Raw genomic sequence first — 57,671 nt, forward strand, 5'->3', positions numbered from 1 at the left:
GTGTGCTCTTCCGATCTAGGACGTGTATTGTGGAGAGTGAACCCCCGACCGCCTGTTTTTACCTTCATTCTTTCACCACTTGAGGAAAAGTGGCGGATGCAGGACGTATGTTGTGGAGAGTGAACCTCCGAGCGTCGTCATATTCAACTTTTGTAAAAGATCGCAGGATAAACCTGCTCCTACATGGATATTAGACACAAAAAAACCGACTTTCGTCATATTCAACTTTTGTAAAAAATCGCAGGGTAAACCGGCTCCTACATGGATATTAGACACAAAAAAACCGACTTTCGTCGGCTTGTTTATCTCTTTATTTCACCACTTGAGGAAAAGTGGCGGATGCAGGACGTGTATTGTGGAGAGTGAACCTCCGACCGCCTGTTTTTACCTTCATTCTTTCACCACTTGAGGAAAAGTGGCGGACGCAGGACGTGTGTTGTGGAGAGTGAACCTCCGACCGTCGTCATATTCAACTTTTGTAAAAGATCGCAGGATAAACCTGCTCCTACATGGATATTAGACACAAAAAAACCGACTTTCGTCGGCTTGTTTATCTCTTTATTTCACCACTTGAGGAAAAGTGGCGGACGCAGGAGGATTCGAACCTCCGACCGCCTGGTTCGTAGCCAGGTACTCTATCCAGCTGAGCTATGCGTCCGTTACGAATGTATAGTTTTCCAACTTCTTTATATTTAACCACTTAAAGAAAAGTGGCGGACGCAGGAGGATTCGAACCTCCGACCGCCTGGTTCGTAGCCAGGTACTCTATCCAGCTGAGCTATGCGTCCGTTACTAATGTATAGTTTTCCAACTTCTTTATATTTAATCACCTAAAGAAAAGTGCCGGATGCAGGACGTATTTTTTGAAGGTGAACCTCCGACTTCCTGTTTCCTACCTTTATTATTTAACCACTCAAGGAGAAGTGGCGGACGCAGGAGGATTCGAACCTCCGACCGCCTGGTTCGTAGCCAGGTACTCTATCCAGCTGAGCTATGCGTCCGTTACGAATGTATAGTTTTCCAACTTCTTTAATATTTAACCACTTAAAGAAAAGTGCTGTACTCAGGACATGTTTTTTGAAGGTGAACCTCCAACTGCCTGTTTCCTACCTTTATTATTTAACCACTCAAGGAGAAGTGGCGGACGCAGGAGGATTCGAACCTCCGACCGCCTGGTTCGTAGCCAGGTACTCTATCCAGCTGAGCTATGCGTCCATACAAGACAACCATTAAAAATGGCGGAGAGGGAGGGATTCGAACCCTCGATAGGGCTACAAACCCTATACTCCCTTAGCAGGGGAGCGCCTTCGGCCACTCGGCCACCTCTCCGTCTTGTGGGGCGTATGATATAGGTTAGAAAAAATATGTCAAATACTTTTCTTGTAAAAAAGCACTGAATGGTGATAGATTGTGCAGTCTGCTTAGTTACTCGGCACTAACGCCAATTTTTACTCATTTTGTAGGGGGTTAGGATCGCTATAGGTATTTCTTAATGCACGTTGTTGACGCAAAACTTCGTCCAAAAATGCTTCTTGATAACCAAGCTGCTGAAACTCAGCGATGCAAGCCCGATAATATAAAATTCTCGCTTGCTCGTGCTCATCGACATTTTCAAACTCATTATTGCTCATCTTATTGGATTCCCTATTCGTTATTTTTAACGCAGTATTAGAACTTGAAAAAGACTAGTTAGGAAATTGGGATAATCTAGTTTCAAAAGAGAAACAACTTTTATGATGAATAGGAGTTGGCAATAACTACATAATAAAACTAAGTATTTAGAAATACTGTAAGATTTATCTTACGAAAATAACAGAAAAGCGCCATAAGGCGCTTTTCTAGATGTACTTTCAGATTACGTGAAAATACTTACTGTTCAGCTTGCACTTCAGGACGCATATGCGGGAACAAGATAACGTCTTTAATAGTCGGTGAGTCCGTGAACAACATCACAAGGCGATCGATACCAATCCCCTCACCCGCTGTTGGTGGTAAACCATGCTCTAGCGCACGGATATAATCCGCATCGTAGTGCATTGCTTCATCGTCACCTGCATCTTTTTCTTCCACTTGGCGAGCAAAGCGCGCAGCTTGATCTTCAGCATCATTAAGCTCAGAGAAACCATTTGCAAGCTCACGGCCACCCACGAAGAACTCGAAGCGGTCTGTGATAAATGGATTTTCATCGTTACGACGTGCAAGCGGTGACACTTCCCAAGGATATTCAGTAATGAACGTCGGTTGGATAAGTCTGTGTTCAGCGACTTCTTCGAAGATTTCACACAGGAACTTACCTGGACCCCATACACAGTTTTCAGGGATCTTAACGTGAACTTTCTTAGCGTATGCTTTTAGTGCTTCAAAGTGGTTTTCTGGATCTTTGAAGATTTCAGCTTGTGCTTCAGCATCTGGGCCATATTGTAAAATAGCATCAGCCATAGACAAACGCTGGAACGCACTACCAAAGTCATACTCAATCGTCTCTGTCACTTCGCCTTCAGCATTCTTCACAGTATTAACAACCGTAGTAGTGCCTAACACGTCTTGTGCCACGGTGCGTAACATGTCTTCAGTCAAGTTCATCAAATCATTGTAATCCGCGTATGCTTGATAGAACTCAATCATAGTGAACTCTGGATTATGACGCGTAGATAAACCTTCGTTACGGAAGTTACGGTTGATTTCGAACACACGATCAAAACCACCAACCACTAGACGCTTAAGGTATAACTCAGGCGCGATACGTAGATACATATCGATATCTAGTGCATTGTGATGCGTTACAAATGGGCGTGCAGAGGCACCGCCAGGAATAACCTGTAGCATCGGCGTTTCCACTTCCATAAAGTCACGCTCGGCTAAGAAACGGCGAATACCCTCAATCACTTTTGAACGAATACGGAATGTTTCGCGTGTGTCCATGTTAGTGATCAAATCAACATAACGCTGACGGTATTTTGCTTCTTGGTCAGTCAGGCCGTGGAACTTTTCAGGTAGTGGACGTAGCGACTTAGTCAGTAGTTCATACTCAACCATGTCGACGTATAAGTCACCTTTACCAGATTTATGAAGCGGACCTTTAACACCAACGATATCGCCGATATCTAATTGACCATACTTCTCTTTTAGGTCTTTTTGTACGTCTTTTGAAGCATAAGCCTGAATACGACCTTTCATGTCTTGCAACACTAAGAAAGGACCACGTTTCGCAAGCAAACGACCCGCAACAGAAACATGATGATCAAGTTCTACTAGCTCTTCCTTCGATTTATCACCAAACTTAGCTTGTAGATCTTGTGTGTAGTCTTCGCGGCGGAATGAGTTCGGGTGGCCATTCGCAGGGCAATTTTCCCGGATCGCATCTAGCTTGCCACGACGCTCAGCAATAAGTTTATTTTCGTCTTGATTGTGATCTGTCATTGTTTAGCTCTTAGTTTAGCTTGTGGATTAAAGGCCTGATTTCAGGCTTGCTTCGATAAATTTGTCTAAATCGCCGTCTAGTACGGCTTGGGTATTGCGATTTTCAATACCTGTACGCAAATCTTTAATACGTGAATCATCTAGCACGTATGAACGGATTTGGCTGCCCCAGCCGATGTCAGATTTTGCATCTTCTTGAGCTTGCTTTTCAGCGTTTTGCTTTTGCAGTTCAAGTTCAAACAATTTCGCCTTTAACTGCTTCATCGCTTGATCTTTGTTCTTGTGCTGCGAACGGTCATTCTGACACTGCACTACCGTATTGGTTGGTAAGTGTGTAATACGTACCGCAGATTCTGTACGGTTAACGTGCTGACCACCCGCGCCCGATGCACGATATACATCGATACGAAGATCTGCAGGATTAATATCGATTTCGATATTGTCGTCAATTTCTGGGTAAACGAATACAGAAGCAAACGAAGTATGACGACGGCCGCCTGAATCAAAAGGACTCTTACGTACTAAGCGGTGTACGCCCGTTTCTGTACGAAGCCAACCGTAAGCATATTCGCCCGTGACTTTAACTGTCGCGCCCTTAATACCAGCAACATCGCCATCGGTCGCTTCAACGATTTCGGCTTTAAAACCTTTCGCCTCAGCCCAGCGCAAATACATACGCAGCAACATGTTACACCAGTCTTGAGCTTCAGTACCGCCAGAGCCTGACTGTAAGTCGATGTACGCATCGTTGGCATCTTGCTCGCCTGAGAACATACGACGAAACTCTAGTTTTTCCAGCTGCTCAACAAGGCCGTTGACCTCTTGCTCTGCTTCAGTGAAGGTTTCTTCATCTTCGGCTTCTACGGCGAGCTCAACTAAACCCTCTGCATCATCGGCACCAGACACGAGATTGTCGATGGTTTCAACAATCACTTCTAAATTCGATTTTTCTTTGCCCAGTGCTTGGGCTCTTTCCGGCTCATTCCATACAGCGGGATCTTCTAATTCGGCATTAACTTCTTCTAAACGCTCTTGCTTTAGAGCGTAGTCAAAGATACCCCCTAAGAAGCTCTGTACGTTCGCGAATTTCCTTGATTTGGTTAATCACAGGATTCACTTCAAACATTTACCTTTACTCCAGAACTAAATTTGTCGGTTTGTGAATTCACACAAACAGGTCTGACAACGGGTCAGACCATAGATTTAAGCGACCAATAGTATCAAATAATAACCGCGCTTAGCATCCCTTAAAGTGAGAATTTTGGGAGTTTTTTAACAAACTCAGTACGCACATCTCTATTAATTCGATTGCGCCTGAAGTTCACGCACAATGAGCTGCAAATTATATTTACCACGAAACTCATTAATATCTAATTGATAAGCAAATAAAGCATGGGTTGCCTGGAGATTTGGCCAAGCCCGAACGTCAACGTTAAATGCTATCGCATCAACCAATCGACCCGAACGATGCTTAAGCACAAGTTTTAGATGTTTGTCGCCAACAATACGTTGCTGCACCAACTCAAATACATCCTGAAATACCGGCTCACTAAATTGCTGCCCCCACGGACCTGCCTGCTGTAGTTCAAAAGCAAAATCCATGGTAAAGCAATCGCCCGGCAGTTCACCATCCGTCAACAGAATGCTTTGCTTTGCTTCTTCACTCAGCGTCGCACTGACGTTTTGTTCAAATACCTGTTTAAACCGCGCAAATTCAGACTCTAAAATGGTCAATCCTGCTGCCATCGCATGACCACCAAACTTTACAATTAATTCTGGGTGCTGGGTATTGATTGACTCTAAGAGGTCGCGCATGTGTAGACCTTCAATAGAACGACATGAGCCCTTTATCTCGCCGTTGTCGCCTTGTGCAAAAATAATACATGGGCGGTGATATTTTTCTTTTAAGCGTCCCGCCAGAATACCTATCACACCTTGATGCCAATCATCTTGATACAAACACAAGGCATCTGGTACTTCTTGGCTTTTAAGTACCAAACGCTCCAATACCGCTTGCGCCTCTTGCTGCATACTTTGCTCAATCTCGCGTCGTTCTATATTTAGACTATCGAGCTCGGATGCAATACGGCGAGCTTGGTTAATGTCTTTCGATAACAAGCAAGCAATACCTAAACTCATATCGTCAAGACGCCCCGCGGCATTGAGTCTTGGCGCTAACGCAAAGCCAAAATCACTGGCACTTAATCTAGCATTATTACGGTTAGAAACCTCGATAAGCGCTTGGATACCTGGTCGCGTTTGACCACTGCGGATCCGGGCGAGCCCTTGGTGTACCAAAGTGCGGTTATTCGCGTCCAACGCCACAACGTCAGCCACGGTTCCTAGGGCAACAATATCTAATAATGTCGCCAAATTTGGCATCGCGACATTTTGCTCCACAAAATAGTTTTGCGCCCGTAAGTAATGCCTCAGCGCTATCAGCAGATAAAAGGCAACCCCAACGCCCGCGATAGACTTAGACGGGAAATCGCAGTCAAGACGATTTGGATTAACAATCGCATCGGCAATCGGCAACTCATCACCTTGTAAATGGTGATCGGTAACAATCACCTTAATACCCGCTTGCTTCACGATTTCGACACCGCGAATACAGGAAATACCGTTATCAACGGTGATCACCAAATCAGGTTTTATGGCGACGATTTGCTCGGCCAATGCAGGGCTTAGACCGTACCCCAAGCTAAATCTATCAGGCACGAGGTAATCCACACGCTGAAAACCAAACTGAGGCAACCCCTCCATTAATACGGCGGTGCTCGTTGCGCCATCGGCGTCAAAGTCACCAACAATCAACACTTGTTGTTGCAAAGAAAGTGCTTCAGCCAGAATTTGGCTTGCAAGCTCGATGTCTTTAAATAATTTAAAATCGTGTAAGGTTGCGGCGCTATTATCCAGTTCAACGACCGATTTAACCCCTCTGGCAGCATAAAGCTGCTTGATCACGGGATGCAGTGAAGCCGGTAAATGGCTGTCATCAACCCAGTCTCTTGGTTTAATTTCTGTATGCATACTTTTTCACAAAACAAAAAAGGCCAAAATGGCCTTTTATATTCTTTATCTTGCTATCTTATCGAGTTCTCAACGCGAACTCCATCGCTAAGCGTGAGTCATTATGACTTAGGGCTATTTGCGTCTAGCATTTGTGCAATAGCTGCAGCAGGTTGATAACCTGGGATCATAGAACCATCTTCAAGAATGATCGCTGGCGTTCCTGAAATGCCAAAACTTTGCCCAAGTTGATAGTGCTCAGCTACTGGCGCGTGGCAGTTTTCAACTGGTTTCACTGCACCACCAGCTTTCGCTTCAGTAAGTGCAGCTGCTGCGTCTTTTGCACACCATACGTTTTTCAAATCTTCATAGCCTGAGCCACGCAAGCCACCACGTGGGAAAGCTAGGTATTTCACGGTAATACCTGCCGCTAAATAATCTTCTAATTCACGGTGCAGTTTGCGGCAGTAGCCACAAGTAATGTCTGTGAATACCGTGATTTGATGTTTTTCGTTTTCCGCTTTATAGACGATCATTGAGTCTTCGTATTCAGCGATACCTTTCTGGCGCACATCACTCAACGCGTCTTCGGTAATATTACGACGGTTATCAAGATCAATCATAGTGCCCTGAATCAGATATTTACCATCGGCACTTGAATACAGCACCCCTTTATCTGTGATCACTGTTTTTAAGCCAGCAAGCGGACTATCTTTGATTTGCTTAACCGTTATACCCAATCCGCTAAATTGCGTCGTAATTGGGTCTACTTGTGCTGTTGGTGCGACAGGACCCTCAACTTGCTCAGCGAAAGCGCCAAAGCTCAATGCCAGTGAAGCGGCAACTATTAGTTTTTTCATTATGTTCTCTCTAAACCTGTTATTTGAGGGGATCACACGCCCCTTTGTGTTACTCACTAAGACCGGAGTAACCATAAATAATTCCCAAGCAACAAAAATTAAGCTCTTGGGTGATGCTGCTGGTGCAATGTTTTTAAACGTTCACTGGCAACATGTGTATAAATTTGAGTCGTCGACAAGTCGCTATGGCCAAGCATCATTTGCACAACTCGCAAGTCAGCGCCATGATTCAATAAATGTGTTGCAAAAGCATGACGTAGCGTATGTGGCGATAACGGCGACTTAACGTCTGCCAAAATAGCATAGTGTTTTATGCGATGCCAAAAAGTTTGTCGCGTCATACCTATGCCTCGTTTAGATGGAAAGACAAAATCAGTAGCATGCTTAATCATTAAGCCCCGCCCTTTTTTGAGAAATTGTTCAATCCAATGCAATGCTTCTTCACCCATCGGCACCAAGCGTTCTTTGCCTCCCTTACCACGCACAAGCACAACAGCTTGTCTCATGTTGACTTGCTCCATTCTTAGCCCGACTAACTCCGTCACGCGCAACCCCGTGGCATACAAGAGTTCAAGCATTGCTTTATCTCTCAACCCCATAGGGTCGTCACAATCAGGAGCATTTAACAGGGCCTCAACTTCTTGCTCTGACAAGGTTTTTGGCAACGACAGTGTTGTTTTAGGTTGCGCAATAGTATCCAGTGGAGACTGCGCGATTTGTTTTTCTCGCAACCAATATAAATAAAATCTCTTTAATGCACTGATGGCTCGCGCGTTACTCTTTGCTTTTAAGCCCTTGTCTATTCTGTGTGCCAAATAAGCCTCGACGTCCTGACTTGTGATTGCCAGTAAAGAAGACACCGAGGTTTCTGCTTTTGTGAATAAGAGAAACTTTTCAAGGTCGCTGCGATAGGCTGCAATGGTATTTTCACTGAGCCCTTGCTCCAAAAATAGTGCATCTAAAAAGGCTTCTATATATTGCGGATCGGACAGTGTATGGGAAGTTGCTTGGTGTTCGCTCACAGAGTACCTGTATTAATTATTAACGTCATGATGTAGACTTGCCACCTATAATACCAGTCAAATTGAAAGTGATAAATACAATGCAAATTGGGTTATTTTACGGCTCGACAACATGTTACACAGAAATGGCCGCAGAAAAGATTCAAGAAATCATCGGCAAAGACACAATTACCTTATTTAATATTAAGGACGAGCCGCTAAAACAAGCTGAGCAGTTTGACTTCCTCATTTTTGGTATCTCAACATGGGACTTCGGCGAACTTCAGGAAGACTGGGAGTCTCACTGGGACGATATCGACAGCGTTGATCTGAGCAACAAAGTGATAGCGCTATTCGGTATGGGTGACCAACAAGGTTATGGTGAATGGTTTCAAGATGCACTAGGCATGCTACATGAAAAAATTGCCCCTCAAGGCGTCACCTTTTTAGGTTACTGGCCAAATTCAGATGACTATGAATTTGAAGCGTCAAAAGCACTTACCGAAGATAAAAGTCAGTTTGTTGGCCTGGCACTAGATGAAGACAGTCAATACGATAAAAGCGACGAGCGTATCGCAACTTGGATAGAGCAAATCATGACGGAATACGCCGAATTAGATGTTTAGCGCAGTAAGCGTTAGCACTAATTAATGTAACTCAAGGCCATGTTATTACTTATAAAACTGGCTCAATGCGGCCTCAATTTGAGATAGCTTGTACGGCTTATGGATCACATTATCAAAAACTTCATTTTGAGCTTGAGTTAAGAAAATATCAGCGGTTATCGCCAAAATCGGTAACCTTGAATTTTCTTGTTTGATTAAATGTGCCGCCTCTGTACCACTCATACCCGGAAGATTCACATCCATAAAAATGATGTCAAAGTGTTTTTCTTTTGCCACTTCAAAATAGGCTTCAGCAGATTCGAAAATATCATAACTACAATTCAGTTTGTCGAGTATCGCAGTGATCAGTAGCTGATTAAGCGGATTGTCTTCTATCACACCAATCTGATGATAGAAAATGGCGATATGCTCTGTTTTTGGTGGCGAAGCGACTTTGACTCCACTTTCGCTTTTGCACGGAATAATAAACACCACCTCAGTCCCCTCGCCCTCTTGGCTGGAAACGCTGATCCGCCCCCCCATAATATCAATAAGTGCTTTAGTCACACATAGGCTTAATCCAACCCCTAAGTTTCCTCTACCCTCAAATATGCTAAAGCGGTCAAATAGATTACTTTGCTCAAGCGCCGAAAGGCCTTTACCACTGTCTTTTACAATAAACTGTATTTCATTACCAATGACATATGCTCTGAGCACCACTTCTTGTCCAGCCTCGCTGCTCTGAATTGCAGTGTCGAGTAAAGTCTCTATGACGCGCGACACTTTATCCTTATCGAGCATCAAAGCCTCACCTTTATAGACGCCAGCAATAGAGTGCGTAATCGTAATATCGCGTTGTTTTGCCTCAGTAGCAAAGCGAGCAACTGACTGCTTTAGTAGATCGGATAATGAACAAAGAATGGGTTCAAACTGAACTTTTTCACCTTCAATAAGCTCAAGCTCTAATACGGAATCAATGACAGTAAGCAGCTTACTCCCCCCTGTTTCTATATTTTGTAGGTAGCTTGTCGTAGATTCAGAAAACCCTTCAGCTTCGGCTGAGTTGAGTACCACATCATTAAAGCCAATGATGGCATTAAGATGGGTATGTAATTCATGACTAATATCAGATAAGAAATTGTCTTTTGAATCATTGAGCAGTTTAAGTACGTTTACTTCTCTGCGCAGTTCAAGTTGCCGAACTACCTGACGACCCAAGGTGACGAGTGTTTTCCTTTGCAAATCGGTGAGTTTTTTGGGCTTATCACTGATAGTACAAATAGTGCCTACCTTATAGCCGCCAGAGCTAATCAGCGGCGCCCCGGAATAATGGCGGATTTTCGGGCCACCAGTAACCAGTGGATTGTCAAAAAAGCGCTCGTCTTCTAGGGCATCTTGCACCTCAAATACATCTTCTTGCAAAATAGCATGAGAACAAAAGGAGATATCTCGATGGGTTTCATCCACATCCAACCCTACTTTAGACTTAAACCATTGGCGATTTGTGTCTATCAAGCTAATAAGCGCGATAGGCGTTTCACAGATCTCTGACACCAGCTGCGTAATTTCATCAAGATTTGCTTCTGCAGCAGTATCCAATATCTTATATTCGCGCAGCGCTTTAAGACGATTTTCTTCGTTATTTGGGATCTCGGCTTTTTTCATGAACACCTACACAAGCGAATTCAACCAGCTAAGTACACGTAAATCAGACTGCACTTTTAACACGATGATTCTGACTCTTTATCAGCTAAAGTGTAGAAGATAAATCACGATACGAGCAAAAAATATCCATCACATTTTTAGGTAAAACTCATGACATAAAGAAACAAATTCATTCGTATATTGGTTATCTACATCGTATATCACCAACGATTGCTCATGACTTGGTTGTGCTATGTTTTGTTTACCTATCAATAGCAATCTGCGAGAGTAAGATTTACTTGGGGTAGTTTTAATCGCACAGCTTGAAACAAGAAACCAATTTCGCGCTTTGGCAAGCTGATAAAAGAGCAAACTCTCTTGATAGGGTAAAATTACCGCAAGTTGCCCAGCATCCGTCGTAAACTTTTCGAAGGCATCAAGCAACGTATCAAAACTTAGGCTGTCCGTATGTCTCGCTCTATTCCTCGCTTGATTTTCTCCTTTCAAGCTCGCGTTGAAGTAAGGTGGGTTTGATACCATGAGGTCAAAGCGCTGCTCGCTATCAAACTCTTGTATTGCACAGCGATGCAGCTCAATATCAGGCCACGGGCTATGCTTGATATTAAATTCTGCATCCTTCAACGCATCGTCATCAATCTCAACCGCATGGACTGTGCTCATTGGGCTTCGCTGTTTACACATCAATGCGATAAGCCCTGTTCCCGTTCCAACATCAACAATCCGCTTGGCTTTAGCGAGCGGAACCCACGCGCCAAGCAAAATACCATCGGTCGAAACCTTCATTGCCGCATGATGCTGGGCCACCGAAAACTGTTTAAATGCAAACTGAGACATCCTATACCTTTGAGAAAATGCAATAGCAACGTATAATTCCGCTATTGTCCTTTATTTGTGATGCAATATGCAATTTACTGAATTTGATTTAGACAGCAAGCTGATTAGTGCGATTAAGAAAATGGGTTTCGATACTCCCACCAGCATTCAACAGATGGCTATTCCTGAAGCGCTAATTGGCCGAGATATCCTCGCCAGCGCACCAACCGGTACGGGTAAAACCGCTGCATTCTTGATCCCTGCGATTCAGTATTTGCTTGATTTCCCTCGCAAAGAGCCAGGCTTTGCCCGCGTACTTATCATGACGCCAACGCGTGAACTTGCCTATCAAATACACGAGCAATGTGAACTCCTTGCCGCAGGTGTTAACCTTAAAATAGGCGTGGTAACTGGCGGTATTAATTACGGCAGTCACAAAGAAATCTTCGAAAAGAACAATGATATCCTCATCGCAACCCCAGGTCGTTTGATGGAATATCTTGAAACCGAGAACTTTCACGCAGAAAACGTTGAGCTACTGATCTTAGATGAAGCGGATCGCATGCTAGACATGGGCTTTCGAAAAGAAATGCTACGTATTTGCTCTGAAGCGGTTAACCGTCGTCAGTGCTTTTTGTTCTCCGCGACCCTTGAGGGCGAAAGTGTTGAGAAGTTTGCTGAGCGTATATTACAAGACCCAGCACTACTTGAAGCCACGCCATCACGTAAAGAAAAAGGTAAAATCCATCAGTGGGTTCACCTTGCAGATAACTACGAGCACAAAGTCAATTTGCTCGCACAACTACTAGATGACGAAGAAGTAACCAAAGCGGTTATCTTCGTAAAAACGCGTGAACGCCTAGAGACACTCGTTGGCGAGCTATTTGCCAAAGGCATTAAAACCACTTGGCTGCGTGGTGAAATGCCACAAGACAAACGCATGGCTGCGATGGCAAGTTTTCACAGTGGTAAGACGAATATCTTAGTGGCAACAGATGTTGCAGCCCGTGGTATCGACGTTGCGGATATCAGCCACGTATTTAACTTTGACATGCCGCGCACCGCAGATATTTATGTACACCGCATCGGTCGTACAGGCCGCGCTGGTAAAAAAGGGACCGCGGTTTCTTTGGTTGAAGCCCACGATGTTGAGATTTTAGGTAAGGTTGAGCGTTACACCGACCAAAAACTTAAGCGCCGTGTAATTAAAGGCCTTGAACCTAAACATAAAGAAGCAAAAGCACCGAAGAAGAAAAAAGATCCGGTGAAAATCAAAGCGAAAAAGAAAGCCGCCAAGGTTAAAAAGAAGAAGTAACCCAAAAAACCAGCGTCAGTACGCTGGTTTTTTTATGCTAATTTGAGCAAGTGCTAATATGAGTAAACCTTAGCTTACTTTGTTAGATTTGGCTGATAAAACTTAGTAAATCTAACGGTCGTATATGCGCCAATAGCAGGCTGTGGTAACGCCGCATTTAAGTATTTACTTCACTTCCTCAGCTTTGATGTTAATAGTGATGGGTGTGACTTATTTTTCATGCTTGTTAGCTATACATTTAACCTAATGTAAAGTCTAATTGTACCTTAAGATCTTTTTGAATAACGGCAACGCCATTCTCTACTTTAGGGGCATATTTCCAATTGGAGAGAGCTTTGATTGCAGCTTTATCAAAGACTTGTTCAGGTACAGACTTTAGTACCTGAATGTTAATAGGCTTTCCACTTTCACTGATATCAAAACTCATTTGAACATAGCCTTCGATTCTATTGCGAGCAGCATAAGCTGGATATGTTGGATTTGCTGTTTCTTGTAGGGTAGCATTAGCTCTATCAGGTAATGGTTTTGAAGCACACCCCATTAGTAAAGTAATTGCTAATGACACCAAAATTGAATATTTCATAAAACCCCTTTTGTATAGCGCCCAAAGCAGCGGCGCGCGTTAGCGTGTCCAGCCACGTAGTGGCGATGCTGCCTTTGCTTGTTATGTTTTTTTACCTAATAATTCTGACTGTTTTCGGGTTAATTCATCGAATACTGGCTTTACTGAATCCATTAAACCCTTCGTTGGCCAATTATTCACAGATACATGTTCCGAAAAGTCCTGATTTTCCCATTGAGCTATAACTGCTCGATATGAACTAACATGGGATAGCGCCAGCGTGAATGCTTCAGGAATTTCATCTCCTTCAATGAGATGTATATTTTCGATTATTATTGATTCAACTCTCTCATTAAGAGGGTGGAATACATTTACAATCCATGTCCTCCACTTTAGCAATTCAGCTTCTGAAAGTTGGTCTTCACCTTTTCCAAAATACCCTGGCATTCCATGACTAGGCCAATGTTTTTTAGTAAAAGAAACCCAAGTTTCATGGCTTGCCGTTAATGTTGCCATTAGTGGCCCATATAGATTTTCTAATTGTTCGTTAATTCGAGCGAGTTGCGCTGACCTTTTCTCAAAATGCAGTTTGCTAAAATGTGCTACAAGCCAACCCGTAACGGCGATGAGCGCACCCGCTATAACTTTTTCCATGGTGATTTAGGCTCCTTCTCTGAAAACATAACATTTTAGTATTTATGCGACATGCAGTTTGTGTTGCATAATCGCTTGTTGGACTGAGCAGCTAGGTGTGTCAGAATTGGTGTTGTTTATGCTATGGCTTACTTAGAAAAAATAGGCTTTTTGGAGGCTTTCACTTTCCTAGCTAGTGTAATCAGTTTAGCTAGTGTTATGTAAGCTTTCCCTGCATTGCTCAGCGCTTATTATGTCTTCATTACACCTACATTTGCCTTAAGAAGCAATTATATTTTTTACGCGTACAGAGGCCGCTAGCTTGAGCAATTAAGCAGGTTAATTACTTGATTTTACAAAGCAGCCATAATCAAGCATCCCCTCCTTGGCTAATATCAAAGCGCATTCATGCGCTTCTCGTTCATTCCTTTTAAACGACGAAAAAGAACGAACCAAGAAAACGTCGCCCCAACATCACACTCAATCCTCAAGCCCTAAGCCGATATATAATACCAATTGCACTAAGTCTCCAATCAATTTGAAGGGTGAAATACCATATTAGCGTCGTTAAAAATTTCTCATTTAGAACAACTAAATAGCAAAATTTTTGCCTAGCTACTAAAGCTATTTCTCCGCTTCAAATTGCTCATTTACCTAATACAATTGGTAGCAACCGTCTTGTAAGGCACATCCCTATGCCAGACAAGACTTGGCCGACATCCTGTCGGCACATTGCATATCAGCTTATGTTTTTCGGGTGTGATGGAGGGGGGATTGGTTTTGACTGCGAGCTCTAGTTTTTCTCTCAAAGCAGCAAATTTGCCTGCAAGCACCAAACAAAACTATCAGCACCGTTTTCCTCCCTCATCACACCCGAAAGTGAATTGCCAATGAGTCATTTCAACGCATGGATGCGTGAAAAGCGGTGACAGGGCCAAGGATAGCCCTTACACCGCGGTGACGTTCATATTGGCAATTTACTTGAGGAGTCAGTGTGATGTCGGGAGTGCCCTTTCTTTTGCATACTTGTTCTTTGGCCATCAAAGAAAAGTAAGTCGTAGCCCATGGATGGGCGTCGAAACCAGTCAGGAGGACGGGCTGACTTAACTCATCGTCTCGAGTCTTTTGGAAAAATCACCTTCCATAGTACGTATCAAAGCGCATCCATGCGCTTCTCGTTCATTCTTTTTAAACGACGAAAAAGAACGAGCCAAGAAAACGTCGCCCCAGCATCACACTCAATCCTCAAACCCTAAGCCGATATAGTGCAACCGCCTTGTAAGGCACGTCCCTGTACCAGACAAGACTTGGCCGACATCCTGTCAGCGCATTGCATATCAGCTCATACTTTTCGGGTGTGATGGAGGGGGAATACGTTGCTTGTGAGATCTTCTACAATTTTTATGATTAAGCTGCTTGCAAGCATTGCAAAGACTATCAGCGCAGCCTCCTACCCCACAGTCTAAATAGTTTTGTGGGAGGCGGTTCACCCGCCGAGAAGTTATGCTCTTCTGGTGTGGTTAAGGGGATTAGTTTTGACTGCGAGTTCTAGTTTTTCTCTCAAAGCAGCAAATTTGCCTGCAAGCACCAAACAAAACTATCAGCACAGTATATCTCCCTCATCACACCACTACAACGAATCAAATACCGGCTCTATCGCAACTAGACTGAAGTTATCCAAATCCAAGCGATGCTGTATTCCTAACGGCAAAATCCACTGCGGATCGGTATGGCCAAAGTCAAGCCGAGTTATTACGGGTAAACTGTCACAGCCAAACTCATCACGTACAACCGATAAAATCACCTCATCAAGCGCAGCCATCTCGCGCTCGCTGTAATCCCGCGCACGGCCAATCATTAAGCCGGATAGTTTTTCAAACACCCCCATCACCCCATAGTTACGTAACCAAAAGCGAATATAGTCTTGACTGGGTTTGTCCTCAGAGGTTTCTAAAAATAGCAATTTGTCTTGCCAAAATGACGGCGATGGCCAGTATTTTGTGCCTTTTAGCATCTCCATCACTTCAAAACAGCCGCCAAATAACCGCCCTTCCACTTGCCCTGTACCTTGCAGTACTTTTGGACCATTTGTCGCAATTGCGGGATGCAGCTTACCGACGTTTTCTGGTATTGCCCACTCCGGATAGCCATGAGAATAAGCTTTGAATATTGGATAATGGACTTCACCTAGCAGCGCCTGCACTAAATAGGCTTGATATTCAGCACTAGCATTGTGGTACTGGGAGAAACCGGCCATGACTGATGGGCCGTTAAAAGTGACTAATCCCCATTGGTTCAGCAGTGTGGTCAGCGTGGAAAAATCAGAATAGCCCATCATAAACTTAGGGTTATTCAAGATAACGGATTTATCTAAATAAGGTAGGATCCGCGCGGAATCTGAACCACCAATAGAAGAAATTATCCCGGCTATATTCGGATCGGCAAAGGCATCATTAATATCTTTTGCACGTAATTGCGGCTGTGAAAAGAGTACGTCTGCAGCCGTTCGAGCCGACGGCATTTCGACAATATTAAAACCAAGCGAACGCAAGTTTGCCAGCCCTTGATCAAAGATGTGGGGAAATATACCTGGGCCACCCCAGCTAGGTGATACAATCGCAAGGGTATCACCTCGGTTTAGTTTTTTAGGCTTGCGCAATTGCACCGTTTATCCTGCCTTAATGGAATATTCATTAGCGACTAGATATATCCAATTAAGACTACAAAATCAAATACTCACTCAAGCTTTCATCTCGAAACGGAACTAAATAAACAGATGTGGCCTTGCCTTTCATTAGCAAGAGATAAGCATGACAATAATGATTAAAAATAAGTAACCCTGCTACACTTGGATTTGCTATACCAATTGCAGCAGCCTTGTATTTCGTTTCTTAATTTTTTTAGTTAGGATAAGCAACAAGGCTACATGTTAAGCCTTGTTGCAACTTATCACTTAATAAAGCGAGGTAAGATGGAAAAGACTGCATCTATAGAGGAAGTTAGAGCTAAAGTTAGAAGTGGTAAGATATTTTCAGGTGAGTCAAACGTAAACAGAGCTATTTCTAAATGGCATATACTCTCACCACTTTTTATAGCTTTACCATACAGTCAAGATTTTAAACCGGTCATGCTTGTTGATGGCTTTAAGAAAAGCGCATTTAAATTTAACAAGAAAAAATCTCAGTTCATCATCATATACTCAATATTCTCCACATTAGTCTCATTACTTTTATTCACATATACAAAAAATGAAAAACTACTAAACCTTACCTTATCAGGACTAATAGTAACGCTATACTTAACAATTGACTACATCACAATTTCAAATAATCTGCAGAGCCTAACTGATAGAAATGTGTTTATCTCTAACCTATCACACAGGTATAAAAAACATGCTGAAAAATGGTTTTTTATATGCTTAGCCATAGGATTAATTCAAGTATTTGTAAACTACTTAGCAGGTGGGTTTGAAGAAGCAGCGTATCGATATGGTGGGATTTATAAGTTAATTATGGCAGGTGAGTGGTGGCGAATTATCACAGCATCATTCTTTCACTCTGGATTAACCCACTGGTTTAGTAATCTTGCTTTCGCATTGTTATCAGGTCCATTATTTATAGCATTAGTGAGAAGAACAGGGTTATTTGTTTTTATCTCAGGTTGTATCACTGGAGCTATATCTGCATATTTTTTGTATTTTTTTGGTCTCACCTCTGCTGACGCATATGGCGGAATTTCTGCAGGAATATATGCATTACTTGGTTACATCACCATTAACTCATATAAAAACAAAAATATAAAAACTGGAAACCTGCACATATCAATAGTTAACTTTTTATTTATGAGCACCGCTTTAAGCGCACTACTATCACATTCGATTAGCAATACTGCACATATATCAGGATTTATTACTGGGGTTTTACTAGCATTCTTGTGCAAACACCGAGACAAATATAAATAGTGGAATACTTCACTATTTATATTTATCACCTTGTAAAGTTCAGACTAACTTAAAAAACAACTCAGACTGTCAATTAGATATTCTAACGATACATATATATGTTAATTTAACAAGTTCGAGTTAACTTAGGTGACAGTTTGAGCTTAGCACATCATTTCAACAATATTAAAACCAAGCGAACGCAGGTTTGCTAACCCTTCCTCAAAGATGTGAGGAAATGTACCTGGGCCACCCCAGCTAGGTGATACAATCGCAAGGGTATCACCTCGGTTTAGTTTTTTAGGCTTGCGTAATTGCACCGTCTATCTTGCCTTAATGGAATATTCATCAGCAACTAGATATATCCCATTAAGACAACAGAATCAAATACTTATTCGAACCTTTCAACGCGAAACGGAGCTAAATCAACAGAGGTAGGTTTGCCTGTCATGAGTTCAGTAATAAGTGTGCCAGTAATGGCCGACATTAAAATCCCCGTCCTAAAGTGCCCACACGCATTAATGTAACCTTCCACGCCATCAACGGGGCCCAAAATCGGCAGCTCATCCGGTGTACCAGGTCTAAGTCCTGCCCAACAACGTTTAATACTCGACTCTTTTAGCACTGGCAAACACTTCATAGCACCTTGTGACAACTCGGTTATTTTATCTAGACTGTTGGTGGTATCGAAGCCTTTTTCCTCCGTTGAAGAGCCAATTAAAATCTCGCCGTTGTCTTTTTGTGCAATGTAGCAATCACTGGTACTGATACAACCATTTAATACTTTAGGCATGCGCTCAGACAGCACTATTTGACCCTTAACAGGGTAAACTGGCATGTGTTTACCTGTCGCCTGATGGTAAATGTCATCCGCCCAGGCACCAGCGGCATTAATTAGAGTCTCGCAATGCAGGCTTTGATCTTGTGTCTTCACGCCTATCACCTTACTGCCTTCACGCAGTACCTCTAGCACTTCGGTATTCAAAAATAACTCAACACCATTTTGGCGTGCGCCTTCGGTATACGCATCAACTAACCGGTATGGGTTTACCTGATGGTCGCAAATAAAATCTATTGCACCAATTGCATCTGGGGTGATGTAAGGCTCCTCTGCACGTAATTGCTGTTGGTCTAACCACCTGATCTGCGAAGACAAATTAGGGATCCCTGACACTATGCTATCTGCATATATTTCATCATCGCGATTGTACATAATGAATTTAAGACCGGTACGTTCAAACTTAAAGTCGACATCGTGTCTGGCCAGCATTTCTTCATGCAGTGCTGGATATAACTCGTTTGACTTGAGCGCAAGTTCAAAAAAGCATTCCGGTAATTGATGCGGCCGTAATGTTTCCGCAGCTTCGGTATCTCCTTCACTTTGGAGCTTCGACAAGGTTTTGAAGAAGATCACACCACAGCCAAGTCCGACCGACTCACCAATTGCCCATAATCCACCCGCAGATGCACGAGACGCGTTACCCGGCTTTTTTAAATCTACTAACGCGATTTTTAGGTTGGTATCGCGGCTTAAAAAATAGGCACAAGCCGCACCAATTACACCGCCACCTGCGATAATGACATCATACTGCTTCATGGTTTTTCTCCAGTAAAGTAAACGGAATTGGGTCAAGTGGGAATCTTGGCCTTATCACGCCCAGCGTATCTAAGTGCCCTGCCGCATGCAGTCGATCTAACGCATAGCTAGAACACATTTTTCCTTGGCAGTCTCCCATGCCAATACGGGTTCTCATTTTTACGCTAGATAAATCTTTTGCACCTTGTTGCAATGCTAAATCGAGTTGCTGGCGTTTTACTTGTTCGCAGCGACACACCACGGTATCTGCCTGGGTTAACGCAAGCAGCCCCTCTCGGCGCGCCGAGAAGCGGTCAAATCCTGCTCTAAACTTCTGTGCTTGCTTACGCTTAGTTTTGAGCTTGCGCATCCGCGTGTGGAAGGTCGATTCGCTTAAACAGGCTTGTTCATAGGCAAGCATGGTTGCGGCCATTTTCCCTTCAATGATAGCCGCTTCCGCACCTAGCAAACCATTGGTGTCACCACAGACAAAAATTGAATTTAAGCTGCTGCGTAAATTGTCATCTAATAAAGGCACATAACCATTCGTGGTGGTGTACTGATGAGAAACCCCAAGTAGCATGGCAAGCTGGGTACGGGCAACAAAACCATAGCCAACTCCCAAACTATCCACGGCTAAATGCTGTGCTTTTGACAAGTCCGCATGCCAATGCTCATCGTAAGGCGCTACGGTAACGCTAGAGAGTTTTTCTTGGCCTTCTGCTTTCACAATGCCATAACCATACTTGAACGGAATATTATGCTTTTTGAGATACGCCAACATACTCAATCCCGAAAGCGTAAGCTTAGGTTTATTGAGCAGCGCCACGGTCTCTTTCGCCAGTTCACTAAAGCGACTCGCTTCATATACGCCAACCACTTGTGCACCGGATTTATGTAACTGGCAAGCAACCAGTGGCAATAATGGTCCAGTTCCGACTAACGCCACTTTTTTCCCTGGTCGAACTAACCCACTTTTAAGCTGAAGTTGCATCCCACCCATTAACATCACACCAGGTAACTGCCATCCTTCAAATGGCACACTGCGCTCATGACAACCAGTTGCCAGAACCAACTTGGTGTAATCTATTTGTGTTAACTGATTTTGTGTTTGCAACAACAAACCGCTTTCGCCTTCAGGCCCAAGCACTTTGGTTTGTAGTTGTAGTGTTATATCTTGTTTATGATGTTCGTAGCGTACCTTTAGTGCAGCCATCGCACGTTTAAGATTTTCATCTAAATGAGGAAGCTTACTTGCTTGTCGAAGTGGCCCGCGATAGATCACCCCACCAATTTTTGGTGCTTCATCCACTAAGGTGCTAGTAATGCCATATTTAGCCAGCTCAGCTGCACAGCTAACGCCAGCAGGCCCTGCACCAACAATAACGATTTTTTCTTTTTGACAATTAGACATCACACTATACTCCAACCTGCTTGAAACGATTTTGTTTAGTTTCAACCTGCATGTTGGGTTGTACTAAGGTTTGGCAAGCCTTTTGTTTATGTTGCTTGTTTATCGTTACCTGACAACAATGACAAACGCCCATACCACAATAAGCACCAGATACGGCTTCTCGATCGCTTTCCATAATTTGCTTGTAGTTCGCCGCAAGCAAAACAGACAACACGGTTTCACCGTCGCATGCGTTAACCGCAATGTCGTCGATTTGAATTTGGAACTGTAACCCCTCAGGGTCTGTAATATCTTGCGTTCTGGATAATTCAGACATGAAAAAATGCTCCTTCAATAAAGTCGCACAAAGCCTACTATCCAAATATTAAAAATAAACATTTTATTTACTTTATTCACTTTAATTTGATCCAAATTAACTTTTAAGCACTCTCGCGCTAATTCTGTTCAATTCGGTGCAAATGCTGCACTCACCTCACTAAAGCAGTGCAATATGAACGTATTTACAGACCAACATAAACCGCATCCTATTGATATTAAATAGTTTTAATTTCTGGCACAGTTTTTCCTTATTAAACGACACGACGGATGAAAGGAGCGTAATTATGTACACTTTATATCAAACGATGTACTTACTTTGGCATTTGGATGTGAGTATCTGGCCTGTGCACGATACAGCAACAAACCCTGTAGATGGTAAGGAAGAAGCGCAATGACACTTGGCAAACTAGAAACTGCAGTACACGCAGTAATGAACGATATGCTCACCCCATCACAAGCCGCAAAAGCCTATCATGTGCCGCAGCGAGCACTTTACGAAGCACTGCGACGCTCCCAAGAGAAGCAGCAAACTCGATGGCAGAAATTAATGCATGAAAAGGCAAGGCTTGAGCAAAGTCTGGCTCGGATAAATAAGGAACTGCATGAACAATTTGTCTAATACCGCTATGCAGCTTCGCATTATTCAGGCGCCTAGCTTGAAATACAATCGCTTAGATTGTCAGCTTTGGGTAAAACAGCTCAGTGCGCTGACGCAAGCCTGTATTAATCTTGGCGCCTCTATCGGCTTTTTGCCCTCTTCCTCTAGCAGAGCAATACAAAACTACTGGTGGCAGGTATTCGATGCTGTGATCAAGTCGCAAAAGACGCTTATTATCGCAGAACTTAATGGCGTAATGGCAGGTTGTGTGCAACTCTCGCCGGCAACAAAAGATAATGCTCAGCACCGGGCTGAAGTTGAAAAGCTATTAGTTCATCCGAATAGCCGACGAAAAGGCGTAGCAACAAAGCTGATGCAAGCCATAGAGCAAGAATCTACACGGCAGCAGATATCGTTACTCGTCCTTGACACACAATCGGATTCGGACGCAGAAATCTTATATCAGAGCTTGGGCTTTAAAGTTGCTGGGCAAATCCCTCATTTTGTCAGTGATGAGCGCGGTGACTTCCATGCCACCACATACTATTACAAACTGCTTGCACCGACCTTGCGCAATCGTATTGAGAACGTAGCTCTAGTGCATTATGCCAATGAATATTAGCAAAACAGTCTAATCAAGCGACTCGCTACGACTTTCGTTCAGGCGATAAAAAAACAGCTTACCGATGTGCTGTGGTGTAGTTACAGCCTCTAAGATTGGCGCGGCGCCTTGTGGTATGCTCATCACATTGGGATTGTTGATAGTAAGACCATCGCGCAGTTTAGTATCTATTGCCCCGGGGCACAGTACCGCTATTTTGTAGCCGTCCTTGTGAAGACCTTTAGATAGAGTCACCACGCCCGCTTTCGCCGCACAATAAGACGTCCAATCTTTGTAACTGTTAAATGCCGCCGTCGACGCCACATTGATCAAATGCACCGCTTTGTTTGCTTTAATTGCAGCACGAGAAATTAAATAAGTGCCGATTAGGTTTACTTCGATGTCACGGATCCAAAGACTTGGGTCAGAGTCTGCCACTAAACTTGAGTAAAGCGTTCCTGCCGCATTGATTACACAGTCATAAGATTTGTCGTCAAAAAAACGCTCAACTTCAGCTGGTTTAGAAACATCAAGCTGCGCGCGCGATGGCGCTTCCACTTCATGTCCTAAGCGCTTCAGTTCATCGCTTAAATAAGCGGCAAGACCACCCTGTCCGCCCGTTATTAACACTTTCATTTCTGTGGCTCTGGGATTGGATGATTGTCGCTTTGCTCAATCAGCTTTTTATACTGATCGTAGATTTTTTGCTTTAAGTTACTAGAGCTAACGCCAGCACCATAAGGAAAGTAAAATACCTGAACCCCAAGCTCTTTCAGATAATCATATTTTCCCTTCCAATCATCGCCAATCACGAACACATCAATATTTAGATTTTTCACCGTTTCACGATGATCTAAAGTACGTTGTGGAATAGCAAGATCTGGGTCTCTTAACCCTTCGATAATCGCCAAACGCTCTTCAAATGGCACTGCTGGTGGCTTTTTATAAGAACAAACAAGTTCATCGGTACTTACACCAACGATCAACGTGTCCCCTAAACCTCGGCCATAACTAATCATTTTTAAATGATTACTGTGAAATAAATCAAATGTTCCTGAGACATAAACAATTTTATTTTTCATAAATTGCTATTTCCCTCCAGCTAAATCAATAAAAGTTCCTGTAACAAAGCTTGCTTCGTCACTTAAAAGCCAAGCGATGGCATTGGCAACCTCAATCGCGGTTCCACCTCGCTTCAGCGGTAAAAAATCGGCTAGACGATCAACTCGGTTTGGTTCGCCACCGTCGCCGTGAATATCGGTATAAATACAGCCCGGTCTCACGCAGTTCACGCGGATCTGCTCAGCGGCTAATTCCAGAGATAAACCTTTAGTGAAGCTGTCTATTGCACCTTTTGCAGCCGCATAGTCAACATACTCATTAGCCCCACCTAAATAAGAAGCTGCCGACGATACATTCACCATTGCGCACTGTGCTGGATTGGCACTCAAACGCATATGTTTAATTGCTTCGCGAGCACAAATAAAATACGGCGTAACATTATTAGTAAGCATATTGTTGATGCGCGCTGCGGTCATGTGTTCAACTCGAGTCTGCACGTTCAGCATGCCAGCGTTGTTGACCAAATGCGTTACCATGCCAATATCGGTCTTTATCTTGTCAAACATTGCCTCTACAGATTTTTCGTCTGTGACATCTGCTTGTAACAAATGCGCTTTACCATTATTACTTAGGATGGTATCAGCAACCGTTTCTGCGGCTTGCACGTTCTGCTTGTAATTTATAACAACAGTAAATCCTTGTTGTCCCAGCAGTTGAGCCGTTGCCGCACCAATCCCACGGCTCGCACCGGTGATAAGTACCAGTTTTTGCATCTATTATTCCTTAAACTGGGTCAACAGTTACTGATAGTTCAGCACCTCTACACCCATGTCTTCTTTGACGTGTTCTATCACCATATAGGTATGATTTGTGCCAACTCCAGGTATTTCAACGATTTGACCTAATACCTCTCGATATTGACGCATATCTTGGACTCGGATCTTAACTAAATAATCAAAGCCACCTGCTACCATATCACAAGAAACGACGTTGGGGATTTTTACAATGTGCTGTTTAAACACCTCAAATACCACTTCGGTCGAGCTTTTCAAGGTGATCTCCACATGCGCAACCAAATGCTGGCCAAGTTTCGCGGCATTTAATCTTGCCGTATATCCTTCGATATACCCCTCGGACTCGAGTTTTTTTACTCGATCGAGGCAAGGACTCGGACTCAAGTTTACCTCTTTCGCCAAGTTTACATTAGAGATCCGAGCATTGCGCTGAAGCGCGTCTAAGATTGCTAAGTCGATGCGATCTAATACCCGAGTTTTAATGGAAGTCGTCATATCAGCATAAAATTTTGTGAGGGTTTGAGATTACCCGCAAATTTACCGTATTCGTTGAAAATAAAACAGCATATTCTGCTGTCTTTTCGATAGAATGCCCGCGAAATTAACGATAAAGAACAAAGCGGCTTGTTTCAGCCTTTAACGCAACTTTGTTCGAACATTTAGATTATGCATTCTGGCTAAAATTTGAACCCCCAAATGGGTGTGTTATGGTTAGCAATGTGACTGCATCATTTTGTCGTAATTGAGGCTTCCTATACAAATTAAACTACACTTTCAACCTTTGGTTGCATAGTTTGGCATCAGTTCAGATGTAGTTTTGTAATCTACACATTAAGGTGTGTGATTCCATAGGCAGGCGCGAATTACATGTATTTTTGACTCCAATTTTTGAGGGTTGCTTATGCTTTATAACGGCGATTTGACAACTAACTGTCCTATCCGACAAAAGATCCGTGATTTTTACCGCATCGATGAGAACGCAGTAATTGATCATATTTTACCTTTAGCTGAGGTAGGCGTTACAGCTCGAAGCCGAGCATGGGAACGTGCACGTCAAATGGTATTGAACATTCGTAGAGATCAAGATGGTCAAAACGGTGTCGACGCGCTTTTAAATGAATTCTCTCTTTCTACCGAAGAAGGCGTGGTACTGATGTGTTTGGCCGAAGCTTTACTTCGTGTACCAGACAAAGCAACGCAAGAAAGCCTAATCCGTGACAAGCTCGCACAAGGCGACTGGAGTTCACACTTAGGCAGCAGCGACTCGTTATTTGTTAACGCTTCAAGCTGGGGTCTACTCGTTACTGGTAAAATGGTTAATTATTCAGACAAGAATAAAGAAGAACAATTTGGCGTGCTAAAGCGCACAATTGGTCGTCTTGGTGAGCCAGTTATCCGTAAATCCGTTAACTATGCAATGAAGATCATGGGTAAGCAGTTTGTAATGGGTGAAACCATTCAAGATGCTATCGATCGTGCCGCTGATAAAGAACAAAAAGGTTATGTATATTCGTACGACATGCTAGGTGAAGGCGCACGTACGATGAAAGATGCAGAGCGTTACTTCCAAAGCTATATGAACGCCATTCACGCAATTGGTAAAGCAGCGAAAGGCCGTGGCCCAATAAAGAGCCCAGGTATATCTGTAAAGCTTTCAGCTATTCACCCACGCTATGAATTCACACATCGCGACCGCGTGATGGACGAGCTTGTACCTAAGCTAAAAGAACTTGCGATTGCTGCGAAAGAATACGATATCGGTTTCACGGTTGATGCGGAAGAAGCGGATCGTTTAGATATCTCACTAGATGTCATCGAAGCGGTATTCTCAGACGACGCACTTGGCGACTGGAATGGTTTTGGTCTTGCAGTACAAGCATATCAAAAACGTGCCATTTTCGTTGTGGAATGGGTAGCTGAACTTGCTCGTCGCGTAGGCCGTAAACTGATGGTGCGTCTAGTTAAAGGTGCTTACTGGGATACAGAAATCAAAACCACTCAACAAGATGGTCTTGAGCACTTCCCTGTGTTCACTCGTAAAGCAACGACTGACGTTTCTTATAAAGCGTGTGCTATTAAGCTACTTGAAGCACGCGATGTACTTTTCCCGCAATTTGCGACGCATAATGCTTACACCGCAGCAACCATTCTAGAAGTGGCCAAAGGCGATAACAAAGGGTTCGAGTTCCAACGCCTACACGGTATGGGTGAATCACTTTACGACCAAATCGTTGAAAACGAAGGAATTCAGTGTCGTGTGTATGCGCCAGTTGGTCAGCACGAAGACCTACTTGCTTATCTGGTACGCCGTCTACTTGAAAATGGTGCAAACTCATCATTCGTAAACGCAATTGTTGATACTACGAAGCCTGTTGAGTCACTACTTCCAGATCCTGTAGAAACACTGCAAGGCCTACGTAACCGTTACAATACGCAGATTAAGCTACCTATCGAGCTTTATGGCGATGAGCGTCCAAACTCAAAAGGTAAAGACCTTACGGACATCAACGATTTAACACCGTTTAAAGAAAACCTAGACAACTGGTTTAACGAACACCTAATCGATGAAAGCCAAGTACCAGAAGGTCACCTTGCTGTTCGTAACCCTGCGAACCACAAACAAGTGATTGGATCTGTACCTTTACACGATGAAGCACACATGCAAAGCGTGCTTGCCAATGCTGATGCCGCTTTTGAAAGTTGGTCTCAAACCTCTGTTGAAGAGCGTGCAAACCTACTACGCCGTACTGCTGACATCCTTGAGCGTCACCATGATGAACTTGTTGCTATCTGTATTAAAGAAGCAGGTAAAGTAACCCAAGACAGCATCGATGAAGTACGTGAAGCCGTTGACTTCTGTCGCTACTATGCAGCGCGTGCAGAAGAGCTTTCTAAAGATGAGCGTTTTGAAGCTCGTGGCGTGATTTTATGTATCAGCCCGTGGAACTTCCCGCTTGCGATCTTCTTAGGTCAGGTAGCTGCTGCTATCGTGACGGGTAATACCGTTATTGCAAAGCCTGCTGAACAAACCAGCATGATTGCCCTGCGTTGTATTGAATTAATGCATACCGTTGGTTTACCAGAGCACGTAGTACAACCGGTTATCGCACGCGGTAGCGAAGTGGGTAAACACATCGTGCCTGACGAGCGTATCCAAGCGGTTATGTTCACAGGTTCAACAGAGACAGGTACGCTTATCTCACAAATTCTTGCTGAGCGTAACGATATTCAGGTTCCTCTGATCGCAGAAACTGGTGGTCAAAACTGTATGATCGTTGACTCAACAGCATTACCAGAGCAAGTGGTTGACGATGTTATTTCATCAGGTTTCCAAAGTGCCGGTCAACGCTGTTCAGCACTTCGTGTGTTGTTCTTACAAGAAGATGTTGCTGACGGTATCATTGAAATGATCCAAGGTGCGCTTAAAGAGCTACATATCGGCGACCCATCGCTACTATCTACAGACGTAGGCCCAGTAATCGACGAAAAAGCGCTGACCACTTTGACTAAGCATGTTGATTACATGAAGTCGAACGGTAAGCTCCTATTCGAAGCTAAGATCCCTGATAACAGCGAGAACGGTGCTTACTTCTTCGCGCCTCGTCTATATGAGATTTCTGATCTATCCGTACTTAAGCGTGAAGTATTCGGTCCGGTAGTCCACGTTGTACGCTTCAAAGCAGATCAACTTGATAATGTGATCGACCAAATCAATGGTACAGGCTACGGTCTAACGATGGGCGTTCATTCACGTATTGAAGAGCGCTGCGAATACCTAGCTAAGATGTCGCGTGCGGGTAACGTATACGTGAACCGTAACATGATTGGTGCGATCGTTGGTGTTCAACCATTTGGTGGTCGTGGCCTATCTGGTACAGGTCCAAAAGCAGGTGGTCCAAACTACCTACTTCGCCTTGTGAAAGAAAAAGCGTCACCAGACAACGTACAAATGACAGATCTGACGCCTGATGAGCTAGAGATCCACCACTTCCCAGGTGCCGTTGAGCAAGTTGAAAAACTGATGCAAAACTCTAAGCGTGATGAGAAGATCTGGCGTCGTACTGCGCTTAATGACCGTGTTTCGGCAGTGCGTCAGCTACTTGCAAAAGTAGCAACGGTAGACATCATTGATGAGCTGGCGGATGATTTGTCATTAACGCTTTCTGATGCGCGTGCTCAGCTAAACCGCTTAGAAAAGCGTATGCGTACTTACACAACGCTACCAGGACCAACTGGTGAATCGAACACGCTGCACTTAGAAGCGCGTGGTTGTGTAGTGGTATATGCCGATAAGAGTACGTCGTTCAACTTCTGGGCGATTTCAATTATCACAGCACTTGCTGCCGGTAACACAGTGATCACAGTAGCCTCTGACTTATTCTACGAAGAAGCATTGGCATTTAGAGATAAGTTCATCTCAACTGGCGTTGCCGAAGGCGTATTCCAAGTAGCGAAGCAAAACCAGCTACAAGCGATTTTGGCACACCCTCACCTTGCAGGTGCTGTTGTGGCTGCGCGCTCTTCACGCCTTGGTTACTTCTCACAGCAACTTGCAGAGCGTAAAGGTGCTATCCTGCCGGTGATCAGTGCAGAGTACTACGATACGCTTATCAATCGTCTAGTGACTGAGAAAACCATCAGTATCGATACCACAGCTTCTGGTGGTAACACTTCACTGATGACGCTTGTTGAAGACGAAGAGTAAGAGAATATAAATCGCTATGCTAGACATAGCGGTTTTATCGAACAAAGCCAGCGTAAGCTGGCTTTTTTATAGTAAAAATCAGGGCTAACTACCATACACAATAGCAACTTTAAAAATTGCTCAACTCAGAGAAAACAGACACAATACAAATAAGGTGATTTAATCACAGTGAAAAGACCACTAATATTGTTGCTCTGCATAATAATGTTAGAATTTCAAAGTATAAAATAACCACAATAATACCAATTTCATGCATGTTGGCTATTCACAAAAACGATATAAAAACCAATAACGAAAAGAAAAATGTTAAACCTTGAATACTTATTCTCATTTTTAATTGCTAGCACGGTGATTGCCGTGGCACCAGGTCCATCTAATGCGTTTTTAATGGCACAGACCTTTACTAATGGCCGCGTAGCTGGCATGCAAAGCGCATTAGGTTTTGCGCTAGGTGGGGTGATCCATACACTCTTTGCCGTTGTTGGCTTGTCGGCACTCCTAAAAGCCTCAGAGACCGCCTATACCACAGTGCAATATCTCGGCGCAGCCTACTTAGCTTATCTAGGTGTAATGACTATCAAAGAAACGCTTGGAAAGGCGCAGATAGCTTGCGAGGAAAAACCGCACGTGAGCACCAAAAAGCCTAAAAACGTGATGTTCCAAGCAATGATGACGGAAGTCTTAAATCCCAAAGTCGCCCTGTTTTTTATTGCATTTATTCCTCAGTTTGTCGATAGTAGCTTGGCGACCTCGACAACGATGCAACTGGCTATGTTTGGCTTACTTTATCCTATTTTAGCTTTTCCCATCGACTGCATGTATATCTATGGTGGTGATAAAATCGCAGGCTATTTTAGGCGGCATCCCACAGCGCCAGTGTGGATTGATCGAATTTCAGGCTTAATTTTTATCGCATTGGCAGTCAATTTATTACTCTAAACAGGGAGCAGCACACATGCAAAAACGTTCACAGCCACTACCAGCAAAAAAGCATATTGCTTTAGTTGCACACGATGGCATGAAACCAGCCCTACTTGAGTGGTGTCAGACTCACTTAGATAGCCTTAAGCAGCACAAGCTTTACGCCACGGGCACAACGGGTAATCTGATAGAAAAGCATACTGGTTTAGAAGTCACCAAACTATTTAGTGGGCCAATGGGTGGCGACCAGCAAATTGGTGCCAAAATCGCGGAGCAAGATGTTCATGTCTTGATTTTCTTTTGGGATCCGCTCGCGTCACAGCCTCACGATCCGGATGTAAAAGCACTGTTGAGACTGGCTGCTGTTTGGAATATTCCCGTTGCCTGTAATGAAGCGACGGCAGATTTACTGATGGCGTGCGATAAAATGAACCAGCCAATCGCAAGGCATTTACCTGATTATGAGCAGTACCTTGCTAGTCGCTTAGATTGATAAAATAGATGAGTATGGAAGCGGTTTGTGACCGCTTCTTTGATTTTGACTTCGATTATTTAAATATTTTATCCGCCCACTTAGCCAAGCCTGCAGTAACACTACCAAAGTTATCCCCGTTCACCATTTCAATATCACCAATTTGCTGTGCAAGCGTTGCCTTGAGTAACGGTGATTGCGCGCTACCGCCAGTCAGATAAATTACATCGGGTTTTGATCCCGCTTGATGAATGGCTTCTTTCGCAAGCCCCCCCATCTGTTCTAAGTTCGACATGACCGACTCGGCAAAATCTTGCTGCGTAAATTCAGAGGCTAGCTGTGGTTCAATAAAACCAAGATCGGCATTAAACTTTGCTTGCTCAGAGAGTGCAATCTTGCCGAGTTCACCTTCACGAACCACCTGATGGGTAAGTTTGTTCTGTTGAATATGAAGTAAACGCGCCAGCTTTTGCGGCTCAGCGACATCTCGCAACATGCTTTGCAATTCTCGCGCTAATTTATCGCTGTAGAAGTCTAGTTGAGATTGAATATCATTGATTTTACATGCCTGCCAATAGAGTTGACTAGGCATCGGCAAACCTGAGCTCATGTTAGATCCGAGACCACACAACGGCATTAATTGGTGATAAGCTAGCGCAATATCTAAGTCGTTACCGCCGATACGTTTGCCTGTATGCGCTAAAAAGTCTTGCTGGCGTTGTGTGTTATTGCGATAGCTTGGCCCCATTCGGACAAACGAACAATCGCTAGTACCACCGCCGATATCAACCACCAGCACAAGTTTATCTTGCTGAAGACGGCTTTCGTACTCAATTCCCGCTGCGAGCGGTTCGAAGAGAAAATCCACTTCCTTAAACCCAGCTCTTTTTGCAGCGGTGGTAAGAATATTAACCGCTTGTTGATTGCTTTCCTCTCCACCGACGGACTGAAAATTAACAGGTCGACCAATCACAGTGTCGGTAATGGACTGTTGCAGCTGCGACTCGGCACGACGCTTAATCTCCACCATCATCGCCGCAGCAATATCTTCAAAGAAGGCGATTTGTTGAGGTTTAAGTCCAACCGCCCCAAAGAAGGACTTGGGTGATTTTACAAAAAAACCTTCTTCGGGAAATTCGATATACTCAGAAATTGCCGCTTGACCAAAAAAGACGCCCGCTTCATGTGCTTCTAAATCAAGATCGCGCTTAGCTTGCTGTGCTACCGTTAGCAGACCTTGGCGAGACTGCGTGTAGACTGGATCTGGCTCATTGAGATGACGATTAACAAATGCAGGAATTAACGCATTGTGCATCGCATACATAGTCGAAGGCAGGTAATATTTATCTTGCTCGAGACGCAGTAAGTCCACTTCACCATTTTGCATGACACCCATCGCACAATTAGAACTTCCGTAATCAAACCCGACTTTCATTCTCTACCTCAAACTGCTGAAAAGTCGCGAAGTGTATCATGGTTGTCGTTATTGTCAGATGAATTTATCTAGGTTACAGCACCATTAATTGGCTTGTTGTGAAAAATATAGTGGAATAAGCCCGTTGGCTCTCCGTCTCCACCATTTTGCATGACACACTAGGCATAGCACAATGAGAGCTTAGGTAATCAAACCCGACTTTCATTCTCTACCTCAAACTGCTGAAAAGTCGCGAAGTGTATCATGGTTGTCGTTATTGTCAGATGAATTTATCTAGGTTCCAACACCATTAATAGGCTTATTGCGAAAAGCATAGCGGAATAAGCCTGTTGGATCTCAGTCTCCACCATTTTGCATGACACACTAGGCATTGCACAATGAGAGCTTCCGTAATCAAACCCGACTTTCATTCTCTACCTCAAACTGCTGAAAAGTCGCGAAGTGTATCATGGTTGTCGTTATTGTCAGATGAATTTATCTAGGTTACAGCACCATTAATTGGCTTGTTGTGAAGAATATAGTGGAATAAGCCCGTTGGCTCTCCGTCTCCACCATTTTGCATGACACACTAGGCATAGCACAATGAGAGCTTAGGTAATCAAACCCGACTTTCATTCTCTACCTCAAACTGCTGAAAAGTCGCGAAGTGTATCATGGTTGTCGTTATTGTCAGATGAATTTATCTAGGTTCTCACATCTTTAATAGGCTTATCGTGGAATGATACCATTGTGCATAACACACTAGGCATAGCACAATGAGAGCTTAGTTAATCAAACCCGACTTTCATTCTCTACCTCAAACTGCTGAAAAGTCACGCCGTGTATTATGGTTGTCGTTATTGTCAGATGAATTTATCTAGGTTCCAACATCCTTAATCGGTTTGTTGTGGAAAGCATAGCGCACACTGTCAGATTGCTTGGCTTGATACATAGCGGAATCTGCCTGTTGGATCCCAGTCTCGATGTCGAGGTTATTAAACAGACTGACACCGATACTAATCCGACAACTTAGTTTATTGCCTTCAAAGAGATATGGTTTATCTACCTTGTTGATTATTTGCTGGCAGATCCCAACCACATGAGATTCGGCTTGAGGCTGTTGTGGAGATAAATGAGTAATTAAAATCACAAACTCATCACCTCCCCAACGGATCACCACATCATCCTCACGTACGCTAGCACTCAAACGCTGAGCAACCGCCTTGAGTAACTGATCCCCCACATGGTGACCATGCAAGTCATTTACTTTTTTAAAATCGTCAAGGTCCAAAAACAAGATTGCGCTGTAACTACCAAACAGCTGCCCGGCATGGAGTTGCTCCATCAACCCATGTTGGAGAACATGGCGATTCGGTAATTCGGTTAATTGATCATGATACGCCAGCTTCTCGGCTTCAAGATACTCCAACTTACGATCATTGATATCCCGAGATAACACGATAAAACGTGTTTCAGCATGATTATCGCTTGCAGTGACAACCTTACGGGCGATAGAGACTTCAAACCAACGCTCGCCAACAGGCGTAGACAAGTGAATATGGCTGCCGTGTGAATAGCCGTTAACTTTTGCTTCCTGTAATGCCCGCATCACTATTTTAGCGGCTTGCTCTGGCATCACTTCAGTCACCGTATGGCCAATCAATTGTTCTGCAGGCGCGACTAACAACTCAGGGCGGAGTATTCTGGCGTCCCAGTGTCGCCCCTCTTCGTCTAGTTCAAACATCAAGTCCGGCATCGCACTTAATGTCGACGCCAATTCCTCATAGCTCGGTTGCGCCAAAGCTTGAGTGCGGGCCATACGACGATCCTTGACCATGAGGCGTTGCAACATCCTGTTCCATAATTCTATAAACTTGAACTTTGCAATTTGAAACATGCCAATGAACACAGCTCATCTACGGCTATCGTTATAAAATAATATACCAATTTTACGAATAATGACTAATTACCGACTGCATCAAAGAAAATATTTTCAAGTCATTGGCTTCGAAAGAGAAAAGCAATTGACGAATAGATAATAATTCCTATAATCGACACAGCAGCGCTTTCCATGATGGAAGGTCACAAGATATATAAGGATGACTATGTCTTTTTTCAAAAAAGCCCTTGGCGCAGTCGGTATCGGTGCAGCAAAAGTAGATACCATTTTAGAGACCCATCACGCCTCTCCTGGCGAAGAAATTTCTGGAACGGTTAAAATCATCGGTGGCAAAGTTGCTCAAGAGATCAACAAAATAGATCTTAACGTAATGTGTAACTACACGGTTGAAAGAGAAGACAGTGAAGGTGAAACAACGACCATCACTAAAAACCACACCCTTGCTAAATTTCAAATCAACGAACGATTTACTATCGAACCCGGTGATGAAAAGCACATTCCATTTGCGCTTGACCTCGCTGAAGAAACCCCGCTTACCGTTGGACAATCCAAAACTTGGATTGCTACCAACCTTGATATTGATATGGCGCTCGACAAGTCAGATAGGGACTATTTACACATAGTACCTACCGAGCTACAACAAGCGGCTATCGATGCGATGGAAGCGCTTGGCTTTAAACTCTATGAATCAGACTGTGAAGGTATTGATGAAGTATCTTTCTCACGCCTCCCATTCGTACAAGAGCTAGAGTTTAAAACGATCACAGGTGACTTCCATGGTCGCTTTGATGAAGTGGAAGTGGTTTTCTTTAATCGCGGCGAGCAACTAGAAATTATCTTTGAGATTGACCGCAAAGCGCGAGGCTTTAAAGGCTTCTTTGCGGAGGCGCTAGACCTTGATGAATCAAAAGCCAGATTGCTGATAGATGAAACTGATTTAGAAGACCTAGAAGATGCTATTTATGACATTCTAGAGGCAAATTGCTAAGGTATATTAACCTTGTAGTATCGATAGATTTATATTGATGCTTTGGTGATCGTTGCATTCATACGAATGCAACTTCTATATGAACAAACTCTATTATTATCCCAGTTCACCTAACGCTATGGTTTATATTAATACAAATGTTAAGGTGTATAGATAATAACTCTCTAGACTGATTTATTGTTACAATTTAAGCCCATTTAACATGCCAATCACGGCACGTTTGAGTTGACTTAAGCTCAATAAAACAGCACATTTAAATGAACGGTCAAGGTAGATTAGGTGACAATGAATGTCCAACTTTAGAATTTGGAAACTGGTTAGCCTACTGTGTGTTTTGAGCCTAATGCTGGGCTGCGAATCGAAAGAAGAACGTATCCAGCAAACCATTACACATACACTTCAAGAAGCTTCAACAGCGATAAATACGCTGGGAACCGCCCTTGATAAAAAGCAGGTGAGAAATGCCAACCTTTTGACTGAGTATGGCAAAGTACTTAGTCAGCAAAAACCTCAGCTCAGTGAAATTGCGCAAATTATTGCTCAAGACGCAACAAGCAGTGGAACCTTATATCAGAGTTTATTGACTCGTTATCAGTCCCTCAAGTCCCCCGCTCCAAGTATGAACAGCGACGACATTATCAACCAAGCAGTGTTGTTAAAAGAAGCCGCTTCCATCAGTTTGTTCAATGATGCTCTGACAGATCCAATCAATGTTTTAGCTGATATGTCAGATGGCAAGCTAGCGCGAGTTGGCGCTATTAGTCAGCAGGCGGAACAAGCGGCAAACGGTCAGACCAGTGTCGGCAATCAGCTTGTTGGCAATGCCAACTATGGCGAATGGCAGACTAACTCTAACGGCACTAGCTTTTGGATGTGGTATGGCATGTATCGCATGCTTGGAGATATTGTCGGTGATGTGGAATATGGCCGCTGGAGTAAACATCGCAGATACAGTTACTACAGCGACTATGGCCGCCACAGATACACCAGTTATAAAGGCTACAAACGCCAAACTGAGCTCGCCAAACGTACTCAACAATCGTATCAACGCCAAGGCAAACAGTTTACCAGTCCCTATGCCAAGAAAAAGTCTGGCGCTTCAGGGTTAAGTCGAAGTAGTAACACCCCATCAGCAGTAACTCGAAGCAGCTATTCTCGAACATCAAGCTACGGCTCTGTTCGCAATAGCTCAAGTAGAACCTCCCGTGGCGTAAGCCGGGGCAAATAGCGCATATATAGCGGAGTTAACACATGTACCAATTTAACGGATTAACAGCTTGGACTTTTCAAGCATTGCTAATAGATATGGCGGTGATCGTCGCGTTATTTGTTAGCTTAAAATACATCAAAGGTTGGGTATCTAACCTTCATGCAAACGATGAAATCACAGAAAAAGACAACTTTGCATTTGGCCTCAGTTTTGCTGGTGGTTTAGCAGGTCTGGCCATTGTAATTTCAGGTATTTCAAGTGGTGCTTTTGCCAGTTCTTTAGCTCAAGAAGCGCTACAAATGGCGGGCTATGGTATCGTTGGTATCATCCTTATCAAGCTCGGTCACTTTTTCCAAGACAAAGTCGCGCTACGCAAGGTAAACCTCCATGACGAAATCGTTAAAGGTAATGTCACCTCAGCACTGATTGACTTTGGCCATGTGGTGAGCGTTGCCATTGTGATCCGCTCAGCTTTGCTTTGGGTACTCACAGAAGGCTGGTATGGCTTACCTATTGTGGTTGCAGCCTTCATTATTGGTAATATTTGTATGCTGCTTGTGAGCCAATACCGAGTACAACTATTCAAGCGCACCAACAAAAGTGGCGACTGTTTACAGCAGGCAATCAAAGACAACAATATCGCGGTTGGGATCCGCTACGCGGGCTTTTTAATCGGCTCGGCTCTGGCACTGACTGCAGCGTCCGGTTTAGCGCCGTATGTAGCTGACAATATTAACTCAAGCCTACTTTACTGGAGTATTGCAGCACTGGGTAGCATTGTGCTTTTCATCGTCTTACACCTCGTCATGATAAAAATTATTCTGGCAGGTAAAGATATTTCCGATGAAGTGAACAGACAAAAGAATATTGGTGTTGCTGCCATCTCAGCCGCGCTTTCTTTTGCGATTGGTACGACTATGGCAAGTTTGTTAGGTGCATAACCCTTGAGCGCATCTGCACCACAAACTTCAGCAAGAGTGACCGGCAACTGGTCGTTGTTTGGTCACGACACCCTACTTATTGGCGTCATGGCCATTTTGGCCGGTTGCGGCCTAATCTACGAATATTTGCTCTCCCATTATGCTGGCCGCGTTTTAGGCTCTGTAGAAAGCGCGATTTATGCCATGATAGGCACGATGATCGTGGCCATGGGCATTGGCGCATTTTTAGCGCGCTGGTTTAAAGATCCCTTTACCGCTTTTGCATGGCTTGAAAGCCTAATCGCACTACTCGGCATGAGCAGTATTTTGGTGATCGCCAGTGTTATTGCACTTACCTATACCCTGCCCCATACGCTTTCTAGCCTTTATAGCCTGCCTCCCGATAGTGTCTTAGATGGCATGCCATTTGCGCAATTACAAGCATTTGCCCGATTTTTACCTTATGTTTTCGGCCTCATCCTAGGCATTTTAATTGGCATGGAAATTCCGCTGATTGCTAGGATCCGTCAACAAGTGTATGGCCGCTTCCTTGAAAATAACGCAGGTACCATTTACGGTGCAGATTATATCGGTGCAGGTGTTGGTGCTGCCATTTGGGTCACGATTATGCTTGCGCTGCCAATAATGCAAGCAGCAGCGTGGACTGCGCTATTTAATATCATTGCAGGACTTATCTTCCTATGGCGTTACCATGCTCATGTCCGCTTCGCTAAGCTGCTGTTTGCTTGCCACTTTGTTCTACTTGGTATCTTTTTTGTCATCTTGAGCCATGGCTCTCTTTGGATGAAAGACCTCAGCAATGTGCTATACAAAGACAAGGTGATCTATTCAGAGTCAACGAAGTATCAACATGTTGTCATCACTGAGCGATTGAGCCGCGCACAACCGATGCCAATTAACGATTTATTCTTAAATGGTCGATTACAGTTTTCATCTGTAGATGAACAGATCTATCACACTATGCTCGTTTATCCTGCAATGCTGGCTTCTAACCGGCGCAAAAAGGTATTAATCATTGGCGGCGGAGATGGTCTGGCACTTCGAGATGTACTGGAATGGCCTGTTGAAAATGCAACCTTAATCGATTTGGATGGACAACTACTTTCATTATTTGGACTACAAGGGCAGCCATACCCCGCTAGACCGAACATCACCAGTCAATTAACTCAATTAAATGACGATGCGTTAAATGACCCAAGAGCAACCGTTATCGTTGCAGATGCATTTTTAGAAGTAGAGAAAATGCTCGACCAAGGTAGACAATTTGACACCATCATTATTGATTTACCCGACCCAAATCACCCTGATTTGAATAAGCTATATAGCGACTACTTTTATAATCATGTGCGTCAATTACTGGCACCCGATGGCGCACTCGCTATTCAATCAACGTCTCCCTATCACGCCAAAAAAGCGTTTATTAGCATAGCTAAAACAGTAAAACATGCCGGGTTTACGCATGTTGAGCAATATCAGCAGAATATTCCCTCATTTGGTCAATGGGGATGGACAATCGCAACGAGAACAGGACAACCAGCAAGTGCTAGGATCCGGTCGGTCGAGTCTTTGCCTGTTCCAAGTAACTGGATAAACAAAGAGTATTTACTTGCTACTTTCGCTTTCCCAAATCGCTTTTTTGACGGAGCAAAAGATATTGAAGTCAACCAGTTAGGAACGGGCAGACTATACGATTATTATCGTCAAGCATGGCAAACGGAAGATGAGTTGTATAAAAATTAGCGCACGGCCATTGACATATTATGTCTTACGTGCAACTCTTAACTCAGACATAATATGTCAAAACAAAAAAGGTAAATGAAGATGGAATTAAATGAACTATCAATCAAATTAGCATCATTTGAAACAGAAGGTGCTAACTTCGAATCTTTCTTAATCGCCAATGAAGGCGAGCAAGATGTATTGCAAGTGATTGTTGACGGAAATGACGAATTACCAATTTTTGTGACTCAGACTGAAGAACAACTTGTATGCATTAGTTACCTATTTAAAGAGAATGAGGTAAAGCCTGAGTTGCTAAACGAGTTAAATGAAGCACTATTAAAACTGAATGTGCCGATCCCGCTGAGTGCGTTTGCTAAAATTGATGAGCAGTATGCGATATTTGGTGCTCTAGCCGTTTCCTCCTCAATTGATGAGATCACGCACGAACTGGTCACCCTCGCGGACAATGCAATCGAAGCATTGGAAGCCGTGACTGTGTATTTGAATGAGTAATATTGGAGTTGTGAAATGAGTATTTTAAAGAAATTATTTACTGCTGTTCGTGGTGGCGCTAGAGAAGTTGGTGAGTCAATTGTTGACGCAAATGGCATTCGTATTTTTGAGCAAGAAATTGCTGACGCACAAAACGCATTAGCTAAAGCCAAAAAGAACTTAACAGAAGTAATGGCGAAAGAGATGCAGACAAAACGCAAATTAGCTGCACTTGACGAAAGCATTATCGAGCATGAAAACTATGCTGGACAAGCGCTGGAAAAAGGTAACGAAGCTTTAGCGGTAGAAATTGCAGAGAAAATCGGTGAATTTGAAGTTGAGCGCGCAGAGCACCAGCAAGTGCTAGACGGTTTTAGTAAACATGTGATCCTGTTAAAACAGCAAATTAAAGAAGCTGAAAAAACGATTAAAGAAAACCAGCGCCAACTAACAATGGTAAAAACCACAGACAGCGTTCAAAAAGCAACCATGGCAGTAAACAGTACGCTAAATACCAATACGTCATCTATGGTAAATGCACGTCAGTCGCTTGAGCGTATCAAGCAACGCCAGCAAGATAGGCAAGATCAACTGGCTGCAGCAAAAGAGCTTGAAGCCGCTGCAACGGGTGCAGATCTAAAAGCCAAAATGGCAGAAGCTGGAATTGGCTCTACGCAAAAGAGTAATGATATTCTTGAACGTATTAGAGCGAAACAAAGCAACTAATATTTGCCGAATAGAAAAAGGAGGCCTCGCCTCCTTTTTACCCTTTTTGATTATGTAGGTGCATTATGTTTGGCTTTTTTAAATCAAAAAAAACTCCTGAGCGACAACTTACTCATGCAAAAGATCTGAAAGTTGGGGATATGCTCACCATCATTGATTCATTTGCTTACCCTAGCTGGCTCAAGGGGCAAACCCTAAAAGTGGTTGGCGTACAAACTTACCAATTTGAGCGCAGCGCTGCATATGAATTTGTTCTCGAAAGTGATTCAGGTAACATTACTTTTTTGCAAATTGAACAAAGTGACGGTGAGGAATATGCGAATTTTTCTATCAAAATCCAAAGAGAAGACGTCGACGCTATTTTTACGCTTGATGAATTTGCGCGTATTTTCGATGAAGAAGCACTGACCCACATCGACACCCACGCCACTCCAGAGATTTTCGAGCGATTTTTAGGTAAAAGCTATCAACAAAGTGAAGCGCCCTACGTTTGCTATTTTTACGATAGCGATTATCGCGGTCGCGCCTTGCCACGCTATCAAGATGAAAGTGGCGAAGTATGTGAAGTTATCGAGTTACTTAGTCCTGACGAAAAGTTCGCTATCAATATCGAGATCTGGGATGGGGGGGAAACTGACGTGTCACTAACCATGTGTCGCCCACTGAGCGATATTGTCGACCTATTTCCTGGAGCTAACTCGTGACCACAAGAGAAGACAAGTGGAAACGTCAAGAAGTGGCATTGAGGGCCACACAAATGGCCTTCGATTTAACCACGGAAGTACAAAAAAGCATTAAAAAACAGGCGATAGACGAAGAGCTAACGCCATCCGATATGATCAGAAAGATCCTTGATTTAGAAGTTAAATCGAAGAAAACTCGGCAACGCTTATCCTTCAATCTAACCGATGAAGAAATCGCACTTCTGGCGGAACGTTTTGGCGTTGACCCCAACGACAAACGGGCCGTAAAGCAACAGGTCGCCAATATGCTGCTTAGTCGCTATACAGAAAATAAAGGAAAATAATTGGCTGTATTTATGTAGGTTGTTGCTCCATTAACTGCGTATGGCGCTACGTTTATTCAAGCTATATGCCGTAGCGCCTTGCACAACTATAACACCGATCACTCTACCGCGAGCAACTCAACCTCAAATACGAGTAAAGAGCCAGGTTCGATTTTACCTGCAGCGCGGTCGCCATAACCTAAATCGGGACCAATCCAAAAGCGGTATTTATCCCCTTCAGTCATTAACTGCACGCCTTCTGTCCAACCTGGGATCACTTGATTAAGCCCAAAACTAATTGGTTGGTCGCGCAGTACTGAACTATCGAATACTGAGCCGTCAAGTAAGGTGCCGTGATAATGCACTTTAACCTTGCTCGTTGCGCTCGGTTGTTTACCACCTTCAGTTTGCGTGATGACTTCGTACTGAAGACCTGAGTCGGTTTTATGTACCTCTGCGCGCTTTTCGTTCTCTTTCAAAAAGTCAGCCGCTTGAATTCGATTAAACTGCGCAAGCTGTTTTTGTTTCTGACCACCTCGAAAAAACACCACTGCAATCACCAGTGCAACGATAACGAGGATAATATTAGTTGTCGTCATGGCTTTCTTCTCCTTTGTCATCATCGCCGTTTACTACTTTTGCAATACGCTCAAGTTTCGCCATTGCAACTGCATTGATACTGTTTTCGGGATAGCCTTCATCACTTAGCTCTCCTGCTGGTCTATCCATTAACAAGCTAAGCGCTTCATCTACAGTGGCAACGGCATAGACATGGAATAAGCCTTTTTCAACAGCTGCAATCACTTCATCATCTAACACTAAGTTGACCTTGTTAGATTCAGGGACGATCACCCCTTGCTTACCTGTGAGGCCTCGCATTTTGCAGAGTTTAAAGAAGCCTTCGATTTTTTCGTTTACACCACCAATGGCTTGTACTTCACCGTGTTGGTTTATTGAGCCAGTGAGCGCTAATGATTGATCCACGGGGAGTTGCGTCACCGCCGATAGCAGCGCACAAAGCTCTGCAAGTGATGCACTATCACCGTCAATAAAACCATAATTTTGTTCAATGGCGATATTTGCACTGAGTGTCAGGCTAAAGTCTTGCGCATACTTGTTACCTAGGTAACCGGTAAGCAGCATCACACCTTTTGAGTGAATTGACTTACCTAAGTCTACCTCACGTTCAACGTCAATCACCCCGTCAGCACCTGCGTATACCGTAGAGGTAATACGCGCAGGCGTACCAAATGCGGTGTCACCAATATGCAGTACCGTCAGGCCATTTACCTTACCAATTGCGGTGCCTTCAGTTGCAATCAAGGTATGCCCTTCTTGAATATCGCTGAGCATGTTTTCACTTAACTGCCCTGTCCGGTATTCTTTTCCAGCTATCGCTTCATCGATGTGATTAGCGGCAATTTGGTTTACGCCATCTTGCTTGGCATAAAAACTGGCTTCTGCTACCAGCTCCAAAACATCAGCAAAGCGCGCTGAAAGCTTACTGTGATGCTCCGCTTGGCGGTAGCTAAATTTAAGCATACGCGCCAGCGCAGCTGAGCTAAGCTCAATCTTCAAAGTATCATTACAGTATTCCATCACCTTAGTGATAAATTGGTACTGCATTTTGTCCGAGCTTGGTAAATAGTAATCAAAATCGGCCAGCACTCTAAATAGTTCTGCAAACTCTTCATCGTATTCACCAATGGTGTAATACAGGTCTCGCGAACCCAAAAGAATAATTTTGACATCCAACGGAATTAGCTGCGGCTTTAAGGTAAAGCTGCTGCCCACCGAATTATCTTGGTACGGTAGGTCATTTTTAATTTGGTGGGTTTTTAACGACAGTTTAAGGCCATCCCACACCTGGGCGTTAGCCATGACCTTTTCCGCATCCATGATCAAATAGCCGCCATTGGCGCGGTGCAATGCACCGGCTTGAATAGAGCGATAGCTAGTGATCAAATTACCTTGAGAGGTTGCATATTCCACCTTACCAAAGATATTACCAAAGGTCGGATTTGGCTCATACACCACAGGCGCAGGGTCGTCCTCTTTAAACTCAACCAGAATATTGGGCGCAAAAAAGTCCGTGAGCATTCCCTTTGAGTCAAAGTCATCTTTGTTCTCTTCGTTGCTACTATCGTCGTCTAGCCAATCTAATACCGCATCGACAATTTCAACCTTAAGATCTTTAAGATAACGCAGCACGCCAATGTGTGCAGCATACTTATGCTCAAGTGCTTTTAATAGCGGTTTGGTCGCCACTTCGATGGTGGTTTTTTTAAGATTACGCAAGCGCTCAGAAGATTCACGCTTCCACCTTGGCAGTTCAATAAGCGACTCAATGAGAGCATCTTCTAATGTTTCAATTGCCGTTAAGAAGTGTGCCTGAACATGCTCGTCTAGTGCCGAAAACTCCGTATCGCTGAGCTGTTTACCATCGACCACAGGAGCAAAGCCAACTGTCCCCGTATCTTCTATCAGTGCAACGCTCATATTCATAGCTTGTTGCTCAACAGCGGTGATCGCAGCATCGTATTTTTGTTCGAACTCTTTATCTAGCGACTTTTTCTTGCGTTGATAACCCGGGTTGTCAAAAGCTGCAGGAAAAGTATCTAAGATCTCATCAATAAAGGCGTCAATATCGGCCTCAAGCTGCTTACTTTCGCCCGCCTGCATAAATAGCGCGATAGGCTCACGATGGTCGTCATAGTTATTAACGTACAACCATTCTTTGGGCGTTGGCTTAGTTTTACTGTGCGCCTCGAGCTTGTCTTTCACCATGGTAAAACGACCCAGCGCCGCTTCTCCCATGACATACACATTATAACCGGGAAGCTCCATTCCCAAGGCAAAGTCTAGGGCGGTTTGAGCGCGCTGCTGGCCAATAAATGGCAGCGCTTCTGGGTAAGGGTTTTGGATACAATTTTCTATGTGAGTCAACGAAACTGATGGCGCGAGCTGGCTCGCAGGCAGTGCTTTTTCAGACGACAATTTAGATTTGGTCATTCTAACTTCTTTGTATTATTCGCATACGTTAGTCTACTCAGCTTGGTGCTTCCAAGCTGAGCGCCCACACTTTAGGGCGCTAATGCTTTTCTAGTATATTCCCCATGCCCGCACTCGCTGCAAGCTGGGATCTTGATGGCATAATAAACATCTAATTTATAGCCACAATTCTTACACACTAATTGTCCCAAAGCTATCCATTCACCTTCTTTATAAATGCCTTGGTGTTCAAAATCTTTTAAAAGTGCGGACCACTCAAGTTGAGTTCTATCTTCTAATTGGGATATTTCAAATAAGATGTTGGCTTTGAGCTCACTCCAAGCCGCTTCATCATAGAAGGATTTGTTTTCGAGAAGATGTTCCAAGTCACGTTTTAAATAGTAACTATAATCATCATAGGTTTGTTTGGTGTAGTCTTTCAGTGCGCTCTGCGCTTCCCAGAATCGTTTAGATAAATCGTCAATTTCATGTTCTTTGACGTCTTTGAGCCAATCGGAAAATTGATCCAGCCATTTTTGATAATCCGCCATTGCTACACTCCTGTTTCGCCAATAGATTAAGTGTAGACCAGATATACCATTCATTGTATTAGGGTTTGCTGAACTTGGTGCTCAGCAAACCCATTTGGCTTCAGATTATGAAGCCAAAAGTCATTGCTATTAGCTTAAAAACGATACTTCACGCCAACGGTTGCCGTCGTGCCAAGGCCTTTAATATTGTAGCCACCGTACGTATAGGCTTGTGCGCGAGCTGGGAAGTAGTCTGAATTAAATAAGTTCTCAATACCAACAAACGCTTGCCAGCTTTGGCCGAATTGATATTGACCACTAAAGTTAACCACGTTATAGCTGTCAATTGGACCTTGATCTCCAACATAGTTGCCTTTATCGTCTCGCTCGAAACGTTTACGGTCGCCGACATGTAACCAGCTTAATGTCATCGATAACGCATCAACTGGCTGCCAATTTAGGTTTGCCGTAAGCTTTGGTGGGCTAATTTGTCTAGAGCCAAGATAAGTATCGGCTTCGGTATCTTTACCCTCTACATAGCTATATGTCGCAATAAGTTTTAGCGTGTCGTTGATCTTGTAATCGACAAGTGCCTCATAACCCCAAATTTTTTGTGGTGCTCGAACAGGCTCATAAACTCCGGTTACTTCATTGAATTTATTCGTTGTGCCAAACTCAGATGTACTTCTATATGCCGCAAATTCAAATCGTAGCGTCTCAAATTGAGAATTAAAGCCGATTTCGTAGTTATCAACAATTGATGCTTCTGTTTGAATTTGACCAATGTCTTCTACCGTTGCACTGCGCAGCAGACGGCCAATATCAGAGATATCAGAGCCTTGCGAGTAACTGGCGAATGGGCTGAACTTTTCATTTGCGTTATATTTAATACCCACGTTGTAAGTTGTGGCGTCATAGTCAATGGTGTCACCTTTCACGTTAAGTGGCACAGAGCACTGATCCGCTGAGCGGCAAAGTTTTAGTGTTTGGTAATCAGCTACCGCAAGATCAATACTTTCTTGTCTCACTCCCGCTTTTAACACTAGGTCATCGGCAACAATCCACTTGGTCTGTAGGTAACCTGCGATGCTTTCCATGTCCATTTCCGGCACCCAAATACGACCATCAACAAGTGGCTGTGAGGTCACATCATTCAACGCATCAATACCATAAATGAAGGTAGCTTGGACATTGTCAAAATCAACCAAGGTATTAAATGTCGCACGCGCGCCCTTTTTTTCAGAGCGGATGATAGATTGACCGCCAGTGTATCCTTCATCAGGGTTTGCTAAGCTTGGAGAGAAGAAGAACACGTTCTCAATGTCTTGCATATACGCATCAAGCGTCATTTGTGTATTAGCAAAAACTTCTATATCGGTGTATTTCAAAGTAATGTTTTCATTACCTTCAGGACCTTGTGGCTTACCTTGTTTTTGCTGAGCTGGTGGCACGTGAATAGCGTAAGATTTTTCACCTAAATTGATGTTACCAAATACATCACCTAGGTCCGTTTTTTGCTGTGAACTGTAGAAGTTATAGCTAAATTGCAGTTGCTTGTCTTCGTCAAAGTCATAGCCCAGCTTAGTGAAGTAGTTTTCTGTCACGGTATCCGACAGACCATACTGTAAACCCAGAATATCACCTTCTGCATCACGCTGAACACCATTTTCTTCATAGCTTGCCGTGACTAAATAACTAAATTGGTCAACGCGACCATTAATCGCGCCCGCAATTCGAGCACCCGCACTCTCTGCAAGTTTTACTGCGCTAAAGCGGCTAGATAGGCTAATTTCACCTTCTGGTTTGCCATCGCTTTTAGCCTGCTTGGTGATGTAGTTAATGATCCCGCCTGAAGCACCATTACCATAAATTGAGGTTGCCCCTTTGATAACTTCTATACGAGCGATGGCACTTGGATCGAGTGTTTTTACACCCAAAGAACCATTTCGCAGTGGTGTAGACTGAGGTACACCGTCAATCATCACCAGAGGCGCACGTCCACGCAACGATTGCCCAGTATTACTTGAACTACCCGTATCCGGAGCAAGACCAGGAACAATTTGAGATAACAAACTTTGTAGTTCTGGATTTACTTTTAAATGATCTTCGATTTGCTTTTGATTAATAATCGTAATGGAGGCAGGCACTTCATCGATGCTTTCAAACACACGACTGCCCGAGACCACGATATGCTCCATATCTGCAGCTTGAAGATCTTTAACATTGGTATCGTCTGCAATGGCTGCTGCGCTAACAGCCAACGCTACCATACTGAGAGTAGTTTTTAACATGGTTATCCTTGCTGGATTTAGAATAATAATGATGTAAAAAGCGGCAATATAATATTGCCAAACCTCAGTAAAAACAAGATGAATGTGAATGGTTTGCATTACCTTTTAGTGCAAGACCACCTTACTTTACATCGATTTTTTCAATTATATACACATAACAGTAACTTAGAGTGAAGTTAATTACCGCTTCCTACGATGACGTTGCAGCCAAAAATACAGGCCGGATACCGTGAAAAAAGTCGGAACTAAGGCAAGCATTAACCAAACAAATTGCACGATGGGACCGGCAAAATCACCAATATGAAACTTGTACTTAAAGTTCCATATTTGCGTAGCGACTCCGGCTTTTGATGCATCATATTGCGCTACCACCTCACTATTATAAGGATTTACCCAAACCCAGCTGTAGGCATGACTTTCACCAGGGTTTTGAACTCTATAAGCGACGCTGTCGGACGCTTTGTCAGGCATGTAAATACGGAACAACTGACCGTCTGGGAAGATAGATTTTACGCGCTTTGTAGCGCTATTTAAATCGTAGGGTAAGCCGTGAAAATTAACCGCAATAGTGGGTGGTTTTGGCCTTACTTCGACCTCATCAAAGCTTAACCACTCAACCACAGCCTTAGTTTGCGGCTGCCAGTTAAACGCCATACCACTGAAGGCAATGAGCAGTATAGGTAAAAGCAAATATACCCCCAATACGGTGTGTAACTGATAAAGTAGGATCCTTAGCTTAGCTTTTGGTTTTATCACTAACCGTTTCAAGCAATTTTTAGGCTTTACCCAAAGATAAAAGCCCAACACTAACTCAATAATGAGTACAAGTGCACAAATAGATACCCAGTCTCTAAGCGGCTTTTTGTTGTCAGCATCTTCAAACAACAACCAACGGTGTAGCGCCATCGTAAAGCCATATATCGTAGAATAATACTCGTAGCGATGAAGGATCTCGCCACTGTAGGGGTTAACGCTAACATAATCACCGCTAGACAACTTCAGTTGCCACGCCAAATCCGGTTGCTGCTCAGGCATAAACAGTGAAACTTTTTCAGCGGTTGTAGATTCAATAAAGGTTACTATTTGCTCTACCCCAAGAGGCTCAGACTGTGGCTCAACTCGCCACAACTGAGGCTGAGTAAGATATTGAATATCTTTGGCATATATAAGCAGTGCCCCAGTTAAGCTTAAGCAAATAATAAATGCACCAGCCACTAGCGCCATTACTAGGTGAGCACGGCGTAACCACAATTTTATCAAGGGAATTCTCAAACTTCTTTCGATATTTAGCAATAGTAAGTGATAATAACTCTTACTTGCAACAGCACAAAATTTCCCCTTTTACCGCTGCAGATCTTCGCGTAGTTTATCTCCACTTCGACACCACCTTTAGTCCGCGGCAATCGACTAAAATAATTCCACTTTAGGTGCTGTGATTGCTGGCCAATTTCGGGTATGCTATCGAGCAATTTTCTATTAATTTTGCCAGATGTTTGGAAACCTAGATGCAAGAGCAATATAACCCGCAAGATATCGAAGCCAAAGTACAGTCGTACTGGGAAGAAAACAATACCTTCAAAGTTGTCGAAGACGAAAGTAAAGAGAAGTACTACTGTCTCTCAATGTTCCCATACCCAAGTGGTCGCCTCCACATGGGTCACGTACGTAACTACACCATTGGTGATGTGGTTTCTCGTTTCCAACGCCTACAAGGCAAAAACGTTATGCAACCTATGGGTTGGGATGCGTTTGGTCTTCCAGCTGAAAACGCGGCAATTAAAAATAATACCGCACCGGCGAAATGGACCTACGAAAATATCGACTACATGCGCAACCAGCTTAAGTTACTTGGTTTTGGTTACGACTGGGATCGTGAAATCGCAACGTGTCACCCTGAATATTATAAGTGGGAACAGTGGTTCTTCACTAAGCTTTACGAAAAAGGCTTAGTATACAAAAAGATGTCAACGGTAAACTGGGATCCTGTTGACCAAACGGTACTGGCAAATGAGCAGGTAATTGACGGCCGTGGTTGGCGCTCAGGTGCCATTGTCGAGCAAAAAGAAATTCCACAATGGTTCATTAAGATCACCGATTATGCACAAGAGTTACTGGATGACTTAGACAAGCTTGACCACTGGCCTGAGCAAGTTAAAACCATGCAGCGTAACTGGATTGGTCGCTCAGAAGGCGTTGAAATCGACTTTAAACGTGCCGACAACGACGAAAGCTTCACCGTATACACTACCCGCCCTGATACCTTTATGGGCGTGACTTATGTGGCAGTTGCGGCAGGTCATCCGATCGCTCAAGAAGCGGCGAAAAACAGCGAAGCAATCTCTCGCTTTGTTGAAGAGTGCAAGAACACCAAAGTTGCCGAAGCGGATATGGCAACGATGGAGAAAAAAGGCATCGCGACAGGCTTTACTGCTATCCACCCACTCACAGGACAAGAGGTGCCAATTTGGGTAGCTAACTTTGTACTGATGGATTACGGCTCAGGTGCCGTGATGGCAGTACCAGGTCACGACCAACGTGACTATGAGTTTGCAACCGCTTATGGCCTTGAGATCAAACAAGTTATTCAGCCTCTAGCCGGCGCAGAAGTAGAAGCCAATCTGGCTGAAGCAGCGTTTACCGAAAAAGGCACGCTTATCAACTCTGGCGAGTTCGATGGCCTAGACTTTGAAGGCGCCTTTAACGCCATCGCGACTAAATTAGAATCACTTGGCGTAGGTAAGCGCAAAGTAAACTTCCGTCTTCGCGATTGGGGTGTGAGCCGCCAGCGTTACTGGGGTTCGCCAATCCCAATGTTAAACAAAGAAGATGGTTCTGAGCTTGCGGCACCTGAAGACATGCTCCCTGTTCGTCTACCTGAAGACGTAGTCATGAATGGGGTAACTTCACCGATTAAAGCAGATCCTGAATGGGCAAAAGCAACAATAAACGGTGAAGCGGTATTCCACGAAACCGATACATTCGACACCTTTATGGAATCATCTTGGTACTATGCACGTTACTGTAGCCCACGCTACGATGAAGGTATGCTTGAACCAGGTGCTGCAAACTACTGGCTACCAGTAAACCAATATATTGGTGGTATTGAGCATGCTATCTTGCACTTGTTGTACTCACGCTTCTTCCACAAGTTGCTACGTGATTTCGGTTTAGTGAATTCTGATGAGCCATTTGAGCGTCTACTATGTCAAGGCATGGTACTTGCGGACACTTACTACCGCAAAGACGAGAAAGGCGGCGATATTTGGATCGCACCAACTGACGTATTAACTGAGACTGACGACAAAGGCCGCATCACTAAAGCGTGGCATAAAGAAGACGGCGAGCCGGTATTCTCTGCAGGCATGAGCAAAATGTCTAAGTCGAAGAACAATGGTATTGACCCGCAAACGGTTATCAAGCAATACGGCGCTGACACCGTTCGCTTATTCATGATGTTTACGGCTCCACCAGAACAAACGCTTGAATGGTCTGACTCAGGCGTTGAAGGTGCGCACCGTTTCCTTCGTCGTATTTGGAAATACGCGGTTGACGTAAAGCAAGCAGGTACTGCCGAGCTTGATTTAAGCAAACTAAATGCAGCGCAAAAGACGCTACGTCGCGACATCCACAAAGCCATTGCAAAGGTGACAGACGATATCGAACGTCGTCAAACGTTCAACACGGCAATTGCGGCGGTGATGGAGCTTTCAAATAAGCTTATCAAAGCGCCACTGAGCGATGAGCAGGACATTGCACTAGCCAACGAAGCACTAGAAGCCATGGTGATCATGCTTGCACCTATCACACCGCACATGTGTCACGAGCTATGGGCTGAGCTTGGCAAAGCTGGCGATATCCTTGATGCGGCATGGCCTGTTATCGACCAAAGCGCACTAGTTGAAGATGAAAAGCTTATCGTTGTACAAGTCAACGGCAAGCTGCGCTCTAAAATCACCGTGGCGGCAGATGCAACGCAAGAACAAGTTGAAGCGATTGCATTTAGCGAAGAAAACGTCACTAAGTTTACTGACGGCAAGACCATCCGTAAGGTGATCTATGTTCCTGGTAAGCTACTTAATGTGGTTGCAAACTAAGATGCGTAGCCTATTTTGGCACACCAGCAAGCTAGCAGTTTTGCTAGCTTGCTTCTTCGTGGCGAGCTGCGGTTTTCACCTCAAGCAAGCCTCTTACCTTCCTGACGATCTAAAAGAAATCACCTTAAGCGGTGACGACAAGCGTTCAGCCTTGTTTGAACAGCTACAGTCCGATCTTCAGCGCGCTCAGGTATCCCTTACACCAAAAAATACCAAACAAGCTGCTGAGTTGTACTTGTACAATGACTCACTTGAACGTCAAACACTCAGTTTGTTCAAAAATGGTCAGGTTGCTCAGTATGAACTGGCGTATCGCGTGTCGTACCGATTGAGTCGTCCGGGCCAAGAACCCGTTAAACAAATGTTCGAGCTGTATCGTAACTATCAGGACGACCCAGACAACGCGCTAGCAAAGGCAAAAGAGCTTGAGCTGATCCTAACCGAGATGCGCCGTCTTGCAAGCCAACGTATTATTCGAGAGTTGTCGCAACTGTAATGCGTTGTTATGCCAATCAACTCTCCAATTACCTAAGTAAAGGGCTTGCCCCTTTTTATCTGGTCTTTGGTGAAGAACCCTTTCAGCAAGGCGAATGTGTACTTGCCATACGAACCGCAGCCAAGCAACAAGGCTTTGACGAAGTCATTAAATTTGCTCTACTTCCGGGATTTGACTGGCAAGAGCTCAGTGCACAGTACAACAGTATGTCTTTGTTCAGTGCACGTACGCTCATCGAGTTCGACTTTAACGAGCAAAAAGTTCCTACCCAAGGTGTTGCGGTTTTAAAGTCTTTGGCCGAACAGGTCAATCCAGATGTCGTTGTTATTTTTAAAGGGCTGGGCGCGGGTCAAGACATTCAACGAACCGCTTGGTTCAAAGCATTAGAGCCTAAAGGCCTGTTCGTCCCTTGCTATGCGTTAACGGGCCGTCATCTTGAGCGCTGGTTTGATGATGAATGTAAGCGGCTGAAGCTGTCTGTGTCACCACAAGGCAAGCGCGCCCTCCTCGTCGCCACAGAAGGCAACTTGCTTGCAACGCATCAGGAGCTCGAAAAGCTCTCCTTACTATTTGGTAAAAACCCGGTTGATGAACAGCAATTGCTGAGCGGCTTATTAAATCAATCTAAGTTCGATATTTTTGATTTAAATACCGGATTGCTAAGTGGCAACCCTAAACAAATCATCAAAGTATTGAATAAGCTCGCCAGCGATAATGTAGAGCCCGCGAGTATTCTCTGGACCTTGCAAAACCAAGCACGCACCCTACTGGGTGTTAAAACCTTGTGGCAAACCGGCACTACGCTTGCGGATGCCTATAAAAAGCATAATGTCTGGAAAAATCAGCAAACCATTACGCAACAAGCGTTAGACAGATTAACGCTAGAGCAGATGAAACAGTTGCTCTGTATGATGGCAGACTTTGATACCGCATATAAAGAAGCAAGGCTCACTGCGCCATATCAAGCTCTAGCACACATCGCGCTGGCCTTTGCCACCCCCATCGCAATGCCGTTACCAATTAGCCAGAGTGAGCATGTATGATTGCTTTGTTTGGTGGTACTTTCGATCCTCCGCATTTAGGCCATTTAAATATGGCGATGCGCTGCGTCGACGAGCTAAGTCTGGCTGAGTTAAAGTTTTTACCTTGTGCCATACCGGTTCATAAACAAAAGCCCAGCATCAGTGACGAGCATCGCCTAGCGATGCTTGCAAATTTGCTAGCAGGGCAACAAAAGCTGGTTATTGATAGACGTGAGCTTGACCGACAAGGACCTTCTTACAGCCTGCTAACACTGCAAGAGCTGCGTAACGAATATCAGGATCAGCCAGTTTTATTTTTAATGGGTATGGACTCATTTAATAGCCTGCACACTTGGTATCAATGGCAAGAAATCACAAAGCTGTGTCATCTGGTGGTGTATCAACGCCCAAAAGAACATTGCTCACCAGATGCTAAAGTCTCGGCTTATTTAGCCAAAGCACGCACAGATAACTTAAATAAGCTCCAAACCACCAAGGCTGGACATTGCTATTTCCTTCACGGTGAGCAAAAAGACATTGCATCGAGTACAATAAGAGCTGCAATTGCACAGCGAGATAAAGAATATTTGGAACATTGGCTGCCCGCTTCTGTCATAGATTATATAAATAGCCATGGCTTGTATGCTGATTAACCCCATAAAGCATGTTAAAATTGCCGATTATTTGAAATACAGAGACAAAAACTTGGATTCACAACAGTTATTAGATTTCGCGCTAGACAAAGTAGATGATATGAAAGCGCGTGATATTGTAAAGCTCGACGTTCGCGAAACTTCTTCAATCACCGATTACTTAGTGATCTGTACAGGCACCTCAAAACGCCATGTACAATCAATTGCAGATCATGTCGCAAAAGAAGCACGTCATGCTGGAGAAACACCGATTGGCCAAGAAGGTCAAGACATCGGAGAGTGGGTATTGGTTGATTTGGGTGACGTTGTTGTACACGTGATGCAAGACCAAACCCGCGACTTTTATGACTTAGAAAAGCTGTGGGGCTGATGTGAAGATCCAACTCATTGCAGTAGGTACCAAAATGCCGAAGTGGGTTGAAACTGGCTTCACTGAATATCAAAGACGCTTTCCCAAAGATATGCCACTGGAGTTAATTGAAATTAGCGCTGGCAAACGGGGGAAAAACGCAGATATTAAACGCATTTTGCAACAAGAAGGTGAAAAAACCTTAGCCGCTATTCCAAAAGGCAATCGGATCGTAACCTTAGAAGTGACTGGCAAGCCATGGGATACACACCAACTTGCGAGCAATATGGAAAAGTGGCAGCTGGACGGTCGCGATGTTAGCTTACTGATTGGCGGCCCTGAAGGGCTTGCACCAGAATGTATTGCTGCGGCTGAACAAAAATGGTCATTATCAAACTTAACCCTACCCCACCCTTTGGTGCGTATAGTGGTTGCCGAGAGCTTGTATCGTGGCTGGAGTTTAAATAACAATCACCCTTACCACAGAGAATAATAATGATAAAAAAACGGCCGACGATTAGGGATCATTCTGCCGAGGCTAACCTCTTTGCGAGACGGGCCTTTGTCGGCTTTGTTTTTGTCGTTATTATTGTTGGGATCTTGTTTCACAATGTCTACAAACTTCAGGTGACTGAGCACGAGACCTATCGTACCCGCTCCAACGATAACCGTATAAAAGTCATACCGGTCGCCCCTAATCGTGGTCTGATTTACGACCGCAATGGTGTCTTGCTCGCCGAAAACCGCCCTGTTTACAACCTTGAAGTGATCCCAGAAGATGTTGAAGATCTCGAAGCTTCATTAGCTGCGGTACGTCAACTCATCAAGATTTCTGAGCAAGAAGTAGAAGATTTCAAAAAGGAAATCAAGCATAACCGCCGCTTCAAAAGTCAAGTACTAAAGGGCCGCTTGAATGAAGAAGAAGTCGCAATTTTGTCGGTTAACCAACACCGTTTGCCAGGCTTTAGCGTTGAAGCTCGATTGTCCCGTTATTATCCTTATGGCGATACCCTCACACACGCTCTAGGCTATGTCGCAAAGCTCAATAAAGAGGAACTCTTTGACTTAGAGCTAGAAGGCAAGGACACGAACTATCGTGCCACCCATGATATCGGTAAGCTCGGCGTTGAGAAGTTTTATGAAGAACAGCTGCACGGCATTGTGGGCTCTCGCCGCGTCGAGGTGAATAATCGCGGCCGTATCATTCGCACATTAAGCATGGAAACGCCACAACCAGGTAAAGACTTGGTGCTAACGCTTGATATCGGCTTGCAACAAATCGTCCAGCATGTGCTAAAAGACACCCGAGGCGCGATCATCGTTATGGATCCACGCGACGGAGGAATTTTAGCGCTCTATTCTAACCCAAGTTACGACCCGAATCTGTTCGTTCACGGGATCAGCGGCAAAGATTACCGAGCCTTGCTCAACCCAGACAGACCGCTTATCAACCGTGCAACTCAAGGCCGTTATGCACCTGCTTCCACGGTGAAACCCCATCTCGCTGTGCTTGCGCTGGAAGAAGGTGTTGTCACCGAAACAACCAAAATTTGGGATCCTGGCTTTTTTCAAATTCCCAATGTAAAACATAAATGGCGTGACTGGCGTCCTTGGGGTCATGAGCATGTTGATGTGTATAAGGCTATTGAGCAGTCTTGTGATACCTATTTTTACGAAACCGCATATAAACTCGGCATAACTAAAATTAGCGACTTTATGAACCAGTTTGGCTTTGGTGAGCTTTCGGGTATCGATATTCATGAAGAAACCTCCGCCATTTTGCCATCCGTTGAATGGAAAAGAGAACGTTTTAAAGAGTCGTGGTATCCAGGAGATACGATTTCTGTTGGGATAGGACAAGGCTACTGGACTGCTACTCCAATGCAAATAGCGAACTCGCTGAGCATTTTGGTCAATAAAGGCATACACCGCCAGCCGCACTTAGTACAAATATCTAAGCAAGACACTGAAGTAGAACAATTATTTACGGAAGAAAAACCACCCGTTGTGTTGAAAAATCCTTATCACTGGGATATCGCATTAAAAGCCATGCACAACACAGTAAAAATAGGTACCGCGAAAAGCGCATTTAAGGGCGTGACCTATGACCACGCAGGTAAAACAGGCACCGCACAAGTTGTCAGCATTGCTCAGGGCGAAAGGTACGATGCCAAAAAGCTAAAAGAAAAACACAGAGACAATGGTATCTACGTAGGTTTTGCACCTTTTGATGACCCTCAAATTGTTATCACTGTGGTTGTCGAAAACCAAGGTGGTGGTAGTGCTATCGCAGCGCCAATGGCAAGACAAGTGATGGATTATTACTTTTCAGCCTACCCGCTTGAGAAGGAGCAACAGCAATGAGCCCGCTGAATAAGCCGCGTTCGCTATTTGAAAAAGTCCATATCGACCTACCATTATTTGCAGCCTTGCTCACTATGATGATTGGTAGCCTTGCGATTGTTTATAGTGCTAGTGGACAAGATATGGGCATGATGATGCGCCACGGCACACGCATGTTTGGTGCATTAGTTGCCATGCTATTTATGGCGCAGTTTTCCCCTAATACACTTAAGCGTGTGGCAATTCCCGTTTACCTTTTAGGGCTTGGTATGCTCGTCGCCGTGCTGTTTTTTGGAGTCAGTAGTAAAGGGGCTCAGCGCTGGCTCGACTTAGGTGTTACCCGCTTTCAACCTTCTGAAATAATGAAGCTAGCAGTGCCTATGACGGTCGCTTGGTTTATTGGCCGCTCTCACTTACCTCCTAGTATTTTGAATTTAACAATCGGCTTTGTGATTGTGTTAGTGCCAACTATCCTGATCAAAGAGCAACCTGACTTGGGTACTTCTATCTTAATCGCCAGCTCTGGTATTTTTGCACTTTTTTTAGCTGGGTTAAGTTGGCGTTTAATCGGCTCTGGTTTATTACTTGCGGTCCCCGGTGGCTATGCGTTTTGGCATTACGGAATGCATGCCTATCAAAAGCAACGTGTTCTGACCTTTTTAGATCCAGAAAGCGACCCGCTGGGCTCTGGTTACCATATTATCCAATCGAAAATTGCGATAGGCTCCGGTGGCGTGGAGGGCAAAGGTTGGCTACATGGAACACAATCTCAATTAGAGTTTTTACCCGAACGCCATACCGACTTTATCTTCTCGGTGTTGAGCGAAGAATTTGGCTTGTTGGGTGTCACCATTTTACTCAGCTTGTATCTTTTTATAATTGGTCGCGGATTGTATATCGCGGTGCAAGCACAAGACGCTTTCAGTAAACTGCTTGCAGGAGCACTGACGTTGACCTTCTTCGTCTATGTCTTTGTAAATATCGGAATGGTTTCTGGTCTCTTGCCAGTAGTCGGTGTACCTCTGCCCCTAATTAGCTATGGTGGCACATCGATGGTGACCTTAATGGCCGGTTTTGGCATTATTATGGCAATCGCAACAGATAAGAGGATGTTGTTAAAATAATGACAGTTCGTATTACCCTAATTTCAAAACTGGTTTTAGTATTTGCCCTGTTAAGCGTGCTCAGCGCTTGTGGAAGCCGCTATCATATTCGCCATGATAAAGCGCCACTGCGCGAACCTACCGAACTGGAAATGCAAGATGCCATTGTCACCAATGAGAAAAAGAGCGTGAGTGCCAATCGCCCCTACACTGTTCTTGGTAAACGTTACACACCAATCTCAGACGAACATGGGTATCAACAACAAGGCATTGCCTCGTGGTATGGCCGTAAATTCCATGGCTACCACACCTCCAATGGTGAAATTTTTAATATGTTCGATATGACAGCGGCACATAAAACGCTGCCACTCCCTAGCTTTGCTAAAGTAACAAACTTAGACAACGGACGCTCTGCTATCGTTAGAATTAACGACCGAGGTCCATTCCACGACGATAGATTAATCGACCTGTCTTACGCTGCCGCCTACAAGCTAGGCTATCACCTTCAGGGTACAGCGCGCGTTAAGGTCGAAGCCATTACTCTATCGCGCGAGTCTCCAAGGCTAACCTATGTACAAGTTGCTGCTGGCAGTAAACTTGAGAACATACAGTTATTAGCAGGTCAGTTAAAACAAGAATTGGGGTTAGGTACACCCATCACGTTTGAAAACAACCTGTACAAGCTTAGAGTCGGCCCAATTACCGACGACAATCAAGCACAATCTTTACTAAAAACCTTACAACAAGGTCAATTTAGTCGTGCTTTCTTGCTTTACAGTGAGCAGGAACTTTAGAATAACCGCAATGAATGCCGATAAACAAAAAAGCGAGCATAATGACTTCTATCAAACCAAAAATCGTTAAAAAAGTCCTTGGACTGGTGTGCACTTTCTCTATTATGAGTGCCAGTGCACAAATTATTCCTTCACCGCCGCAAATCAATGCGAAAGGCTATTTCCTTGTAGATTTCACAACAGGAAAGGTGATTGCAGAGGGTGAAGCCGATACTAAGCTAGCGCCTGCAAGTTTAACCAAAATGATGACCAGTTATGTTATTGGTACTGAAATCGCGGCAGGTAACATTAGTCCATCTGATCAGGTCACCATTAGTGAAAA

At 44.0% G+C, this 57,671-nt stretch carries 51 protein-coding genes and 5 tRNA genes (1 of these 56 running past the window's edge); 26 read left to right on the plus strand and 30 right to left on the minus strand.

Features of this window, described 5'->3' with window-relative positions; all coding sequences use genetic code 11:
* Nucleotides 1-581: 581 nt before the first annotated feature.
* From ABMY45_RS11160 to xerD, 11 genes are all read right to left on the minus strand, one after another.
* Nucleotides 582-658, minus strand: a tRNA-Arg gene (locus ABMY45_RS11160).
* 53 nt (nucleotides 659-711) lie between these two features.
* A tRNA-Arg gene (locus ABMY45_RS11165) sits at nucleotides 712-788 on the minus strand.
* 136 nt (nucleotides 789-924) lie between these two features.
* Nucleotides 925-1,001, minus strand: a tRNA-Arg gene (locus ABMY45_RS11170).
* 137 nt (nucleotides 1,002-1,138) lie between these two features.
* Nucleotides 1,139-1,215, minus strand: a tRNA-Arg gene (locus ABMY45_RS11175).
* Nucleotides 1,216-1,236: 21 nt separating this feature from the next.
* Nucleotides 1,237-1,329: transfer RNA gene (locus ABMY45_RS11180), tRNA-Ser, on the minus strand.
* 119 nt (nucleotides 1,330-1,448) lie between these two features.
* A complete protein-coding gene (locus ABMY45_RS11185; RefSeq protein ID WP_010375970.1) occupies nucleotides 1,449-1,631 on the minus strand; it encodes a hypothetical protein in 183 nt (60 codons plus the stop codon).
* A 238-nt stretch (nucleotides 1,632-1,869) separates the two neighbouring features.
* Entirely contained in the window at nucleotides 1,870-3,420 is a 1,551-nt protein-coding gene (gene lysS, locus ABMY45_RS11190) for a lysine--tRNA ligase (RefSeq protein ID WP_010375973.1), read from the minus strand.
* A gap of 27 nt (nucleotides 3,421-3,447) precedes the next feature.
* Nucleotides 3,448-4,546, minus strand: a protein-coding gene (prfB, locus tag ABMY45_RS11195; protein WP_099030198.1) for a peptide chain release factor 2 whose coding sequence is annotated in 2 segments (ribosomal slippage) — nucleotides 3,448-4,470 and nucleotides 4,472-4,546 — 1,098 coding nt in all. Because the reading frame shifts where the segments join, the coding sequence is not laid out codon by codon here.
* Between the two features lie 173 nt (nucleotides 4,547-4,719).
* Entirely contained in the window at nucleotides 4,720-6,450 is a 1,731-nt protein-coding gene (recJ, locus tag ABMY45_RS11200) for a single-stranded-DNA-specific exonuclease RecJ (protein ID WP_102057308.1), read from the minus strand.
* 101 nt (nucleotides 6,451-6,551) lie between these two features.
* A complete protein-coding gene (gene dsbC / locus ABMY45_RS11205; RefSeq protein ID WP_010606194.1) occupies nucleotides 6,552-7,289 on the minus strand; it encodes a bifunctional protein-disulfide isomerase/oxidoreductase DsbC in 738 nt (245 codons plus the stop codon).
* Nucleotides 7,290-7,387: 98 nt separating this feature from the next.
* A complete protein-coding gene (gene xerD, locus ABMY45_RS11210; protein ID WP_211866733.1) occupies nucleotides 7,388-8,311 on the minus strand; it encodes a site-specific tyrosine recombinase XerD in 924 nt (307 codons plus the stop codon).
* An 80-nt stretch (nucleotides 8,312-8,391) separates the two neighbouring features.
* Between xerD and fldB the strand changes: the two genes are divergently transcribed.
* The gene (fldB, locus tag ABMY45_RS11215; protein WP_010375981.1) at nucleotides 8,392-8,916 is read left to right on the plus strand and encodes a flavodoxin FldB; all 525 of its coding nucleotides are present in this window, start codon (nucleotides 8,392-8,394) and stop codon (nucleotides 8,914-8,916) included.
* Nucleotides 8,917-8,961: 45 nt separating this feature from the next.
* Here fldB and ABMY45_RS11220 read toward each other — a convergent pair whose 3' ends face one another.
* Both ABMY45_RS11220 and ABMY45_RS11225 read right to left on the minus strand, forming a co-directional pair.
* Nucleotides 8,962-10,560 (minus strand): response regulator, encoded by a 1,599-nt coding sequence (locus ABMY45_RS11220; protein WP_349288899.1) that lies wholly within the window; start codon nucleotides 10,558-10,560, stop codon nucleotides 8,962-8,964.
* A gap of 129 nt (nucleotides 10,561-10,689) precedes the next feature.
* Entirely contained in the window at nucleotides 10,690-11,394 is a 705-nt protein-coding gene (locus ABMY45_RS11225) for a methyltransferase (RefSeq protein WP_349288900.1), read from the minus strand.
* Nucleotides 11,395-11,461: 67 nt separating this feature from the next.
* Between ABMY45_RS11225 and srmB the strand changes: the two genes are divergently transcribed.
* Nucleotides 11,462-12,688, plus strand: coding sequence for an ATP-dependent RNA helicase SrmB (gene srmB / locus ABMY45_RS11230; protein WP_010606189.1), 1,227 nt, complete (start codon nucleotides 11,462-11,464; stop codon nucleotides 12,686-12,688).
* Nucleotides 12,689-12,926: 238 nt separating this feature from the next.
* Here the strand turns inward: srmB and ABMY45_RS11235 are convergent, their stop codons facing one another.
* From ABMY45_RS11235 to ABMY45_RS11245, 3 genes are all read right to left on the minus strand, one after another.
* Nucleotides 12,927-13,271, minus strand: coding sequence for an energy transducer TonB (locus ABMY45_RS11235; protein ID WP_211866737.1), 345 nt, complete (start codon nucleotides 13,269-13,271; stop codon nucleotides 12,927-12,929).
* Nucleotides 13,272-13,352: 81 nt separating this feature from the next.
* Nucleotides 13,353-13,904, minus strand: a complete 552-nt coding sequence (locus ABMY45_RS11240) for a hypothetical protein (RefSeq protein ID WP_010606187.1) — start codon at nucleotides 13,902-13,904, stop codon at nucleotides 13,353-13,355.
* A gap of 1,609 nt (nucleotides 13,905-15,513) precedes the next feature.
* Nucleotides 15,514-16,548, minus strand: coding sequence for a S66 peptidase family protein (locus ABMY45_RS11245; protein WP_349288901.1), 1,035 nt, complete (start codon nucleotides 16,546-16,548; stop codon nucleotides 15,514-15,516).
* 306 nt (nucleotides 16,549-16,854) lie between these two features.
* Here ABMY45_RS11245 and ABMY45_RS11250 point away from each other — a divergent pair, with 306 nt between their 5' ends.
* Entirely contained in the window at nucleotides 16,855-17,844 is a 990-nt protein-coding gene (locus tag ABMY45_RS11250) for a rhomboid family intramembrane serine protease (RefSeq protein ID WP_349288902.1), read from the plus strand.
* 370 nt (nucleotides 17,845-18,214) lie between these two features.
* Here the strand turns inward: ABMY45_RS11250 and ABMY45_RS11255 are convergent, their stop codons facing one another.
* The 3 genes from ABMY45_RS11255 to ABMY45_RS11265 are packed head-to-tail and all read right to left on the minus strand — an operon-like array spanning nucleotide 18,215 to nucleotide 21,129.
* Nucleotides 18,215-19,420: an FAD-dependent oxidoreductase gene (locus tag ABMY45_RS11255; RefSeq protein ID WP_010606182.1), complete on the minus strand. Its 1,206-nt coding sequence runs from the start codon at nucleotides 19,418-19,420 to the stop codon at nucleotides 18,215-18,217.
* Nucleotides 19,407-20,813 carry an FAD/NAD(P)-binding oxidoreductase gene (locus tag ABMY45_RS11260; protein ID WP_206472281.1) on the minus strand — a complete coding sequence of 469 codons (1,407 nt, stop codon included), beginning with the start codon at nucleotides 20,811-20,813 and terminating at the stop codon, nucleotides 19,407-19,409. Before ABMY45_RS11260 ends, ABMY45_RS11255 begins: the two co-directional genes overlap by 14 nt.
* A gap of 4 nt (nucleotides 20,814-20,817) precedes the next feature.
* On the minus strand, nucleotides 20,818-21,129 hold the full coding sequence (locus ABMY45_RS11265) for a 2Fe-2S iron-sulfur cluster-binding protein (protein WP_010371949.1): 312 nt from the start codon (nucleotides 21,127-21,129) through the stop codon (nucleotides 20,818-20,820).
* Between the two features lie 393 nt (nucleotides 21,130-21,522).
* Between ABMY45_RS11265 and ABMY45_RS11270 the strand changes: the two genes are divergently transcribed.
* Together ABMY45_RS11270 and ABMY45_RS11275 are read left to right on the plus strand one after the other, a co-directional pair.
* A complete protein-coding gene (locus ABMY45_RS11270) occupies nucleotides 21,523-21,750 on the plus strand; it encodes a helix-turn-helix domain-containing protein (protein ID WP_102057316.1) in 228 nt (75 codons plus the stop codon).
* Nucleotides 21,734-22,351, plus strand: a complete 618-nt coding sequence (locus ABMY45_RS11275) for a GNAT family N-acetyltransferase (RefSeq protein ID WP_102057317.1) — start codon at nucleotides 21,734-21,736, stop codon at nucleotides 22,349-22,351. The genes ABMY45_RS11270 and ABMY45_RS11275 overlap by 17 nt, the downstream gene beginning before the upstream one ends.
* A 9-nt stretch (nucleotides 22,352-22,360) precedes the next feature.
* Here ABMY45_RS11275 and ABMY45_RS11280 read toward each other — a convergent pair whose 3' ends face one another.
* Genes ABMY45_RS11280 through ABMY45_RS11295 form a run of 4 tightly spaced genes read right to left on the minus strand, consistent with a single transcriptional unit; the run spans nucleotide 22,361 to nucleotide 24,681 of the window.
* Nucleotides 22,361-22,966, minus strand: a complete 606-nt coding sequence (locus ABMY45_RS11280; protein ID WP_010606178.1) for an SDR family oxidoreductase — start codon at nucleotides 22,964-22,966, stop codon at nucleotides 22,361-22,363.
* Entirely contained in the window at nucleotides 22,963-23,412 is a 450-nt protein-coding gene (locus ABMY45_RS11285; RefSeq protein ID WP_010371961.1) for an adenylyltransferase/cytidyltransferase family protein, read from the minus strand. The genes ABMY45_RS11280 and ABMY45_RS11285 overlap by 4 nt, the downstream gene beginning before the upstream one ends.
* A gap of 6 nt (nucleotides 23,413-23,418) precedes the next feature.
* Entirely contained in the window at nucleotides 23,419-24,165 is a 747-nt protein-coding gene (locus ABMY45_RS11290) for an SDR family oxidoreductase (RefSeq protein ID WP_174169881.1), read from the minus strand.
* A gap of 27 nt (nucleotides 24,166-24,192) precedes the next feature.
* On the minus strand, nucleotides 24,193-24,681 hold the full coding sequence (locus ABMY45_RS11295) for a winged helix-turn-helix transcriptional regulator (RefSeq protein ID WP_010606176.1): 489 nt from the start codon (nucleotides 24,679-24,681) through the stop codon (nucleotides 24,193-24,195).
* Between the two features lie 406 nt (nucleotides 24,682-25,087).
* Here ABMY45_RS11295 and putA point away from each other — a divergent pair, with 406 nt between their 5' ends.
* The 3 genes from putA (at nucleotide 25,088) to ABMY45_RS11310 (ending at nucleotide 30,305) form a co-directional block, all read left to right on the plus strand.
* Nucleotides 25,088-28,891 carry a bifunctional proline dehydrogenase/L-glutamate gamma-semialdehyde dehydrogenase PutA gene (gene putA, locus ABMY45_RS11300; RefSeq protein ID WP_349288903.1) on the plus strand — a complete coding sequence of 1,268 codons (3,804 nt, stop codon included), beginning with the start codon at nucleotides 25,088-25,090 and terminating at the stop codon, nucleotides 28,889-28,891.
* A 303-nt stretch (nucleotides 28,892-29,194) separates the two neighbouring features.
* Nucleotides 29,195-29,830: a LysE family translocator gene (locus ABMY45_RS11305; RefSeq protein ID WP_349288904.1), complete on the plus strand. Its 636-nt coding sequence runs from the start codon at nucleotides 29,195-29,197 to the stop codon at nucleotides 29,828-29,830.
* Nucleotides 29,831-29,846: 16 nt separating this feature from the next.
* Complete coding sequence (locus tag ABMY45_RS11310; protein WP_102057321.1) at nucleotides 29,847-30,305, plus strand: methylglyoxal synthase; 459 nt, start codon at nucleotides 29,847-29,849, stop codon at nucleotides 30,303-30,305.
* A gap of 55 nt (nucleotides 30,306-30,360) precedes the next feature.
* Here ABMY45_RS11310 and yegD read toward each other — a convergent pair whose 3' ends face one another.
* A complete protein-coding gene (yegD, locus tag ABMY45_RS11315) occupies nucleotides 30,361-31,719 on the minus strand; it encodes a molecular chaperone (RefSeq protein ID WP_349288905.1) in 1,359 nt (452 codons plus the stop codon).
* A gap of 856 nt (nucleotides 31,720-32,575) precedes the next feature.
* The gene (locus ABMY45_RS11320; RefSeq protein WP_227386927.1) at nucleotides 32,576-33,517 is read right to left on the minus strand and encodes a sensor domain-containing diguanylate cyclase; all 942 of its coding nucleotides are present in this window, start codon (nucleotides 33,515-33,517) and stop codon (nucleotides 32,576-32,578) included.
* Nucleotides 33,518-33,803: 286 nt separating this feature from the next.
* Here ABMY45_RS11320 and ABMY45_RS11325 point away from each other — a divergent pair, with 286 nt between their 5' ends.
* The 8 genes from ABMY45_RS11325 to ABMY45_RS11360 all read left to right on the plus strand — a co-directional run bounded on the left by ABMY45_RS11325 (nucleotide 33,804) and on the right by ABMY45_RS11360 (nucleotide 40,704).
* Complete coding sequence (locus ABMY45_RS11325; RefSeq protein ID WP_010606169.1) at nucleotides 33,804-34,586, plus strand: sporulation protein; 783 nt, start codon at nucleotides 33,804-33,806, stop codon at nucleotides 34,584-34,586.
* 289 nt (nucleotides 34,587-34,875) lie between these two features.
* Nucleotides 34,876-35,814 carry a hypothetical protein gene (locus tag ABMY45_RS11330; RefSeq protein ID WP_010606168.1) on the plus strand — a complete coding sequence of 313 codons (939 nt, stop codon included), beginning with the start codon at nucleotides 34,876-34,878 and terminating at the stop codon, nucleotides 35,812-35,814.
* Between the two features lie 23 nt (nucleotides 35,815-35,837).
* Nucleotides 35,838-36,737: a DUF350 domain-containing protein gene (locus tag ABMY45_RS11335; RefSeq protein ID WP_095728282.1), complete on the plus strand. Its 900-nt coding sequence runs from the start codon at nucleotides 35,838-35,840 to the stop codon at nucleotides 36,735-36,737.
* Between the two features lie 3 nt (nucleotides 36,738-36,740).
* A complete protein-coding gene (locus ABMY45_RS11340; RefSeq protein ID WP_206472276.1) occupies nucleotides 36,741-38,477 on the plus strand; it encodes a polyamine aminopropyltransferase in 1,737 nt (578 codons plus the stop codon).
* Nucleotides 38,478-38,558: 81 nt separating this feature from the next.
* On the plus strand, nucleotides 38,559-38,972 hold the full coding sequence (locus ABMY45_RS11345) for a DUF2170 family protein (protein ID WP_010606165.1): 414 nt from the start codon (nucleotides 38,559-38,561) through the stop codon (nucleotides 38,970-38,972).
* Between the two features lie 15 nt (nucleotides 38,973-38,987).
* A complete protein-coding gene (locus ABMY45_RS11350; RefSeq protein ID WP_102057325.1) occupies nucleotides 38,988-39,677 on the plus strand; it encodes a PspA/IM30 family protein in 690 nt (229 codons plus the stop codon).
* Nucleotides 39,678-39,742: 65 nt separating this feature from the next.
* Nucleotides 39,743-40,381 carry a DUF4178 domain-containing protein gene (locus ABMY45_RS11355; RefSeq protein ID WP_010371998.1) on the plus strand — a complete coding sequence of 213 codons (639 nt, stop codon included), beginning with the start codon at nucleotides 39,743-39,745 and terminating at the stop codon, nucleotides 40,379-40,381.
* Nucleotides 40,378-40,704 (plus strand): hypothetical protein, encoded by a 327-nt coding sequence (locus ABMY45_RS11360; RefSeq protein WP_069018990.1) that lies wholly within the window; start codon nucleotides 40,378-40,380, stop codon nucleotides 40,702-40,704. The genes ABMY45_RS11355 and ABMY45_RS11360 overlap by 4 nt, the downstream gene beginning before the upstream one ends.
* Before the next feature lie 98 nt (nucleotides 40,705-40,802).
* On the opposite strand, the gene ABMY45_RS11365 is transcribed toward ABMY45_RS11360, so the two are convergent.
* From ABMY45_RS11365 to ABMY45_RS11385, 5 genes are all read right to left on the minus strand, one after another.
* Nucleotides 40,803-41,282, minus strand: coding sequence for an FKBP-type peptidyl-prolyl cis-trans isomerase (locus ABMY45_RS11365; protein WP_174169874.1), 480 nt, complete (start codon nucleotides 41,280-41,282; stop codon nucleotides 40,803-40,805).
* On the minus strand, nucleotides 41,269-43,695 hold the full coding sequence (locus ABMY45_RS11370; RefSeq protein WP_174169873.1) for an ATP-binding protein: 2,427 nt from the start codon (nucleotides 43,693-43,695) through the stop codon (nucleotides 41,269-41,271). The genes ABMY45_RS11365 and ABMY45_RS11370 overlap by 14 nt, the downstream gene beginning before the upstream one ends.
* A gap of 71 nt (nucleotides 43,696-43,766) precedes the next feature.
* A complete protein-coding gene (locus ABMY45_RS11375) occupies nucleotides 43,767-44,225 on the minus strand; it encodes a hypothetical protein (protein WP_017216346.1) in 459 nt (152 codons plus the stop codon).
* A 134-nt stretch (nucleotides 44,226-44,359) separates the two neighbouring features.
* Nucleotides 44,360-46,495, minus strand: a complete 2,136-nt coding sequence (locus tag ABMY45_RS11380) for a TonB-dependent receptor (RefSeq protein ID WP_029215847.1) — start codon at nucleotides 46,493-46,495, stop codon at nucleotides 44,360-44,362.
* A gap of 180 nt (nucleotides 46,496-46,675) precedes the next feature.
* Nucleotides 46,676-47,752, minus strand: a complete 1,077-nt coding sequence (locus ABMY45_RS11385; RefSeq protein ID WP_206472302.1) for a PepSY-associated TM helix domain-containing protein — start codon at nucleotides 47,750-47,752, stop codon at nucleotides 46,676-46,678.
* 248 nt (nucleotides 47,753-48,000) lie between these two features.
* Here ABMY45_RS11385 and leuS point away from each other — a divergent pair, with 248 nt between their 5' ends.
* The 10 genes in view from leuS to ABMY45_RS11435 are tightly spaced (at most 52 nt apart) and all read left to right on the plus strand, a layout consistent with a single transcriptional unit that may run on beyond the window.
* Nucleotides 48,001-50,589, plus strand: coding sequence for a leucine--tRNA ligase (gene leuS / locus ABMY45_RS11390; protein ID WP_206472266.1), 2,589 nt, complete (start codon nucleotides 48,001-48,003; stop codon nucleotides 50,587-50,589).
* Nucleotides 50,573-51,085, plus strand: a complete 513-nt coding sequence (gene lptE, locus ABMY45_RS11395; RefSeq protein ID WP_010606155.1) for an LPS assembly lipoprotein LptE — start codon at nucleotides 50,573-50,575, stop codon at nucleotides 51,083-51,085. Before leuS ends, lptE begins: the two co-directional genes overlap by 17 nt.
* Nucleotides 51,085-52,128 (plus strand): DNA polymerase III subunit delta, encoded by a 1,044-nt coding sequence (gene holA / locus ABMY45_RS11400; protein ID WP_130163569.1) that lies wholly within the window; start codon nucleotides 51,085-51,087, stop codon nucleotides 52,126-52,128. The genes lptE and holA overlap by 1 nt, the downstream gene beginning before the upstream one ends.
* Entirely contained in the window at nucleotides 52,125-52,760 is a 636-nt protein-coding gene (gene nadD / locus ABMY45_RS11405) for a nicotinate-nucleotide adenylyltransferase (protein WP_211866775.1), read from the plus strand. Before holA ends, nadD begins: the two co-directional genes overlap by 4 nt.
* Before the next feature lie 52 nt (nucleotides 52,761-52,812).
* Nucleotides 52,813-53,130 carry a ribosome silencing factor gene (gene rsfS / locus ABMY45_RS11410; RefSeq protein ID WP_088532235.1) on the plus strand — a complete coding sequence of 106 codons (318 nt, stop codon included), beginning with the start codon at nucleotides 52,813-52,815 and terminating at the stop codon, nucleotides 53,128-53,130.
* 1 nt (nucleotide 53,131) lies between these two features.
* Complete coding sequence (rlmH, locus tag ABMY45_RS11415) at nucleotides 53,132-53,602, plus strand: 23S rRNA (pseudouridine(1915)-N(3))-methyltransferase RlmH (protein WP_010372039.1); 471 nt, start codon at nucleotides 53,132-53,134, stop codon at nucleotides 53,600-53,602.
* Nucleotides 53,603-53,604: 2 nt separating this feature from the next.
* Nucleotides 53,605-55,473, plus strand: coding sequence for a penicillin-binding protein 2 (gene mrdA / locus ABMY45_RS11420; RefSeq protein ID WP_206472260.1), 1,869 nt, complete (start codon nucleotides 53,605-53,607; stop codon nucleotides 55,471-55,473).
* The gene (gene rodA, locus ABMY45_RS11425; RefSeq protein ID WP_010606151.1) at nucleotides 55,470-56,576 is read left to right on the plus strand and encodes a rod shape-determining protein RodA; all 1,107 of its coding nucleotides are present in this window, start codon (nucleotides 55,470-55,472) and stop codon (nucleotides 56,574-56,576) included. The genes mrdA and rodA overlap by 4 nt, the downstream gene beginning before the upstream one ends.
* Nucleotides 56,576-57,349: a septal ring lytic transglycosylase RlpA family protein gene (locus tag ABMY45_RS11430; RefSeq protein WP_010606150.1), complete on the plus strand. Its 774-nt coding sequence runs from the start codon at nucleotides 56,576-56,578 to the stop codon at nucleotides 57,347-57,349. The genes rodA and ABMY45_RS11430 overlap by 1 nt, the downstream gene beginning before the upstream one ends.
* A 41-nt stretch (nucleotides 57,350-57,390) precedes the next feature.
* A protein-coding gene (locus ABMY45_RS11435; RefSeq protein ID WP_102057334.1) for a serine hydrolase crosses the window boundary here: on the plus strand, nucleotides 57,391-57,671 show its beginning. Its footprint extends 883 nt past the window's final position; the window shows 281 of its 1,164 coding nt (coding positions 1-281); the start codon lies at nucleotides 57,391-57,393; the stop codon falls past the right edge of the window.

Source organism: Pseudoalteromonas sp. XMcav11-Q, from assembly GCF_040104525.1.
Classification (GTDB): domain Bacteria; phylum Pseudomonadota; class Gammaproteobacteria; order Enterobacterales; family Alteromonadaceae; genus Pseudoalteromonas.

Coding starts and splice junctions, on each gene's coding strand:
- ABMY45_RS11255 (WP_010606182.1), bottom strand. CDS start 19,420: ATGAAGCAGTATGATGTCATTATCGCAGGTGGCGGTGTAATTGGTGCG.
- ABMY45_RS11375 (WP_017216346.1), bottom strand. CDS start 44,225: ATGGCGGATTATCAAAAATGGCTGGATCAATTTTCCGATTGGCTCAAA.
- ABMY45_RS11265 (WP_010371949.1), bottom strand. CDS start 21,129: ATGTCTGAATTATCCAGAACGCAAGATATTACAGACCCTGAGGGGTTA.
- ABMY45_RS11305 (WP_349288904.1), top strand. CDS start 29,195: ATGTTAAACCTTGAATACTTATTCTCATTTTTAATTGCTAGCACGGTG.
- ABMY45_RS11280 (WP_010606178.1), bottom strand. CDS start 22,966: ATGAAAGTGTTAATAACGGGCGGACAGGGTGGTCTTGCCGCTTATTTA.
- ABMY45_RS11430 (WP_010606150.1), top strand. CDS start 56,576: ATGACAGTTCGTATTACCCTAATTTCAAAACTGGTTTTAGTATTTGCC.
- fldB (WP_010375981.1), top strand. CDS start 8,392: ATGCAAATTGGGTTATTTTACGGCTCGACAACATGTTACACAGAAATG.
- ABMY45_RS11240 (WP_010606187.1), bottom strand. CDS start 13,904: ATGGAAAAAGTTATAGCGGGTGCGCTCATCGCCGTTACGGGTTGGCTT.
- ABMY45_RS11345 (WP_010606165.1), top strand. CDS start 38,559: ATGGAATTAAATGAACTATCAATCAAATTAGCATCATTTGAAACAGAA.
- lysS (WP_010375973.1), bottom strand. CDS start 3,420: ATGACAGATCACAATCAAGACGAAAATAAACTTATTGCTGAGCGTCGT.
- dsbC (WP_010606194.1), bottom strand. CDS start 7,289: ATGAAAAAACTAATAGTTGCCGCTTCACTGGCATTGAGCTTTGGCGCT.
- ABMY45_RS11270 (WP_102057316.1), top strand. CDS start 21,523: ATGACACTTGGCAAACTAGAAACTGCAGTACACGCAGTAATGAACGAT.
- ABMY45_RS11365 (WP_174169874.1), bottom strand. CDS start 41,282: ATGACGACAACTAATATTATCCTCGTTATCGTTGCACTGGTGATTGCA.
- ABMY45_RS11235 (WP_211866737.1), bottom strand. CDS start 13,271: ATGAAATATTCAATTTTGGTGTCATTAGCAATTACTTTACTAATGGGG.
- ABMY45_RS11290 (WP_174169881.1), bottom strand. CDS start 24,165: ATGCAAAAACTGGTACTTATCACCGGTGCGAGCCGTGGGATTGGTGCG.
- recJ (WP_102057308.1), bottom strand. CDS start 6,450: ATGCATACAGAAATTAAACCAAGAGACTGGGTTGATGACAGCCATTTA.
- ABMY45_RS11370 (WP_174169873.1), bottom strand. CDS start 43,695: ATGACCAAATCTAAATTGTCGTCTGAAAAAGCACTGCCTGCGAGCCAG.
- ABMY45_RS11185 (WP_010375970.1), bottom strand. CDS start 1,631: ATGAGCAATAATGAGTTTGAAAATGTCGATGAGCACGAGCAAGCGAGA.
- ABMY45_RS11285 (WP_010371961.1), bottom strand. CDS start 23,412: ATGAAAAATAAAATTGTTTATGTCTCAGGAACATTTGATTTATTTCAC.
- leuS (WP_206472266.1), top strand. CDS start 48,001: ATGCAAGAGCAATATAACCCGCAAGATATCGAAGCCAAAGTACAGTCG.
- ABMY45_RS11335 (WP_095728282.1), top strand. CDS start 35,838: ATGTACCAATTTAACGGATTAACAGCTTGGACTTTTCAAGCATTGCTA.
- ABMY45_RS11355 (WP_010371998.1), top strand. CDS start 39,743: ATGTTTGGCTTTTTTAAATCAAAAAAAACTCCTGAGCGACAACTTACT.
- mrdA (WP_206472260.1), top strand. CDS start 53,605: ATGATAAAAAAACGGCCGACGATTAGGGATCATTCTGCCGAGGCTAAC.
- ABMY45_RS11225 (WP_349288900.1), bottom strand. CDS start 11,394: ATGTCTCAGTTTGCATTTAAACAGTTTTCGGTGGCCCAGCATCATGCG.
- ABMY45_RS11275 (WP_102057317.1), top strand. CDS start 21,734: ATGAACAATTTGTCTAATACCGCTATGCAGCTTCGCATTATTCAGGCG.
- ABMY45_RS11310 (WP_102057321.1), top strand. CDS start 29,847: ATGCAAAAACGTTCACAGCCACTACCAGCAAAAAAGCATATTGCTTTA.
- holA (WP_130163569.1), top strand. CDS start 51,085: ATGCGTTGTTATGCCAATCAACTCTCCAATTACCTAAGTAAAGGGCTT.
- nadD (WP_211866775.1), top strand. CDS start 52,125: ATGATTGCTTTGTTTGGTGGTACTTTCGATCCTCCGCATTTAGGCCAT.
- ABMY45_RS11220 (WP_349288899.1), bottom strand. CDS start 10,560: ATGAAAAAAGCCGAGATCCCAAATAACGAAGAAAATCGTCTTAAAGCG.
- ABMY45_RS11250 (WP_349288902.1), top strand. CDS start 16,855: ATGGAAAAGACTGCATCTATAGAGGAAGTTAGAGCTAAAGTTAGAAGT.
- ABMY45_RS11330 (WP_010606168.1), top strand. CDS start 34,876: ATGTCCAACTTTAGAATTTGGAAACTGGTTAGCCTACTGTGTGTTTTG.
- ABMY45_RS11260 (WP_206472281.1), bottom strand. CDS start 20,813: ATGTCTAATTGTCAAAAAGAAAAAATCGTTATTGTTGGTGCAGGGCCT.
- rodA (WP_010606151.1), top strand. CDS start 55,470: ATGAGCCCGCTGAATAAGCCGCGTTCGCTATTTGAAAAAGTCCATATC.
- ABMY45_RS11380 (WP_029215847.1), bottom strand. CDS start 46,495: ATGTTAAAAACTACTCTCAGTATGGTAGCGTTGGCTGTTAGCGCAGCA.
- yegD (WP_349288905.1), bottom strand. CDS start 31,719: ATGAAAGTCGGGTTTGATTACGGAAGTTCTAATTGTGCGATGGGTGTC.
- ABMY45_RS11295 (WP_010606176.1), bottom strand. CDS start 24,681: ATGACGACTTCCATTAAAACTCGGGTATTAGATCGCATCGACTTAGCA.
- lptE (WP_010606155.1), top strand. CDS start 50,573: ATGTGGTTGCAAACTAAGATGCGTAGCCTATTTTGGCACACCAGCAAG.
- srmB (WP_010606189.1), top strand. CDS start 11,462: ATGCAATTTACTGAATTTGATTTAGACAGCAAGCTGATTAGTGCGATT.
- putA (WP_349288903.1), top strand. CDS start 25,088: ATGCTTTATAACGGCGATTTGACAACTAACTGTCCTATCCGACAAAAG.
- ABMY45_RS11350 (WP_102057325.1), top strand. CDS start 38,988: ATGAGTATTTTAAAGAAATTATTTACTGCTGTTCGTGGTGGCGCTAGA.
- ABMY45_RS11320 (WP_227386927.1), bottom strand. CDS start 33,517: ATGGCCCGCACTCAAGCTTTGGCGCAACCGAGCTATGAGGAATTGGCG.
- ABMY45_RS11325 (WP_010606169.1), top strand. CDS start 33,804: ATGTCTTTTTTCAAAAAAGCCCTTGGCGCAGTCGGTATCGGTGCAGCA.